This is a genomic window from Corynebacterium lipophilum (genome assembly GCF_024102595.1).
GTDB lineage: Bacteria > Actinomycetota > Actinomycetes > Mycobacteriales > Mycobacteriaceae > Corynebacterium > Corynebacterium pseudogenitalium.
In genome coordinates this window covers 1-48,384 of sequence record NZ_JAEUWV010000016.1, presented here as the reverse complement: position 1 = coordinate 48,384, position 48,384 = coordinate 1, and the positions used below count along the sequence as shown (strand labels likewise).

Here is a 48,384-nt window from a genome sequence, read left to right as displayed (position 1 = left end):
ACGCCTGAAGTGGTGGACCTTCCGGTCTACGGCAGGGAATCCCGATTCAACGAGCACTGTCCCGCCGTAGGCCCAGGCAGGACCTGGAATCCATATCCAAAAAAGCACACATTTTGTCGCTTAACCCCCATCGTCTCCCGTACCAGCGCGTTCGTTGGAATTATTTCAGATGACCACTTCGACGACTTGGTAAAACGTTACGAGAAAGCGCAGAAAGCCTGGGCCGGGACCAAAATAGTTCGCGGAACCGGGAACCTTTTGCAGTCGAACCGGTCAGCGACAGCGTGCCCTGCTACGAAACCTTAGCGTGACTTATATTCATAGGTATAGGGCACATTTAGCGTGCTTTCTGGTGTGTGGTAGGTCTCGCCCATGTATCGCCGCTCTCTTTGCTCACTCCCTGTTTCCACCACTGCAGATGCCAGTCTGGCGAGAAAAATAAACGCACCCCCGCCCGTACGGAAAATGCGAATACGCGGGGTGTTTTTCTGGTTTCATGGACGTTCGCGGTGGGGGTGCTGTGAATTCTATATCGACATCCGTTATACCTATTCACTAGAATAGATAGCTATCTACTGCTGGAAATACCATGTCAGTGGCACTTTTACACCAGATTCAGGAAGCTGGTTGTTTTTATCAGTTTCTTCTGAAGCAATTATGAGGAGTAAATTAATGGCCGAATCATCTCGGCGTTTACGTAAGTCAACGTCTACTGGCATCGCGGCGACATCCGCGATCGCGCTCGCACTCGGAGGCTTGAGCGTCGTCGCCCCTGGCCCGCTGGCGCCGCACGCTGTGGCCGCCACCATGTCCGGCGGTATCCGCGAGAAGTCCGGCGCGGTGGAGAAGGACGCCCAGAAGGCCTCCGACCTGCCGGCCGGCTCGTGTGTTATCGAAAGTGTCGAGCCGGATGGCAGTCAGGCTGGTTTCAGCTGGAACACCCTGGAACCAAGCGGGAGCAGCCCCTCGAAAACCCGGTGGGGCTTGAGTGTCTCCTTCGATAACTCGAAGGACCGCACGTTCGCTGATTGGAGCTTTACCAATTCAGGGCTGTTGGGGGCAGTTCTCGATACTGGACAGGTTCCCTCTATGGGAGCCGGTCAGACCTTTCTTGGTAACAATGTCACTGACAAGGCTGACGAAAACCTCGCTATTACCGCTTCTAGGCAACAACGAAACCTGAACCTCACTGCGAAATTGACCGACGCGAAAGTCAAGCAGTTCGCTGAGGCCACTGCCGCGAACCCGGTACGTTATGCGTGGCAGAGTAACTACACGAAGGACAATCCTAATGGCCCCAAGGCCACCCAGGGTTCAAGTGCAACTTTCACGGCTGTCGTAAACCCCTGGCCGAGCGAGAACATCGAATGTAACCCGATCACGGTGTCGTGGGAGGATTTCGGACAGCACGTCATCGTCCCTGGTGATGAAACCAAGGTCGGTAAGATTAACATTCCGGATGTGGCCAACGGTGGCACGGATGACTCCATGGGCCGCATGGTCGTGGAGGCCTACGACGGCAACGGCAAGTTCATCGGCACCACGGACCCAGCGTCGTCCGGTGGTAAGCAGCTCCTGCGTATCGACGAAGCGACCGGAGAGATCTACTTCACCTGGCCTGAGTACCGTGGAACCGACCTGGCAACTGACAAGAACGTGAATTTCTCCGTTCTGGCAAAGCCGCGTAGCGTGGACCAGCTCCAGGCCGCTGGTGAGAACAACAATGAGTTTGGCACCACTCAAGTCTTCGACAGCTCCAATTCGCTGACCCGTTACAACAAGGCGAACGTCATCGACTCCAAGGCCTTCTCCTTGGATGACACGGAGTACCACTCTCCGAAGTACGACAAAACGGATGCTTCGATCATCTCCGGCGTTGATAGCGCGACCGGTCCGCTGGCTACCGAGCCGCAGAAGGTCACCTTCACCCAGACCCCTGACCTGATTAAGGACCTGGCGAAGAAGAAGGGTGAAAAGGGGTACGAGGCCAAGGTCGAGCTTGACGAGAAGTACATTTTCGACGGCTGGACCGTCGAGATGGACGACGACTACAACGTCACCGTCACCGCTCCGGAGAACCCGAAGCCGGGTAGCTTTGCGCAGCCAAAAATCACTGTCGAGTACTCGAACGGCTCCACAGACGTACTCCAACTCATGGTGGTCGTTGACCCGAACAACACCCAGGTCACCGACCTGGTACGCCCAGGCCTGACCAAGGGCAAAATCGGTGAGGATCTTACCGCTCAGGTGGGCACCAAGTCCATCATGAAGGGCCACAAGCCAGTCCACCCGGCCAAGTTTGAGATCGACCAATCCACTGTTCCTGAGGGCTGGACTGTTACCGTCGATGAGACAGGCAAGGTCACCGCAAAGGCGGATGACTCTGTTGCACCGGGGACCGTCATCACCCCGAAGGTCAAAGCGACCTACCCAGACCAGACCACGGATGAGATCGAGACTCAGTTCCAGGCGATCGTGGACATCAAGATCCCGACCTACGACACGGTGACAGGTCAGCCAAATGCGAGCGTCAGCCTTACTCCTGAGATCCCAGAGCGCGGCCTGAGCGGTAACACGAACGACGAGGCCCCGACGCGCTACACCTTCGAGGACGGCACCAACCAGACCACCCTGACCAGCAAGGATGGCAAGACCTGGACCGTCTACGTTGACGAGAAGACTGGCGAGATCACGACCACGATTCCGAAGGGTGCGCAGGAAGGCGACATCCTGAACGTTCCGGTTAAGGCTCATTACAGCGATGAAGGCAAGCAGAAACCGCAGACGGTTGTCGGCACTGTCGTCGTCATCAAGGGAGACCTTGAGGCGAACTACAACGTTCAGGTCACTGCTCCGGGCCAGGAAGTGAAGCACCAGGTTGCGGACACGCCGGACGGCTCCAAGTTCTCCTTCGGAACCAAGAATGGCAAGCCGGTTCTTTCTCAGGAAGTCAACGGCTGGAAGTACACGGTCGACCCGAAGACCGGTGAAGTTTCCTCCACCCCGCCGGCGGATGCCAAGCCAGGCGACAAGAACACCGTCACGGTAACGGTTAACGCCCCGGGTGGTTTGACGACTCAGACACCGGTTACCACCGTGGTGAAGCTGACCAACAACTGGGAGTCTGAGCCGGTTGTTCCGTCGCAGACGGTCTACCCGGGTGGTACGGCGACCTCGCCGATTGGCGTCGAGAAGCCTGCAGAGATCAACCTTCATCCGGACAAGCCGTTCACGATTGATCCGAAGGGCCTCGAGGCCACAGGTGAGAACAACGAGTTCGGTAACCCGACGTACAAGGTGAAGACGGCAAATGGCGACTGGATCGTCGGCCTGGATGACAAGGGCAACGTCATCTCCACAGCTCCGGAGACCGCGAAGCCGGGTGACAAGATCGATGTTCCGATCATCGTGACCTACGAGGACGGCTCGAAGGACAACACCACTGCGACGGTCAACGTCATCGACGTTCCGGAGCGTGAGGAACCGTTCAAGGTCGAGTACAAGTATGACGACTCCATCCCTGCTGGCGAGTACAAGGTTGAAACCAAGGGCGAGCCAGGCGCAGCGAAGATGCACAAGGACGGTACTTGGGAGCAGACCAAGGCACCGGTCAACGAGGTTGTCCTCATCGGCACCAAGCCTGCCGAGAGCGCCAAGGACGTCAAGTGGACGTTCCCGATTCCGTACCCGACCGAGGTTCGCGAGAACCCGGAGCTCAAGCCTGGTGAGATGAATGTTGTCCAGGAAGGCGAGAAGGGCGAAAAGACCTACACCGCTAAGTTCACCTCCAAGGGCGCTAAGGCACAGGTTGCTGAGGATGAAACCACCAAGGAACCGGTCACTCGCATCATCGAGGTTGGCCCGGGCATCCCTGATCAGGAACTGACCAGCAAGAAGACTCAAGAGGTCCCGTTCGAGATCGAGTACGTCTACGACGACACCCTCGAGTCCGGCAAGCAGGTTGTCGACGATGAGGGTGTCCCGGGTGAGCAGACGATTACCTCCACCCAGAAGATCAAGGACGGCAAGCCGGACGGCGAGCCGAGCATCAACATCGAGCAGACGAAGGCCCCGAAGAAGGCCAAGATCCGCATCGGTACCAAGACCACCGGTGAGAACACCGAGACTTACAAGGCTGAGGCTCCGTACAAGGTCGTCGTTAAGTACGACCCGAACATGCCTGCCGGTGAGTCCAAGGTGACCACCAAGGGTGAACCAGGCGAGAAGACGGTGACGATCAAGCGTGACATCACCAACTCCAAGCCGGGCGATCCGCAGATCACTGAGGAGATCACCAAGAAGCCTGTTGACGAGGTCATCACCGTCGGCACCAAGCCGTCCGAGACCTCCGAAAAGGTCACCTGGACTGCTCAGGTTCCGTTCGACGTTGAGACCCGTCCGAACCCGGAGTTGAAGCCGGGTGAGATCAAGGTCGTCCAGAAGGGCGCGCCAGGCGAAAAGACCTACACCGCTGACTTCTCTGCCAAGGGTGAACAGGCAACTGTGACCCCTGAGGAGAAGCAGACCAAGGATCCGGTTAGCCAGATCATCGAGTACGGTCCTGCGGCCGAGGACACCTCTGTGGTGACCAAGACCGAGAAACCGGTTCCGTTCGAGACCGAGATTGTCTTCGACAACACCCTTAAGGAGGGTGAGCAGGTCGTCGATGAGCAGGGCGAACTGGGCACCGAGGTGGTTACCTCGACTCAGAAGATCAAGGACGGTAAGCCGGACGGCGAGCCGACCGTGACCACTGAGCAGACCAAGGCGCCGAAGAACGCCAAGATCCGCGTTGGCACTAAGACCACCGGTTCTACTACCGAGACCGTGGAGTCTCCAGTTCCATTCGGTGTGAAGATCGAGTTCGATCCGAACCTGCCTGCTGGCACCTCTGAGACGGTCACTGAAGGTAAGCCGGGTAAGAAGAAGGTGACGATCGAACGCGACATCACCAACTCCAAGCCAGGTGACCCGAAGGTTTCCGAGGAGATCACCGAAAAGCCGGTTGACCAGGTGATCAAGGTCGGCACCAAGCCAGCCGAAGCGCCTGAGGTCACCAAGAAGGTCACCTGGAAGGCGCCGCTTCCGTTCGACGTTGAGACCCGTCCGAACTTGGCGCTGAAGCCGGGCGAGATCAAGGTCGTCCAGAAGGGCAAGCCGGGTGAGACAACCTACACGGCTGACTTCACCGCAAAGGGCGACCAGGCTTCCGTGAAGCCTGAAGAGAAGCAGACCAAGGATCCGGTCAAGGAGATCATCGAGTACGGTCCGGGTCTCAAGGACGGAGATCTGATCAACCGGGTGAAGAAGCCGGTTCCGTTCGAGACCGAGGTCATCCTCGACGACACCCTTGAGTACGGCACGCAAAAGGTTGACCAGCAGGGCGAGCTTGGTGAAGATGTTGAGACCTCCACCCAGAAGATCGTCGATGGTAAGCCTTCCGGGGATCCAAAGGTCACCACTGAGCGCACCAAGGAGCCGGTCAAGCAGATCATCCGCGTTGGTACGAAGAAGACGCCGACTGATCCGGAACCGTCGATTGAAGCAAAGGAAGTCAAGCTTCCGTTCACCACGAAGATCATCTACGACGAGACGCTTGAACCAGGCGAGGAAGTCGAGGATCAGAAGGGTGAAGACGGCAAGGTTGAGGTGACCGTCGAAAAGGGTCAGCCTTCCGTGAAGACGACCAAGGAGCCGGTCCAGCGCATCGTCCGTGTTGGCACCAAGCCGCCGGCTGGTCAGGAGTGGAAGGAGCGGATCCCGTTCGAGGTGAAGGTCAAGTTCGACCCGACCATTGAGGCCGGAAAGCACAAGGTTGAGCAGGAAGGCAAGCCTGGCCTGGTTCACCACAAGTCTGACGGCACCGAAGAAACGCTCGTAGAGAAGCAAGATCACGTCATCCTCATCGGCACCAAGAAGCCGGCCGACCCGACTGACCCGGAGAACCCGGATCAGCCTGAGCAGCCGACGCCTGGTGGCGAGCTAGACATCAAGGTCCGCTACACCACCCGGATTGTCTACGACCCGAGCCTGAAGCCAGGCGAGGAAGTCGAAGACGTTGCGGGTAAGGACGGCCGCTACACCATCAAGGTTGTCGACGGCAGCCCCGTCGCCGAGATGGTGGAGAAGCCAGTTGAGCGCGTTGTTCGCGTTGGCACCAAGCCACCGGCGGGCACCAGCTGGACTGAGGAGGTCGCCTACGACTACGAGGTCGTTGAGGACCCGAACCTCGAATCGGGCAAGCACGAGGTTGTGCAGCCGGGTAAGCCTGGTCAGCGCATCCATAAGGAAGACGGCAGTGTCGTCGAGGTTGCTCCGCAGAAGCTGATCATCAAGGTCGGCACGAAGAAGAACCCGACTGACCCGAGCGAGCCTTCGAATCCGAACGAGCCTTCGACTCCTGCAGAGCCAGGCGCCAACGCCTCGTCCGAGAAGGCGAAGCGCTGCGCTGCGAACGCGTTCGCGGTCAACAGTCCGCTGCTGTGGCTGCTGCCAATCGGTCTGCTTGCTGGTATCGGCTACGGCGTGAACGAAGCGTTCGGCCCGCAGCTGCAGCAGGCTGGTGCTGAGCTGAACGCCCGCTTCCAGGAGTCCATGCCAAAGCATGACTGGGGCCACGGTCAGCAGGGTCGTCGCCACGAAGACCCGGAGTGGGTCCGTGAGTTGCGTGCGAAGGCAGACGCCGTGAACCGTCAGTTCGCTGGCTACGGCGAGCAGCTGCGCCCGCTGGGTATCGCGCTTGGCACGATTGCCGCGGTCAGCATGCTGGGTGTTCTGATCGCCCAGGCCTGTGAGGAGGACGGCTTCAATAACGGCCTGACCATCCTCGGCTCGTCGAAGGGCGACACGCCTGCCGACAACGCCAAGCCTGGTTCTTCTGAGCAGAAGTAAACCGCGCAGAGCCGAATGAAAGGCGCCACCCACACCGGGTGGCGCCTTTTGGCGTTCCGCGCACTTGGAGGGTTTGCTCAGCGTTCACCCAAAATTGCGCCAACCATAACCGGAATGTCTCCGGAAACTCACATTGCTTTCGCAGAATCGATACGTCGCCAACCCGGCGAGCAACATCAAACACTGATTCTGTGAAGGATTCTCATGGCTTTTACCAACCCACGTGTCGCCGCTGCAGCAACGTCCGCAGTGGTGGCGCTCGCTGTCGTCGCAACGCCTGCAGACGCCGCTGAACCAAAGGCACCGAAGAACATCATCTACATGGTCGGCGACGGCATGGGCTACAACCATGTCGCCGCAGCCAACCTCTGGCAGACCGGCCAGTCCAAGTGGATGCTCAACGGTGACAACAGCATCAACAGCATCTCCAACGTCGACGGCAAACCAGTCCAAGCCTTCGAGCAGGAGGACAAGGGCTGGAAGCACACCTCCATGACCACCTTCCAGTACGGCAACGAGTACGACGAAATCAAGGCGTGGAGCGACCGCGACTGGATCAACAAGAACTTCACCGACTCCGCCGCAGCCGCCACCGCCATGGGCACCGGCGTCAAGACGGACAACGGCAAGATCGGCGTCGACCACAAGGGTGAGAAACTGGAGAACACCTCCCAGCGCGCCGTGAAGCAGGGCAAGGCCGCCGGCGTCGTGTCCTCCGTGCCGTTCAACCACGCCACCCCGGCAGGCTGGGGCGGCCACAACGAGAACCGCAGCAACTACACCCAGCTCGCCGACGAAATGCTCGGGCCCGACAGCCCACTGTCCGTCATCATGGGCGCCGGCCACCCGCTCTACGACGACAACGCCCAAAAAACCGGCAAGTTCAACCCCAAGTACATCACCGAGGAGACCTATAACAAGGTCGCCAACGGCGAAACCGACTGGAGCCTCGTCACCGACCAGGCGGACTTCGAGTCCCTCGCCAAGGCAGCCAACAAGGACGCCAAGAAGATCTTCGGTCTCGCACCCGTGGCCAACACGCTGCAGCAGGGCCGCGACGGTTCCGATGGCGAAGACAAGGCAAACGTCGGCCCGTACCTGACCGAGTTCAACAAGGGCGTGCCAACCCTGGCCACCATGTCGCTCGGCGCCCTGAACACCCTCAACCAGGACGAAGACGGCTTCCACCTCATGATTGAAGGCGGCGCCATCGACTGGACCGGCCACGCCAACACCATCGGCCGCTCCATCGAGGAGACCATCGACTTCTTTGACGCGGTAGAGGCCGTCGAAAAGTGGGTCGAGGAGAACTCCTCCTGGGAGGACACCCTGCTCATCGTCACCGCCGACCACGAAACCGGCTACCTCGCAGGCCCGCAGGACCCATCCAAGTACAGCGAGCTCAGCGGCGAAAAGGGTGCCAAGCCGGAGCACACCTACAACTCCGACAACCACACCAACCAGCTCGTCGGCTTCTGGTACAAGGGCGCAGGCTCCGACGACATCTACGAAGAGTCCACGAAGCACACGGATAAGATCCGCGGCTCCTACATCGACAACACCACCGTCGCCCGCCTCACCCTGGACAAGTGGTGGAACGGCGAAAAGCCAGCAGACAACAAGAAGCCTGCCGACGGCTCCTCCGCCGACTCCCCGTGGCTCATCGCCATCCTGTCCATCCTCGGAGTCGCCGGTCTGCTGGCTGTGATCGCACAGGCAGCACCATCCCTGGTGGACAACCTGCGCACGCAGCTGCCTAAGTTCTAGCAGCTACTACCTGTCTACATAGGAAGCATCGGCAACTTCACGCCGAGCTTCGGCAACGCGGCAATCAGGCCAATGATCGCGAGCACCGCCGCGATCACGCCACCAACAATCGCCGCCACGTTCAGCTCTGGCTCCGCCGTCGGGTACGCAACATCCGCCTGAGCGCCTTTCGCGCAGGCAGCGGCCGCGGCGGAGTCGGCGTCGTCAAGCATTGCCTGCTTCTCGGCGACCTTCCCAGCTGGCGTGGCGGCCCACGCCTTATACAGCGCCTCATCACTCTTCTCGACGCCAAACGGCACCTCAGCGCGCTTCATCTCCGGACCGACCTGGCGCTTGGCCGGGTCGATGCCCTCGAGCGTGCGTTCCTTCGTCGGCTTCGTCTCCTTCACCGTCTTCTGTGCCTCGGCGTACTTCTCGGCGAGCTTGGTTGGGCGCTTCGTGGCGTCCGGGTAAGCAGTATCCACGGCGGCCACGAAGTCGCGTGCCTGCTCATGCAGCCCAATCGCCTTCGACGCTTCGAACCAGGAGACAACGAAGCGCTGCTCGTCGGCAGAGAGCTGCACAGTGCACATGCCGTCCTTGTCCTTCACGTTCACCGTCGCGGCGTGGGCGGGTGCGGCAATGGTGCCGAGCGCGATCGCGGTGGCAGCAGCGCAGGTAACGATACGTTTCATGGTGTCCTCCTTGAGGTCGAGTGGGTGTACTGGGCGTACGTGTTTAGTTTCCGACACCGCATGTTGCGACAGCGTTAACGTGGGAATTCGGGGGTAGGTGGGGGTGGTTTGCGGCTGGTCTCCGGGCGGTTCTCGCTCCGGTCGAGGTGTTCAAGGAGTGCAACGCAGGTCGCCCATTTTCGCGTCGCCTGGCTGATTTTCGGCGACTAGCATCGCACGCTTCTAAGACCTCGACCGGAACGTTTTGGTGCGTCTCATGTGAGGCTGCTACGTGCTAACCCGCGCGCCGAATGCCCGCTACAACTCCCGCGGCACCACTTTGCCGGTGGCGTTGCGGGGGAGCGCGTCGACGAAGTGGACGTCGCGCGGAACGGAATGCTCGGCGAGGTGGTCGCGGACCCAGCCCTGGACGCTGGCAGCCGTCAGCGCCTGGCCGTCTGGATCGTCAGCGCGGACGATCCAGGTGGCGACGCGTTTGAACGTGTCGGGGTCGTCGACGCTGCCGACGTAGAGGTCGTCGATACCTGGCATGCGCTCGAGGACTGCTGCGACGGATTGGGGGTGGACGTTTTCGCCGCCGACGATGATCATGTCGTCGCTGCGGGACACGACGTGCAGGAGGCCCTGGTTGTCGAAGTACCCGAGGTCGCCCATTTCGATGAGGCCGTCGATAGTGACTATGGGCGTGTCGGGGTTGGTGTAGCCGCGCAGGGCGGTTTCGTTGTTGAGGAAGATGCGCCCGACGGTGCCGGTGGGGACTTCGCGGCCTGCGTCGTCGTAGATGCGCAGGGTGGTGCCGGGTGGGACGCGGCCGACGCAGGTCGGGTCATTGGCGACGGTGGTGGCGTCGGCGGCTGCGGCGAGGGCGAGTTCGGTGGAGCCGTAAATGTTGGCGACGATGGGGCCAAAACGGTCGATGAGTCGCTCGGCGAGCAGTGGGGTCAGGGCGTTGCCGGCGGTGCCGATGAAGCGCAGCCGCGAGGTGTCGTAGTCCTCCTCGAGGTCAAGCATGTGTTTGAGGAAGATAGGGGAGGAGATGAGGCCGTCACAACGGAAGTGCTCGAGTTGGCGGAAGGCGTTGGCAGGGTCGAAGACACGCTGCGTAACGATGGTGCCGCCGACCCCGAGTGTGATGTTGAGCGCGGACCAGCCCCAGGTGTGGAACATGGAGGCAGTCATCTGCACGGTGTCGCCGGCGCGAAACGGGATGGCTTCGAGGTAGCCGGCGGCGACGATGGGGAGGCCGGGCTCGGCGCGCAGGATGCCTTTGGGGATGCCGGAGGTGCCCGAGCTCATGAGCACGATGTCGCCGTGCTTCGGGAACAGCGGCAGCGCGGCGTCGCCGCCACCCATACTTATCGACGCCAACTTCGCCTCGTCAACTACCACCATGGCGGTGCCCATGTCTGGGATGCGGGGCAGGAACTCGTCGTCGGTGAAGAGGACGTTGATGTCGTTTTCCTCGATACACCCGCGGAGCTGTTCGGTGGAGGAGCCGACGTTGAGGAGGAAGATGGAGCCGCCGGTGTAGCCTTTGGCGCCCAGCGGCAGGATGATGCCGCGTCCGTTGCGGGCGATGACGCCGATGCGCGGCTGATCGGTGACGCTGAGGACCCAGCTGGCGACGTTGCGCGCTTGGGTGCGGAGGTCGCGGTAGGTGAGGAGGCCGGCGTCGTCGATAAGGGCGGTGCGCTCGGGGGCGGCGAGGTAGCCCTGTTCGATGGCGCGGGCGGTGGTGAAATGGAAGCGGAGCAGATTTGGTATAACCCCTAGCGCTGCTTTCGGGCTGTTGCCGAGGCTGATCATTCCGGCGCGGTGGGTGGCCCTGAGAAAGCGGAGAAACATTGCTCTATTCTATGACATCTGGCAAAGTAGGCGTAGTTCTTGTTGTAGATGTGAAAGAAGTGCACTTGTGTTTCGTAAGTTGACGGCGGCGATCGTCGCGACCGCGCTGGCCATTGTGCCAGCGCAGGCCACCGCGCAGCCGCGTAACATGGTGGTTTTCGGCGATTCAGTCATTGCCGACCCAACAGTCCACGACTGGGCGGCAGGAAAAATCGGCGCCACGCCACAAGGCTCCTCGGATGCGAAGGTCTGGTGCCCAACCGGTGCGAGGAATTGGGGCAAGCAGGCGGCTGCGCGCCTCGGGTTGCGGGCAATGGACTACTCCTGTGCCGGCACCGTTTCAACTCGCGTTGGCCCCTATTTCTCCCTGCAGGTTGACCGCGCGTTGCGCGACCGCGCCCTGAACCCGGCAACGGCCCGCGTCATCATCTCGACCGGCTTCAATGACACCTATTCGACCGGCGGCCGGTCCCCGGAGCAGGTGCGTCGCGCCTTCGTCGACGCGATGGTGCCGCAGGTGAACCGTATCCGGGCGGCGGCGCCGAACGCGCGCATCCAGATTGTCGGCTACCCGAAGATCACGCAGGGCGACCGCGTGTGCCTGTTTCAGCTGGGCAACAACATGCACGACGCCACCCCGATGCCCTTCGTGCAAGCGTGGGAGGACACCGCGCAGTGGATGCAGGTGGACCTGGCGCGCGCAGCGGGTGTCGAATTTTTGGACCTGAAGCCGTCCACGTGGAACAACAACATGTGTGCCCCGGACCACATCCGGATGTGGGCCGGGCTGGTCGATTTCGGCCCTTCGCCACGCAACATGCCGCTGCACGTGAACCAGCGCGGCCACGCCCACGTCGCGGACGTCATCGCGCATTCCTAGAAACTAGCTACTTGGCCAGCGCGTCCTCGATGGCCTGCTCGAAGGCCTCGTAAGGCTGCGCGCCGATGATTTCCTGGCCATTGACCAGGAAGGACGGGGTGGAGTTAAAGCCTGCACGCTGCGCTAGGTTGTTGGCGTCCTGCAGGGCGGCGTCGTACTTGTCGCTGGCGGCGTCGGCCTTGAACTTCTCCATGTCCGGCATGCCTGCGGCTTCAGCGAAGCGGACGAAGTCCTCCATGTCGAAGTCGGGGTGGCCTTTGGCCTTGATGGCCTCTGCCATGTAGGCGTCCTGGTACTCGAAGAATTTGCCTTGGTCGGCGGCAGCGCGGCCGGCGCGGGCTGCTTCGACGGCGGCCTGGCCGTTAACTACGAAGTCGTTGAACTCGATGCGCACCTTGCCCTCATCGACGTAGTTCTTGATGATCTGCGGCATGATCTCAACGTTGGCCTTGATGCAGAATGGGCAGTCCCAGTCGGAGAACTCGGAGAGGACGACGGGGGCGTCGACATCGCCGAGGGCCATTGGGTCGTTGGCGTCGCGGCGCTCGATCTCGGCGGCGGCCTCGTTCATAGTCGGTTCGGCGGCAGGCTCTTCGGCGGCCTGAGACGGTGCAGTCTGGGCGGTCTCCGTGGCGGGTGTCGCGGAGTTTGCGCCGATGACGTAGCCACCCACCCCGGTGCCGACCGCCAATACTGCCGTAAATGCCCACATCAGTGGTGGGATCTTGGTATCACTCATGGTGCTCCTTTGGTTGTTCTGCGTTTTGTAATGCTACCGCCCGCGCCAAACGAGCGTAGCGCAGCTCCTGCTCACGGAACCGGGTCCAGGTCGAGATGGTGGTGAAGAAGAACGCGATGATCAGCACGTACAGCATCAGGTCCGTGCCGCGGGCAACACCCAACCAGTTGGCAAGGATGGTGACGTCGTCGGGGCGCAGGATCGCCCAGATGGCGGCGATGAACATCGCGCCGAAGCCGATCTTCACCCACGCTTTCGCGTTCGCCTTTCGGCGGTTAGCAAAAAAGTAGAGCGCTAACAGGACGGTGGCGCAGATCAGCGCGAATTGGATCATGGGAGCCTCCCTGCCACGATGTTGTCGGCCAGGATGTTGACCCCGTTGATCAGCGACTGGCCCTTGCTCATCGAGTACTCGGTGTACAGGATCTCCACTGGTTCCTCGGCGACGCGCCACTTGCGCTGGTCGATCAGGGCGACGATCTCGGATGCGTGCGACATCCCGTTCATCCGCAGGTTCATCTCGTTGGCCACTTTGAGGTTGAAGGCGCGTAGGCCGTTGTGGGCGTCGCTCAGCCCGAGGCGACGAGTGCGCGGCGAGAGCATCACCACCGTGCGCAGCACCACGCGCTTGATCCATGGCACCTGCGAGGTGTCTTGGCCGGCGAAGCGGGTGCCCACCACGATGTCGAGCGGCTCCGTGCGCAGGCGTTGCACCATGCGCAGCACGTCCTTGACTTGGTGCTGACCGTCGGCGTCGAAGGTGACAAAGTACTTCGCACCCGGCTGGGCCCGCGCGTACTCCACCCCGGTCTGGATCGCAGCGCCTTGGCCCAGGTTCACCGGGTGATTGACCAAGTGGGCCCCGGCGGCGCGGATGGCGTCGGCCGAATTGTCGCGGGAGCCGTCGTTGACGGCCACGATGTTCGGGAACGTAGCCCGCGCATGCTCAATAACCTGCTGGATAACGGGGCCCTCGTTATAGCAGGGGATGATGAGCCAAGTGTCGTCATTCATGTTGACGCAGATGTTACCCGCCGCGGTGGAAAAGCCGCGCATAAACGCGCTTCAGCAGAGGCTTCGGCAGCAGGCGGTAGAGGGTGCGCACCGCGACGTTCACCATCGCGCGCGTGCGCCCGATCAGCCCGTAGCGCACCAGCCGGATCTGCATGTCTACCTCGGAGGTGAACATGTCGCTGCCGGTGCGGCGGTCGAACTGCTCGTCGGTGACGCGGAAGTACGTGAGCGGCTCCTGCATGTTGTAGAGCCTGTAGCCCTCGGCGATCAGCCGCGCGAACAGGTCGTAGTCCTCCATGAGGTGCACGTCCTGGTAGCCGCCCACAGCTTTGACGTCCGCGGTGCGGTACATCACGGAAGGGTGGTTCATGGGGGAGTTCATCTTGGCGTAGTGCGCGGGGTGCTCGGGCAGGCGCCGGATGCCGCCGGTGCGCTCCCCGTCGAATTCCTGCACCGCGGTGCCCACCACCGACACCTCGGGGTGCTGCTGCAAAAACTCGAGTTGTCGCTCGATGCGCTGGGGGAACGCCTTGTCGTCGGAGTCGAGCTGCGCCACGAACTCGCTGTCGATCGTCTCCAGTGCCGCCTGCAGCGCGGGGCCAGCACCGCGGTTTTCGGCACAGCGCACCACGCGCGCCCCATACTTCTCGACGACCCCCTCGACCCCATCCGCCACCGGCCCATCAAACACGACCACGACCTCGTCCGCGGGGCGGGTCTGCTCAGCGAGGGACTGTAGCGCCTCGGCGAGCTGGTCAGGAACGGTGCCGTGGTAGGCAGACAGGAGCGCTGTAACGGTGGACATGGATACCGATACTAGTTGCGTGCGGCGTCGAGAAGAAATGTGCCGTAGCCGGACTTCACCATCGACTCACCCAGGCTGACCAGCCTGTCCACAGAGATGAACCCCTGCTCGTAGGCGGCGACCTCCGGCGAGCCAATCACCAGCCCGGTGCGCTTCTGCAGCACCTCCACGTAGGCGGAGGCCTCCGCCATCGAGTCGATCGTGCCGGTGTCCAGCCACACGTCACCCCTGTTCAGGCGGTGGACCCGCAGCTGGTTCGCCTTCAGGTACGCCTCGTTCACGCTGGTGATTTCCAGCTCACCGCGGGCACTCGGGGTGATCGTCTTCGCGATGTCCACGACCTGATTGTCGTAAAAGTACAGCCCGACGACGGCGAAGTTGGACTTCGGGTGCTCCGGTTTCTCCTCAATCGAGGTGGCCACGCCATTCGCGTCGAAGTCCACCACGCCGTAGCGGTGCGGGTCGGAGACCTCGTAGGCGAAGATGGTGCCGCCGGTGCCGTCATGGCTTAAGTCCAGGGCGCCGTCGAAAATGTTGTCACCCAGCACGAGGGCCACCGAGTCATCCCCGATGAAGTCCTCGGCGATCAGGAACGCCTGGGCAAGCCCGTCAGGGGAGGGCTGGATGCCGTAGTGGAGCATGATGCCCCAGTCGGAGCCGTCGCCGAGGAGGCGCCGGAACGCGGGCGCGTCCTCCGGCGTGGTGATCACCATGATCTCCCGGATACCAGCGCTGATCAGCGTGGTCAGTGGGTAATAGATCATGGGCTTGTCATAAATCGGCATCAACTGCTTCGAAATACCCTTCGTAATCGGGTAGAGCCGGGTGCCGGACCCGCCGGCCAGAATGATGCCCTTCATCGACTTAGCGCTTCGGCAGGATCTTATCCAGCGGCAGCTTCTCGATCACAGCCAGCACCGTGGTCAGAATGCCCATGATGAACAGGACGAGCGCCGGGGTGGACACGTTCGACGTGTCGCCCGCGGACAGCGCCATCGCCGGGTCCGTCGGAGCGGTGTTCGTCGTGGTCGTTGGTGCAACCGTCGGGGTGACCGTCGCCGTCACCGTCGGGGTGACGGTGACCGTGGTGGTTGCTGGGGTCGAAGGAGCAGACGGGGTCGAAGTAGTAGAAGTTTGGGTGGAAGCGAACGCCGGGGTTGCCACCACCAGTGCCCCCGCCACCGCGAGAGCTGCAAGAGAAGTGCGATTCATGCAGTACAACCTACCCAAGATAGAGCGCCAACGCAGCTCTCCAGTTCATGGGGGCAAAGCCCGTCGCCTTAATCTTGTCCAGCGCAAGCGTCGATTCCGCAGGCCGTGGCGCCTTGTCCCCGTACTCCTTTGAGGTCACCGGGTGTACCTGCGCGGGGTCCTTGCCCATCCCGATGAATACCGCCATCGCGATCTCGTCACGCCCCACCGAATCCCCATCCGAGGTGATGTTGTACACACCGTACTCAGTTTCGTTGGCCAGCAGGTGGCGGATGCCCTTCGCCAGGTCCTCCGCTGACGTCGGCCGCCCGCGCTGATCCTTCACCACGCGCGGCTCCTTGCCCGTCTCCGCGAGTTGGCGCATCGTCGCCATGAAGTTTGCCCCATCGCCGAACACCCACGACGTCCGAATCACGTAGTGCCTGCGCGCCAGCTGCGCCGCCGTCTCCCCGGCAGCCTTCGACGCCCCGTAGCGGCTCAGCGGGCTCGGCAGCTCCTCCTCCGTGTGCACCTCCTGGGTGCCATCGAAGATGTAATCACTGGACACGTGCACCAACACCAAGTCGTGCTCGTTGGCCGCCCGCGCCAGCTGCGCTGGGGCCTCCGCGTTCACGCGCCACGCGCCCGCCGGGTCATCCTCCGCGCCGTTGACGTCGTTGTAGGCCGCGCAGTTGATCACCGCCCAGTACTTCGACCAGTCCACGCCCTCCAGGTTCGTGATGTCCAGCTGGTCCCGCCTGCAGAACTCCGCCTCATCCGGCCCGTAGAGCTCCTGCAGCGCGCGGCCCAGCTGCCCGTTCGCGCCCGTCACGAGGATTCTGCGCTGGGGGACGGGGGTGGCGTCGACAAGCATGGGGTGGGTGAGGTCAGCCTCCGAAAGCTCCGTGGGTTCCATCGGCCACTCGACCTCCTTGTAGGAGCAGTAGGCGTAGCGCGCGCCGGGCTGGTATCGCTCGTTGACCAGGTAAATGTACGTCGTGTCGTCCTCGAGCGCCTGGAAACCGTTGGCCACCCCGCGCGGCACAAATACTGCCGTCTCCGGGCCGATCTCGCAGCTGAACGTCTCCCCGAACGTCGCGGAGCCCTCCCGCATGTCCACCCACGCCCCGAACACGCGGCCCGACGCCACCGACACCCACTTATCCCACGGCTCAGCGTGCATGCCGCGAGTCGCCCCGCGCCGCGCGTTGAAGCTCACATTCTGCTGCACCGGCACCAACTTCTGCCCCGCCCAGTTCTCCTTGAACCAGCCGCGGTTGTCGCGGTGCACCGCAAGCTCGTGGACTTCCAACCCAGCAATCATTACTGTCCTCTCGCCTCATAACGCTTCTCGACGTCCCCCTTCGCCCCTTCCCACCACCAGCGGTTCTCGCGATACCACTCGATGGTTTGCTGCAGCCCGTCGCGCAGATCCTTCGTGTAACGCGGCCGCCACCCAAGCTCGGTAGTGAGCTTCGTGGAGTCCATCGCGTAGCGCTGATCGTGCCCGGGGCGGTCGTTGACGTGCTCGTACTCGCCACCCATCAGCTCGCAGATCATCTCGATGACCTGCTTGTTCGTGGTGTGGTCGTTGTCCGCGCCGATGTTATACGTCTCACCCAGCTTGCCGCGTTCCAGGATGGTCAGCACGGCGTCGTTGTGGTCGTCGACGTGGATCCAGTCACGCACCTGCGCGCCCGTGCCGTACAGCTTCGCGGGCTGCCCGCACAGGATGTTCGTGATCTGGCGCGGGATGAACTTCTCCACGTGCTGGTACGGCCCATAGTTGTTGGAGCAGTTCGAAATCGTCGCCTGAATACCAAAACTGCGGATCCAGGCCCGCACCAAATGATCCGAGCCGGCCTTCGTCGCCGAATACGGACTCGACGGCTTATACGGCGTCGCCTCCGTGAACTTCTCGTTGCCCGTCAGCGGCAGGTCTCCGAACACCTCGTCCGTGGAAATGTGGTGCAGCCGCGCCCCGTGCCTGCGCACTGCCTCCAACAACACATACGTGCCGATCAAATTCGAGTGAATAAACGGCGACGGGTCCTCCAACGAATTATCGTTATGCGACTCCGCCGCGAAATGCACCACCACATCCGACGCCCCCACCAAGTCACCCACCAGCGCCTCATTAGCGACGTCCCCCTCCACCAACTCCACGTCCAACCCCCGCAGATTCGCCGGGTTGCCCGCGTACGTCAGCTTGTCCAGGACCGTGACCTTGTAGTCAGTGCGCTCGGTGACCATCCGCACGAAATTCGCGCCGATGAAGCCCGCACCACCAGTGACCAGCATTGTTCCCATGGGCCTCTACCTTAGCCGGAGCGCCACCAAATGTACCGCCGCCCCCGCCAGCGGGCCCGCGAACAAGGCCGTGACCACGACGGAGTGGACGTCGACACCCACGAGCCGCGGCATCACCCCCAGCACCGCGAACGCCACCGCCGTCGCCGTCAGCCACCCCGCGACGTACCAGCCGTGCCGCTCCAGCGACAGCACCGCCACCCCCGTAATAATCAGCGCGCCCATAAACGCCGACGCGAACGTGAGCACCCCAAGCGTCAACCCATCGACGTAAAACTCCGGGTCAAACGCCAGTTTTAGAATCCACGGGCCCACCGCCCACGCCGCGGCGAAGCCCACAACACCTAGGCCCAGCACGGCAGCGACCGGCTGCACCAACGCCGCAAACAACGCTTCTCGACGCTCCACAAACCTCACCACCAGCGCCGACTGGAACCGCTGCAACGGCACCAACACCGGCGCCCGCGTCAAAATCACTGCGTTCATAATCGCCGCCACCGACGCCTGTGGGAACGCCGCGTTCACCGCCGTCGGGAAGCCCGTGATCAGCGCCGCCGACGCCCCCGACGCCACCATCGCCGTCAACACCCGGCGCACGAACACCCCACGATGCACATCCAGCGGCACCCGCAAATGCTCCCGGCGCAACACCACCAGCCAGCTCAACGCGCCGACCACCGTAATCACCAAAAACGCAGGCAGGCCCCACCCCAGCGCCCACGCCAGAAGCGCCAATACCAGCCGCACACCCGAATCCAGCGCCACCAGCGCCGCGTAGCGCTCCCACAACTGCGCCCCCGATAGCACCCCGCCCAGCACCGCCTGGAACACGTACATCACCAGGCCAACTTGCAGTAGGGCAGTGGCCGTCAGCGTACTTCCGGGAACAACAGTGCCGATGAACAGCGCGCCCGCCGCCGCCGCCACAACGACCACCACCAGCGCCGTCCACGCTCCCAACCGCCACGGATTCGCCGAACCCCGCCGACCGTCCTCGCGCGCCGCCGCGACGGCACGCGTGGTCTCATGGGTGAGGCCGTCGATAAGCCCGGTGGACGCGAAGAACAATCCCCAGTACGCAGCGAAGTAGCGGTAGGCCGAGTCGGCGTCGAGTGCTTTCGACGCCACCCACAACACCACAAAGCCACTGACCGCCGCGAACAGCGTGGCAAAAGAAAGGTGCTTCACCTGGCGTTACATCGCCTTACATTCCGAACGACGGCGCGATCGTCGTAAACCACGCCTTGTGCAGATCCTCGCGCCAGTACGGCCACGAGTGCGTCCCCGCATTCCTGAACTCATACTGCGCCGGAATATTCAGGCCTTCCAGCTTCGCGCGCAAATCATGCGAACACTTATTAATCGCAGCCTCAATCACGCCGCCCTCAACCTGCAGAATCGCCGAACCGACACTCGCCGCAGGCTGCGGAAGCCCCTGGCCAACCAAGTAACTTACCTGATCCTGGCGGCCCGCCAGGCCAGTGCCCGTCGAAATGTACAAGCGGGTCCCGCGCAGCTTCTCCGCATTCACAAGCGCATCGTTGTAGCGGTTATTCGGGCTGCCCATCGGGCCCCACATCATCTCCGGGGTCACCGTGCGGTAATCCAACGTTCCCGACGCCCGGTTCACCGTAATCCGGCCAAACTGGTACGCCTCAGGCGTCGACGTCGCCGCACACCCCGAGAAGGACGCCGCGGACTTATAGAACCCGGGGTAGTGCGTCGGCAACACCAGAGACGTGGTCCCCGACATCGAGAATCCCACAATCGAACGGCGATTCTTGTCCGCCCCCAGCAGCCCCTCAATCGGCCCCGGCAACTCCTTGACCAGGAACGTCTCCCACTTCTGTGGGCCGTTAATGTAACGCGAGCGCACATTGTCGCTCACCCAGTCCGTGTAGTACGAAAACGCGCCCTCCTGCGGAATCACAACATTGACGCCCTTGCCTGCGAAGAACTCGCGAGCATCACTCATGCTCAACCAGTCCTGGTGCTGCTCCGCACCACCAGCGCCGTTGAGCAGGTAGATCGTCGGCGCGTTCTGTACGCGCTGCCCCGCAGTATTCGTCGCAGGCAACACCGCCACCGGGATATCCCGGCGCATCGACGGCGAATACACCAAGAAGCTCAACACCTGCTTATGGTCAACCTTCTCGACCCACTTCTGCGGCTTCCCGTCCGTCTTCGCCAACGGTGGATTCGCAATTGCGTTCCAGGGCTTCACCGTACCCACGGGCTGGGCCGATGCTGTTGGCGTAACTGCTGGGATCGCCTGGAGTGCCGACAAAGGAATGGCCACAGCCATGGCTGTAGCCACAACCGAACGAGTGATGCGCTTCAACATGGAAGCCATCCTACTTTACAGATGTGGCAATTGGGGCTTCTGGTGTCACTTTGTTCGGCGTTTCGTGCAAGAATGTGGGAAGTATTTCGTTCTTACAGAATTTCTCTTTGAAAGAAGGTAGTTGCAATGAACCCGATCGAGTCCATGCAGGTCGCCATCAACAACGTCCTCGGTGAGCTGATCCACTTCGGCTCCTCGACGTCTTCCACCATCGCATACGGCATGGGCCTGTTCTAGGGGCTTCGCCCGATTTGGCCCGCTTGAACCCGTCGCGCCACCTGTTGTTGGGTGGGCGGCGGGTTTTTGTGGTTCGTGCAGGGCGCTGCGCACCAAATTCCTAGTTTTCGGCGGGCAGGTTTTTGTTTCCCCAGGTCGCCGAGTAGGCGTGAAGGAATTTGGTGTCTTGTGGAAACGCTGGAGTGCCAAAGGGCGCAACCTTATTTAGGCTAGACATTCAAACCTGCAGGTGAGAAAAGCGCTAGATGTTAAGGGTTGCGTCCTTTGGCACTGGTCGACCAGGGGGCGCACCAAATCCCTAGTTTTCGGCGGGATGGTTTGCGTTTCCCCAGGTCGCCGAAGGGAGCGTGAAGGAATTTGGTGTCTGGGGCGGGAGTTAGAGCCCAAGCGCCGGCTTGATGGTCTGCTTCCAGGACAGCTCCAAGTCCTCCTTCCAGATGCGCCATGAGTGGGTGCCGGTGGCGCGCAGGTTGGCGTTGTATGGGATGTCGTTGGCCTTGAGCTTGACCAGCAGGTCGTGGGTGCAGGCGTTCATGGCGGCTTCGATCACGCCGCCCTCGACGATGAGGGTTTGGGCGTTCGCGGAGGCCTGGACGAAGTCCATGTCGCGGGTCTTGCGGAGGAAGCCGACGGTGTCACTTTCGGCGAAAAGGCCCGTTGCGCTGGAGATGTACAGCTTGGTGCCCTTGAGCTTCTCGGCGTTGACGAGGGCGTCGTTGTGTCGGTTGTACTCGCTGCCGGCGCGGCCCCACATCTCCTCGGGCTTGGCGCCGCCGCGGTTGACGGTGAGGTTGACCCAGCCGTTCGGGATGCCCGTCGAGGTAGCGGCGCAGCCGGAGAAGGAGCCGACGGCGGCGTAGCGTCCAGGGTTGTGCTCGGCAAGGAGGAGTGCTGAGGTGGCGGACATGGAGAACCCGACGACGGCGCGCTTGTCGTTGGCCTCGAGGTAGGGCTCGATGGCGTCGGGAAGCTCGGAGCCCAGGAACGTGGACCACAGCTGTTTGCCCTGCAGGTAGCGGGAGTTCGGCTCGTAGAGCCAGTCGATGTAGTAGGAGAACGCACCCGCCATCGGGATGACGACGTTGACCGGCTCGTCTTCGAAGACCTTCTTCACCACGGTGCCCGCTTGCGCGATCCAGTCAGTATCCTGCTCGGAGCCACCGGCGCCGTTGAGGAGGTAGACGGTGGGTGCGTCGGGTACGCCCGCGCGGATCACACCGACTGGGATGTCGCGTTCCATGGCGGGGGAGTAGACGCTGAGCTTCTCGGAGCCCTTGATGCCGTCGATGTTGGTGAACCAATACTGATCGCCGCCGCTGGGTTTTTGCGGTGCGGTTTCCAGCTTCTTTACGCGCGCGATGGCATCGTTTGTGGTTTCGGCACCCTCGGCTGTGGGGATGTCGGCGTCATCAAGCGTGGGTTCGGTGCTGTCTTCCTCTACGACTTCGACGACCGTCGTTTCCTCAACCTTGGTTGTGGTCGTGGTGGTCTTCGAGGAAGAGGTCGTCGTCGCCTCACTTATCGACGTCTCCTCTACGCTCTGGGCGGCAGAAATAGTCGTTGCCTGTTCGGATGGTGCAACGGCATACCAGCCTCCTGCAGCGATCGCGACGGCGGCGGCTCCGGCGATAGCTGGACGCGCAATATTCACGGGGTGCTCCTCAACTATTTGTAGGTGGTGAAGGTGGTCCTTCAAGCATTCTATTAAAGTGTCCGATATTGAAGCGAAAACGTTACAAGCAACGTATTCTATGGGGCGTGACTAAAGAGCATTATGACGTTGTTGTCCTCGGCGCTGGCCCTGGTGGCTATGTCGCCGCCATCCGAGCAGCGCAGCTGGGCCTGAAGGTTGCGGTCATTGAGAAGCAGTACTGGGGAGGTGTGTGCCTCAACGTTGGGTGTATCCCGTCGAAGTCGTTGATTAAGAACGCGGAGATCGCCCACATCTTCAACCATGAAGCGAAGACGTTCGGCATCAAGGGTGATGTCGAGTTTGATTACGAAGACGCCCACAAGCGCTCCCGCAAGGTCTCCGAGAAGATCGTTGGTGGCGTGCATTACTTGATGAAGAAGAACAAGATCCAGGAGATCCACGGTCTTGGCTCCTTCACCGATTCCAACACGATCGAGATCACCGAAGGCGACGACAAGGGCACAACCGTCACCTTCGACAACTGCATCATCGCGACCGGCTCCGTCGTGCGCACTCTGCCAGGCATCGAGCTGAGCAAAAACGTTGTCTCCTTCGAGGAGCAGATCCTCAACGAGGATGCACCGAAGTCCATGGTCATCGTGGGTGCCGGTGCTATCGGCATGGAGTTTGCGTACGTGCTGTCCAACTACGGCGTGGACGTCACCGTTATCGAGTACATGGACCGCGTTCTGCCGAACGAGGACAAGGACGTGTCCAAGGAGATCGCGAAGGCGTACAAGAAGCTCGGCGTCAAGCTCATGACCGGCCACGCAACCACCGCGGTGCGGGACAACGGTGACTCGGTCGAGGTGGACGTCAAGAAGAATGGCACCGACAAGACTGAAACGCTCACCGTTGAGCGCGTCATGATCTCTGTCGGCTTCGCCCCGCGCGTCGAGGGCTACGGCCTGGACAAGGCTGGTGTCGAGCTCACCGAGCGTGGCGCCATCGCTATCGACGACCGCATGCGCACCAACGTAGACGGCATTTACGCCATCGGCGACGTCACCGCGAAGCTGCAGCTCGCGCACGTTGCGGAGGCGCAGGGCATCATCGCCGCCGAGACCATCGCGGGTGCCGAAACCCTCGAAATCGAGGACTACATGATGACGCCGCGCGCCACCTTCTGCAACCCTCAGGTCGCCTCCATGGGCTACACCGAGGAGCAGGCGAAGGAGAAGTGGCCCGACCGCGAGATCAAGGTTGCGACCTTCCCGTTCTCTGCGAACGGCAAGGCAGTCGGCCTGGCTGAGACCGCGGGCTTCGGCAAGATCGTCGCCGACGCCGAATACGGCGAGATCCTCGGCGCTCACCTGGTTGGCGCCAACGTTGCCGAGCTGCTGCCAGAGGTCGTCCTCGCCCAGCGTTTCGACCTCACCGCCGGCGAAATCGCGCGCTCCATCCACATTCACCCAACCCTGTCCGAGGTGCTGAAGGAAGCAGCCCACGGCATTGAAGGCCACATGATTAACCTGTAGCCTTTTCTTCTCGACGCCCGGTCCCGCCGCCTGGTGGGGCCGGGTTTTGCGCTGCGTGGGTGGGGTCCTCGCTCAGTTGCCCTGCCTTCGCGCCTTCATACATTGCTCCGGTCGAGGAGTTAAAGGAGTGCGATGCTGGTCGCCTCTTTTGGCCAACCCCGTCCGATTTTTACCGACCTGCATCGCACGCTTCTAAGCGCACGCTTCGAACGTTTTGGGGGCGCGCTGACGGGGTAGTAAAAGGACCGCTCACCCTCCCATTTCCCGATGTTTGAAGCAGACTCTTGACTACCGACCTTTGGGGGTAGTTCGAAGATTTTATAGACGTTACGCGCAGGTCGTGAGTAACATCACAAATTAGGTTTACCTTGGTTTGTTCTCATACTGAATATGTGCAGGGTGTCGCCATGCTTAAAATTTCGAAAATTTGCCAAGCGCGTCCAGGCGGTGAATTTTGGGTGAAAATCAGGCGAAAGAAACATGCTCTGACTAGGCAATAGTGAAGAATGGTGCCTAAAGTGGTTGTGACACTGGAGGTGCCATGACTGTACAAAAAACAGACCGTGAAGCAATTCGTCACGGAAAAATTACTGAGAAGCCGCTACGAGAGCGGCCAGGGTTCCCAACATGGGCAGTAAAGCTCGAGATGGCCATCACTGGCCTCATCTTCTCGCTCTTCCTTCTTGTTCACATGGTGGGCAACCTGAAGATTTTCATGCCGCTTAAGGCTGATGGCGGCGCACACATTGATGACTACGGCGAGTGGTTCCGCACGTTTGGTGAACCACTGTTCCCGCGCGGAGGATTCCTGTGGATTCTCCGTATCGTCCTGCTGACCTGCCTGATCCTGCACGTGTATGGTGCGTTCACTCTGAAGAAGCGTTCCGCCGAGTCGCGCGGTACGTTCAAGCGCACGAACCTGATGGGAGGCTGGCAGTCCACCGCTACGCGTTGGATGCTGGTGACCGGCGTCATCCTGCTGCTGTTCATCATTTTCCACATCCTGGATCTGACCGCGGGCACGGTTGTTGCTTCTGAGCAGTTCGTTCATGGCAATGTCCGTGACAACCTGATTGCAACCTTCGCTCCTGAGCGTTGGTACGTGACCCTGTTCTACCTGGTTGCCATGCTTGCGCTGCTGCTGCACCTGACGCACGGTGTGTACTTGGCAGTTTCTGACCTTGGATGGCTCGGCGAGCGTGGACGCGGCGTAATGGTCGTGTTGGGGTACGTACTGCCGTTCATCGTTGTTCTTGGAAACGTCATCATGCCACTGGCCATCATGGCTGGTCTTATCCCGGGGTACACCCGCTAACGGCTGATTAGGAGAAACTTTAATGACTACCTCTTTGAACCAGACGCAGGACGAGGTGTTCCGCCAGCCGGAGTCCTCGGCTCCTGGCGTCACCATTGGCCGCATTCTTGATAATGCAATGCCGGACCGCCACAAGGTCCGGATGAAGGACATGTGGGAGTACCAGAAGGACCACATGCAGCTGGTGTCCCCACTGAACCGTCGCAAGTTCAAGGTGCTCGTTGTGGGCACGGGCTTGGCTGCCGGTGCTTCTGCCGCCGCATTGGGCGAGCTGGGCTACCAGGTACAGGTCTTCACGTACCATGACGCTCCTCGTCGTGCACACTCCATTGCAGCGCAGGGTGGCGTCAACGCTGCTCGCGGCAAGAAGGTTGATAACGACGGTGCGTACCGCCACGTGAAGGACACTGTCAAGGGTGGCGACTACCGCTGCCGTGAGGCTGACTGCTGGCGCCTGGCCGTCGAGTCGGTCCGCGTGATTGACCACATGAACGCGATTGGTGCTCCGTTCGCGCGTGAGTACGGTGGCTCCCTGGCTACCCGTTCCTTCGGTGGTGTGCAGGTCTCCCGTACCTACTACACCCGTGGCCAAACAGGCCAGCAGCTGCAGCTGTCCACCGCTTCGGCGCTGCAGCGTCAGATCCACCTGGGCAACGTTGAGATCTTCACGCACAACGACCTGATCGATCTGATCATTACTGAGGAAGACGGCAAGAAGCGTTGCCGCGGTATTGTTACCCGCAACCTGATTGACGGCTCCCTGACCCCGTTCACCGGCCACGCAGTTGTGCTGGGTACCGGTGGTTACGGCAACGTGTACCACAAGACCACGTTGGCGAAGAACTCGAACTCCTCCGCGATGATGCGTGCGCACGAGCTTGGTGCGTACCTGGCGTCGCCGGCGTTCATTCAGTTCCACCCGACCGGCCTGCCGCTGAACGCGAGCTGGCAGTCGAAGACGACGCTGATGTCCGAGTCCCTGCGTAACGACGGCCGCATTTGGACCCCGAAGGAAAAGGGTGACGACCGCGACCCGAACACCATTCCAGAGGACGAGCGCGATTACTTCCTGGAGCGTCGTTACCCGGCGTTCGGTAACCTCGTGCCGCGTGACGTTGCGTCTCGTGCTATTTCGCAGCAGCTTAACGCCGGTTTCGGTGTTGGCCCGCTGCACAACTCGGCGTACCTGGACTTCAAGGATTCCATCGAGCGCCTCGGTGAGGACACTATCCGTGAGCGTTACGGCAACCTCTTCGAGATGTACGAGGACTCCACCGGCGAGAACCCATACAAGGCCCCGATGCGTATTGCGCCGACGGTGCACTTCTCCATGGGTGGCCTGTGGACCGACTTCAACGAGATGACGTCTATCGACGGCCTCTTCGCAGCCGGCGAGTGCTCCTGGACCTACCACGGTGCGAACCGCCTGGGCGCGAACTCGCTGCTGTCCGCATCGGTTGACGGCTGGTTCACCATTCCGTTCACGGTGCCGAACTACCTGGCAGACCACCTGAACGAGCCGGTGTACGCAGAGGATGCACCTGCATCCGTTGAGGCTGTACAGCGTGCGCAGCAGCGCATCGACAGCCTGATGAACATCAAGGGCTCCGACCCGCACGGTCCGGAGTACTACCACGTCAAGCTGGGCGAGATCCTCTACCTGCACTGTGGCGTGGCACGTACCGCCGACAGCCTGCGCGAGGGCATCGACAAGATCCGCGCACTGCGCGATGACTTCTGGGCGAACCTCCACATCCCAGGCCGCGCTGATGAGATGAACCAGGTCCTCGAGGCTGCGCTTCGACTGGTTGACTACATCAACCTCGGCGAGCTGATGTGCATTGACGCACTTGACCGCGACGAGTCCTGTGGCGCTCACTACCGCATGGACCACCTCACCGAAGACGGCGAGGCCCGCCGTGACGACGAGAACTGGTGCTTCGTCTCCGCATGGGAGACCGTGGGCAACGACCAGTTCGTGCGTCACGCCGAGCCACTGTACTTCGATTCGATCCCACTGATGACGAGGAACTACAAGTAATGAAACTGACACTTGAGATCTGGCGTCAGGCCGGACCCGAAACTGAAGGCCACTTCGAAACCGTCGAGGTGCCGGACGCAGTTGAGCAGATGTCTATCCTGGAGCTGCTTGACCACGTCAACAACCAATTTGTTGAGGAAGGCAAGGAGCCTTTCACCTACGCTTCTGACTGCCGCGAGGGCATCTGCGGTACCTGTGGCCTGACCATCAACGGTCGCCCGCACGGTGCGGACCAGAACGTCCCTGCATGCCTGCAGCGCCTGGTGAACTACAACGACGGCGACACCCTCAAGATTGAGCCGTTCCGCTCCGCTGTGTTCCCGGTCATCAAGGACCTCGTGGTTGACCGCTCCGCGCTCGACCGCGTGATGCAGCAGGGCGGCTACGTCTCCGTCTTCCCGGGTACCGCCCCAGACGCAGACACCCTGTCCGTCAACCACCACGATTCCGAGCTTGCACTCGACTACGCAGCCTGCATCGGCTGTGGTGCTTGTGTGGCTGCGTGCCCGAATGGCGCCGCGCACCTGTTCACTGGTGCTAAGCTGAAGCACTTGAAGCTGCTGCCACTGGGCAAGCTGGAGCGTGGCCGTCGTGCACGCAAGATGATCGACGAGTTGGAAACCAACTTCGGTCCTTGCTCCCTGTACGGCGAGTGCGCAGACGTCTGCCCTGCAGGCATTCCGCTGGATGCGGTCGGCGCGATCAACGCCGAGCGTGTCCGCGCGGCCGCCCGCGGCGGCGACGACTAAACAGAGAATAAAACGAGGAAGGAAACAACGATGGCGTCCCAACATGCTGTAGCTGATATCCGCAGTGAATCGTTCCCTGAGTACGAGGGCAAGATTCAGGACCTGTACGTCGAAGGCTACGACCCGGTGTCGTACTCCGCGCCGCACTCTTCGCTGCTGCGCTACTCCACGTGGGTAGCGATGGGCCTGATCTTGGCGTCACTGTTCGGTATGGGGCTTGCCATCTGGGGCGCAACTGTTGGCACGTACGGGTATGGTGCGTCTGCTGAGGTCAGCAGCCAGCTCATCCTGTACGGCCTCGTAGAGGCGGTTGTGACGTTAGTGCTCGGCGCGTTCCTCATCGTGAAGGGTCGCGCGGCCTACCGTCAGTACCGCGAGCAAACCGGTCGCGTCAACTAGCGGCTACCTCCAGGTCTCCCCGTCACCACGCTCAATATGGTGGCGGGGAGATTTTTGCTTTAATCAAGTGCATGGCTACACACGCGTTAATGGAGCTCACCGAGGCGGACGAACAGCGCCGCAGGACACTGCGGAAGTACAAGATCGGGGTGACGGCCCTGCTTGGGCTGATGGCCGTGATCTTCCTGACGTGTTCGTGGTGGCAGTCGCAGGGCACCGCGCCGTTGTGGGTGGGGTACGTGCGCGCGGCGGCGGAGGCCGGGATGGTCGGCGGGCTGGCGGATTGGTTCGCGGTCGCGGCGATCTTTAAGCACCCGATGGGGCTGCCTATCCCGCACACGGCCCTGGTGCCGAACAAGAAGGACCAGGTGGCTGACGCGCTGAGTGACTTCGTGAGTGAGAACTTCCTCAACGCGGAGACCATCACCGAGAAGGTGATGGCGGCGGGCATCCCGGAGCGTGCCGGAAGGTGGTTGTCGCTTGAGAAGAACGCGAAGCGGGTGTCGGAGGAGGTCGGCAAGTTTACGGTCAAGGCCGTTGAGGCGGTCGACCCTGCGGAGGCTGAGGAGTTCCTCAACTCGCAGGTCATTGACCGGTTCGCGGAGCCGATCTGGGGCCCGCCGATCGGGCGCGCGCTGGAGGGCTTCATCGCGGACGGCAAGATCGAGCCGGTGGTCGACGACATCGTCGCCTGGGGCAACGAGCGCCTCGCCGGCATGGAGGACGCCATCGTCCGCACCATCGATGAGCGCATGCCCGCTTGGGCCCCGAAGTTCGCCAAGGACCTGGTCGGTGCGAAAGTTTATAACGAGCTGGTGGCGTTCATGGCGGACGTCGATAAGGACAAGGACCACGAGGCTCGCCGAGCTATTCGACGCCAAATCAACCAGTTCGCGCAGGACCTGCAGTTCGACGGCGCCATGATCACTCGTGTGGAGGAGCTGAAGGCGGACGTGATGGCGTCGAATGCGGTGCAGAACGCGGCCGCTGGGCTGTGGGGGCAGGTGTCGGCGGCGATTATTGAGTCGGCGTCGGATCCGGAGAGTTTGGTGCGTCGAAAGATAGCCCTGACAGTGCACGAGTGGGGCGAGAAGCTGGTCAACGAGCCGGCGACTCGTGAGGCGGCCGAGCGCAACCTGCAGAAGTGGACGCACTTCGCTGCGGAGAACGGCGCGGGCCAGATCGTCGGGATCATTTCGGAGACGATTCAGAAGTGGGACGGGCAGGAAGCCGCCGACAAGATCGAGCTGATGGTGGGCAAGGATCTGCAGTACATCCGCGTGAACGGCACGATCGTGGGTGCATTGGCCGGACTTGTTATATACGCTGTGTCACAGTTGCTGTTTTTCTAAAAGGAGAATGATGATGTCTGAGAACAATTCTGGTCTGCGCGATATTGCGGATGCGTTGCTGGTTGCTGGGCAGTCGGTCGGGGAGGCCGTCGGCAAGCTGGGCGGCGATGTGACTGATCAGCTGAAGCAGGCTGTGGACAATGCTCGCAGCACGTTTGACGGTGCGGGCGACGACAAGGAGCTGAAGGACGCAGTGTCCTCCTTTGCGAGCGACGCCGAGTCCATCGTGCGCAACATCGGTGATTCCGCGGAGGCCGGCGAAGCCAAGGACGCGTTCAAGCTGGTCGCTGAGGAGATCCGCGATGCGTTCGGCAACATCGACGCTGATGACGCGAAGCAGCGCATCGAGTCCGTGGTTGCGCGTGTGCAGGAGCGCGTCGCTGACCTGGGCGGCAAGAAGTAATGTCCCTCACTGCTGAGCAGCTGATCATGTCGCTGCCCGTGATGGCGAACGCGCTGCTGTTTTGGGTGCTGGCCATCGCGGGCATTGTGGCGGCGGTGATGGCGGCGTCGACGCGCCCGGACGCGTTTGAGGCGGCGGGGCGTCAGTCGAAGGGCACGTGGGTGGCCATCCTGGCAGGTTCCGCGTTCGCCTGCATGCTGTCGTTGCCGTTCGTGGCGTGGATCGGCGCGGTCGCTATCGGTGTGTACTACTTCGATGTGCGGCCGCAGATCAACAACATTTTGCGGGGGAACTACGGCTGGTAAGCAGGCCTACTGCTGGTAGGCCTGAAGTTCGGCGAAGTCCACGTTGTGGCCCTGCATGGTAACGCGGAGGCCGCCGGGGACGACGTCGAAGCCGGTGATGCGCATCGTCTGGTCGGTGTACTCGGCCACGCCGTTGGTGAGGGCCTCGGTAATCGCGGAGGAGATCTCATCCGGCAGCGTGTTGCCGAACAGCGAGGTGTCGACGGCCTGGACGGAGAACCCGCCGGCGTCGTCAATTTCGGGGCGAAGTGAAACCGCAGCGGCGCCACCGCTGAACTCGACGGTGAATGTGCCGTCCTCGGGGGAGGTGGTCACCTCGGACACGTTGATGAGCGCGGAGAGGAAATCGCTGCCGATGTTCTGCTGCAGCTGCGTGTTCAGCATCGCGCGCACGAACTCGCTCGGAACCTCGGTGGTGGCGGTCAGGGTGTCCGCGACGGACTTGCCGCTGGCGTCGACCTTGATGGAGTCCATCTCCACAGTGGAGGCTGGCTGGCCGGTGGTTTCGTCGCCGTTGACCACCAGTGTGGATGGCGTGGTCACCGTGACGTGCGGGATGGTGCCGCGCAGCATGCCCAGCGTCAGGGGGGAAGCGCCGAAGGAAACCTCGGTGCCCTCCGGGGCTTGGTCACGCATCTGGCTGCCGATGTAGGCGCGTGAGCCGGCCTCGGCGGCGATGAATAGGACCAGGATGGCGGCGAGGATGCCGATCAGGACTTTCCAGACGGTTTTCATGCGCACTAGTGTAGCGACTCACCTTTGGGCGCCACAGCCGCCCAGTCGACGGTGACGGTGTTATCGCTGAGGCGGCGGCGCACCGGAGTGATCGGCCAGTCACGGGCGAGCGCCTCGCGGGCGTGGCGCCACCGCACGCGCGGGCCGTGCGGTTCCCAGCCGGCGGCGTGTTCCCAGGCGGAGTCGGCGTCGCGAAGAAAGTCGTGGATGGGCTCGCCCGGGACGTTGCGGTGGATGAGCGCCTTCGGTAGGCGTTCGGCGAGGTCGCTGGGCGTCGAAATGTCGAATGGGTCCCAGGACAGGGTGAGGGTTTGGGGGCCGGTGGCGTCGAGAAGTACCCAGGTGCTGCGGCGGCCGAGCTCGTCGCAGGTGCCCTCGATGAAGAGACCGCCGGGTGCGAGCTTGGAGGTGACGGTGCGCCACACGTCGGGGACTTCCGCGACGTCGTACTGGCGCAGCACGTTGAACGCGCGCACAAGCTGCGGCTGGTAGCCGGCGAGCTCAAACCCGCCGAGCTCGAAGCGGACGCCGTCGCGCGGCGGGAGGACCCGCTCGGGGTTGATCTCCAGGCCCACGACCTCGACGTTGGGGTTGATGCGCCGCAGCCAGCCCGCCCACTCGCAGGTGGTGGTGTGGGAGGCGCCGTAGCCGACGTCGAGTGCTAGTGGGGTTCCTTCGCGCAAAAGCGAAATGACCCGCGCGTTGTGGCGGGTCCATCGATCGCAGCGTCGCAGTCGGTTGATGCCGGTCGTGCCCCGGGTGATCACCCCGTAGGGCTGCCCGTGGCCCGCCTGCGAGCGCAGATTGTGGTGGTGCTTAGAGATTGTTGGAGATCCATTCCTCGGTGAGCTTCGCCTCGTTCTCGACGATCTCCTCGAGCGCCTCAGCAACCTTCGGCTCCAGCGCAGCGCCCATGAACGGGATGTCTACCTTTGCCTCGTTGTCGTAGGCCAGGGAGGTGGTGTCGCCGTTGTCGGTCAGCGTGATCTCGCCGCCGAAATCGACCGGAGTGCCCTTGACGTCACCGGTGAAGGTGATCGGGTCGGTGCCGGTGTTGACGGTGCGCTTCAGCTTCAGGTCCTGCGAAATCATGGCCTGCGCTGCCTCAGGCAGGATGGACTTCGGCAGGATCTCGAAGAGGACGGCAGTGGAGCCGTCGAACTCGTGGAGCTCGCCCGGTTCGGGGGAGAGCTTCTCCGCGATGAACGCCCAGTAATCCTTGCTTGCGAAGGCGTCGCGCACCTTCTGGGCAGGATGGTTGATGGTTACGGTGATTTCACTACGTGCAGTCATAGTGAACAGACTACCGTTGATGGGGTGTCTGATACATCTTTTGCCTCAATGACAACTCTGCGCGTCGGCGGCACCCCCGCTGATGTGATCCGCTGCGACACCGCCGAGGACCTCGCTGCGACGGTCGCGCGCCTCGACGCCGCAGGCACGCCGCTGCTCATCGTTGGTGGCGGCTCCAACTTGGTGGTCGCCGACGGCCCGCAGGCAGTCACTGCTGTGCTCGTGCGCAACCCCGGCATCGAACTTATCGACGCCACCACCCTCCGCGTCGGCGCCGGCACCGTGTGGGACGACGTGGTTGCCTACGCCGTGGAGCACGGCCTGGCGGGCATTGAGGCCCTGTCCGGCATCCCGGGCTCCGCGGGTGCCACGCCGGTACAGAACGTGGGGGCCTACGGCGCCGAGATCGCTGACGTGCTGCACCGCGTCCGCCTGTGGAACCGAGAGACCGGCGTGGACGAGTGGGTTACCCCGGAGTCGTTGGAGCTGGCATACCGCTACTCCAACCTGAAGTTCACCCACCGCGCCGTGGTCCTCGAGATCGAGCTGAAACTGACCAAGTCGGACCTGTCGGCGCCGCTGCGCCACCTCGGCGGCAAGCGGGTCCCACTCGCGGAGGCACGCGCATCCGTCCTGGAGACGCGCCGGGCGAAGGGCATGGTGCTCGACCCGGCCGACCACGACACTTGGTCCGCAGGCTCCTTCTTCACCAACCCGGTGGTGGACGCCTCGGTCGCAGATGCGATCGGTATTGAGGGGATGCCGCGCTACCCACAGGAGGACGGGCGCGTGAAGCTCTCCGCCGCCTGGCTCATCGAGCGCGCCGGGTTCCCGCGCGGCTACCCCGGCGAGCACGCCCCGGCCCGCCTGTCCACCAAGCACACCCTGGCGCTGACGAACCGGGGCAACGCCAAGGCCGACGACATCGTGGCCCTGGCCCGCGACGTGCAAGCCGGTGTGGAGCGCGCATTCGGCGTCCGGCTCGTGCCGGAGCCGGTGTGGGTCGGGATGTCGATCTAATCACCTACAGGCGGGACAGGAGCTCTTCCTGCACCTTGCGGCGCGACAGCTTGCCCAGCTGGTCCTTCGGCAGTTCCTCGAAGTGGTAGAAGGTGCGCGGCACTTTGTAGCGGGTGAGGTTCTTGCGCGCGAAGTCCTTCAGGCCGTCCGGGTCGAGTGGGGCGCCGTCGCGAAGTGTCACGCAGGCAACGACGTCCTCGGAGCCGTCCTCGCGCGGGCGGCCGACGACGGCGACGTCGACAACATCGGGGTGGGTGCGCATGACCGTTTCCACCTCGGCGGGGTAGACGTTGAACCCGCCGGTGATGATGAGCTCCTTGAGGCGGGAAACGAGCTTGATGAAGCCGTCCTCCTCCATGACGCCGAGGTCGCCGGTGCAGAACCAGCCGTCGTGGAAGGCCTGCTCGGTGGCTTCAGGGTTGTTGAGGTAGCCCGCGAAGACCTGCGGGCCGCGGGCGAGGATTTCGCCGGGCTCGCCGTAGGGCATGTCCTCGTCCAGGTTGTCGGGGTTGACGATGCGGATCTCGGTGTCGGGGAAGGGGATGCCGATGTAGCCCGCGCGGCGGTCCGCGGTGCCCGGGTTACCGATCAGGATCGGGGAGGTCTCGGTCAGGCCGTAGCCTTCGACGAGGTGGCCGTGGGTGACGCGCTCCCACGCCTCGATCGTCTCGACGGGCAGGGAGGCCGCGCCCGAAAACCCGGTGTTGACACCGTTGATGTTGAGGCCTTCGTTGTTGGCGGCGTCGATAATTCGCTCGAACACGGTGGGCACGCCGGGGATGAAGGTGGGCTTGAACTTCTTGATGGAGCCCATGACGAGGTCCATTTTTGGCGCCGGCAGTAGGTCGACCTCGGAGCCGATGAGCACCGTGAGCGTCAGCGAGAAGGTGAGGCCGTAGGCGTGGAAGAACGGCAGGGTGACCAGCATGCGCTGCTGGTCCTTGGATTGCAGGTCCTTGACCCACGCGACGCCCTGCCACGCGTTGGCGTGCAGGTTCTTGTGGGAGAGCACCGCGCCCTTCGGCTCCCCGGTGGTGCCGGAGGTGTAGAGGATGAGCGCTGGGTCGTCGGGGGCGATGTCGGCCTCGGTGGCCAGATCGTCGCCCTCGCCGCCGATGGCGGAGCCGAGCAGCGTCTCCCACGGCACCGTCTTGAGTACGGTGTTGGAGCTTTGCACGGTGAGCTGCTCGCGGGCGTTGCGGATCTTCGCAATCGGGATGCGCAGCGCGAGCTGCTGCAGCTTCGGCATCGCCTTGGTCATGTCGACGGAGATGACCGTCTCCAGGTCTGTGGTGGCGCGCAGCGTTTCGAGGGTGTCGGCCGCCTTGTCCCAGGCGATGGCCACGCGGGCACCGTGGTTCTGGAACTGTGGGCGAAGCTCGTTCGCGGTGTAGAGCGGGTTGTGCTCGACGACGACGCCCCCAAGCTTCTGCACCGCGAAGAACGCGATGACGTGCTGCGGGCAGTTCGGCAGCAGGATGGCCACGCGGTCACCCTTGCGCACGCCGAAGGCCTTGAGCCCCGCGGCAGCGCGGCGGACTTCCTTGTCCAGCTCGGCATAGGTCATGGAGCGGCCGAAGAACCTGGTCGCTGGCTTGTCGGCGTTGCGTTCCAGGTTGTCGTCGTAGATGCCTGGCAGCGTGGTGAACCCGTACTCGAGCGAGTGCGCGGTCCACTCCGGGTAGTACTGCAGCCATGGCTTTGTGGTGTTTGCGTCCAAGGTCATGGCCCTACCCTACGCTACCGTAACCTATTGTGTGGACTGCAGCATGGCCACCAGTTCCTGCTGGACCGCGCGGCGTCGGATCTTGCCGGTCTGGTCCCGGTTCAAGTCCTCGAAATGGTAGAAGGTGCGCGGCACTTTGTAGCGGGTCAGGCGCTGGCGAGCGTGCTCCTTCAACCCTTCCGGGTCGAGCGGGGCGCCGTCGCGAAGTGTGACGCACGCAACGACGTCCTCGGAGCCGTCCTCGCGCGGGCGGCCGACGACGGCGACGTCCTCGACGTCTGGGTGCGTGCGCACCGCCTCCTCGACCTCGTCCGGGTAGACGTTGAATCCGCCGGTGATGATGATTTCCTTGATGCGCGCCACCAGGCGGATGAAGCCGTCGGGCTCCATGACGGCCATGTCGCCGGTTCGGAACCAGCCGTCGTGGAAGGACTTCTGGGTGGCCTCTGGGTTGTTGAGGTAGCCGGAGAACACCTGCGGGCCGCGCGCGAGCAGCTCGCCGGGTTCGCCGTCGGGCATGGTCTCGCTGGGGTTGTCCGGGTTCGCGATGCGGATCTCGGTGTTCGGGAATGGTACACCGATGTAGCCGGGGCGCCGGTTGCCGTCGAGGGGGTTGCCGCACAGGATCGGGGAGGTTTCGGTGAGCCCGTAGCCTTCGATGAGCTGCCCGCCGGTCACGCGTTCCCACAGCTCAATGGTGCTTTGCGGCAGCGTTGCGGCGCCGGAGATCGCGCTGTGGAAGGAGGAGAGGTCCACATGCTTTTCGACGGCCCACTGCGCAATCCGCTCGTACAGCAGTGGCACGCCAGGCAGGAGGGTGGGGCGAGTCTTCAAGATGGCCTGCTGGTAGAGCTTCGGCTTCGGTGCCGGGACGAGCACCATCTGGCCGGCGACGGTCAGGGGGAACCCGTAGTTCAGGGCCAGGCCGTAGATGTGGAACATTGGCAGGATGGCGAGCACCTTCTCGTTGACGGCGCCCCAGTCCTTGACCCACTGTGCGCCGGCGACCAGGACGGAGAGCACGTTGGCGTGTGTCAGCGGCACGCCCTTGGGGGTGCCGGTGGTGCCGGAGGTGTACAGGATGAACGCGGTGTCGGATTGCGCGATGGTCGGCAGGTTCGTCGGTGTGGCGGGCTTCGCCACGAGGGATTCCCACGCGATCGCCTTCGGTGCGGGCTTGTGCAGTTCCTCGCGCTGGCTGCGCACCGACCCGAGCGGCACCTGCAGGGCGAGCTGCAGGTGGCGGGGCATGGCGTCGATAAGGTTGACGGCGATGACGGTCTCGAGCGCCGTCGTTTCCTGCAGCGTGTGGAAGGTCTCGGCCTCCCGGTCGAACACGATGGCCACGCGCGCGCCGTGGTCCAGGAACTGTTTCTCCAGCTCGTAGGCGGTGTAGAGCGGGTTGTGCTCGATGGCGACGGCCCCGATGCGCAGGATCGCGGTGATGGCGATGACGTGCTGCGGGCAGTTCGGCAGTGCGATAACAACGCGGTCGCCGGGTGCCACGCCGAGGCGCTGCAGGGCGGCAGCGAGGCGGTTGACCTGCTCGTTGAGGGCTTGGTAGGTGAGTGTTTTGCCCATGAACCAGGTGGCGGTGCGGCCCGGGTGGGTGGTTGCGGCGGTATTGAACAGGCTGACGAGGGTGTCGCTGCCGACGATCGGGTTCGGGTCGGTCCATTCGGGGTAGTGTGCGAGCCAGGCTTTGGTTTCGTAGGCGCCCATGAACACTCCTTTGTTAGCTAGTCGAAAGTAGGTGAGGGAAAGTATAACCTACGGGTTGGTAGGTTTTGCTAGTTTTCCACATCAGGTACGCTCGTGAGCCATTGGGGAAACACAAGGGGGGATTCCATTGACCACATTTTTCGACGCCACCACTGACCTCACACCGCCAACCGGCCTCGACCAAAGCAACCTGGTCGATCCCGTGAAAGCACCGCCGAAACAGGGCTGGCGCAAACTTGTCCACAGCGCCAGCCGCGGCCGCATCAACCCGGGGCGCTCCCGCGCCCAAGCCGAACGCGACGAACTCATCGACGCCATCCGTGCACCCCTGCGCGGCGACTACCGGATTGCCGTCATGTCGCTGAAAGGGGGCGTCGGCAAGACAACAACAACCATTGCTCTCGGCGGCGTCTTCGCCGAAACCCGTGGCGACCGCGTCATCGCTATCGACGCCAACCCGGACCTCGGCACGCTCGCGCAACGCGCCACCGCCAACTCACCCGCCACCATCCGTGACCTCCTGCTCGCGCAGGACACCTCGCGGTACCCGCAGGTCCGGGCATTTACCAACCAGGCCAGCTCACGCCTCGAAGTCATCGGCTCCGAACGCGACCCGGCCGTTAGCGAAGCCTTCTCCGAACTTGATTACCGCAAGGCCATCGACATCCTGCAACACCACTACAACGTCATCCTCACCGACTGCGGCACCGGCCTCATGCACTCCGCCATGGCCGGCGTCCTCGACCTGGCCAACGCGCTCGTCCTGGTCACCTCGCCAGCCCTCGACGGCGCCCAGTCCGCCGCAGCTACCCTCGACTGGCTCAGCCTCCACGGCTACGACCAGCTCGCCTCCAATGCGGTCGTCGTCATTAGCGCGGGCGCGCCGGGCAAACCCACCATCGACATGGAGCGCCTTACCGAGCACTTCGCCGCCCGTACCCGCGCCGTCCACGCCATCCCATACGACCGCCACCTCGCCGAAGGTGCCGTCGTCGATATGGACCGCCTCGCACCCGACACCCTGCGCGCCTACCAGCAGCTCGCCGCGACCGTCGCAGCGGACTTTGGGTCGTGGCACCGCCACGCGGTGATGTAATACGCTGGCGGGCATGCGCGTCGCCATGATTTCAATGCACACCTCGCCCCTCGAGCAGCCCGGCATCGGGGATGCCGGGGGGATGAACGTGTACATCCTCAATATCGCCCAGCAGCTCGCGCGCCAGGGCATCGAAGTCGACGTGTTCACCCGCGCCACGCGCCCCAGCCAGCCACAAATCGCCGAGGTCGAGCCCGGCTTCCGGGTCATCCACATCGTCGCCGGCCCCTACGAAGGCCTGCCCAAAGAGGAACTGCCCACGCAGCTCGCCACGTTCGCCGGCGGCATCGTACAGTTCTGCCGAATTTACGACGCCCACTACGACATCATCCACGCCCACTACTGGCTCTCCGGCCAGGTCGGCTGGCTGCTTGCCGAACTGAGCGACGTCCCCCTCATCTACACCGGCCACACCTGGGCCGCCGTCAAAAACGCCTACGCGTCTGGCGCCGAAAGCTCCGAAAGCGAAGCCCGCCGCATCTGCGAACAACAACTCGTGGACAACGCCGACCGCCTCGTGGTCAACACCGAAGACGAAATCACCGAACTGTCCCGCCACTACGACGTCGACCCCGCCAAAATTGCCGTGGTCACCCCCGGCGCCGACACCGAGCTCTACACCCCCGGCACCAACCGCAACACCGAAATGTCACGCCGCCACCTCGGCATCCCCGTCCACGCCAAAGTGGTCGCCTTCGTCGGCCGCCTCCAAGAATTCAAAGGTCCGCAGGTGCTCATCCGGGCCATCGGCCAACTCGTTCGCGACGGCGTCGACTACCCCCTGCGCGTCCTCATCTGCGGCGGCGCCTCCGGCGGCGGGGTGAGCGTCGATACGTATCAGCGACTCGCCGAGGAGGAGGGCGTGGGCCACATCGTGCGCTTCCTCGGGCCGCGACCGCCGCAGGAACTCGTGAACGTCTACCAGGCCGCCGACATCGTCGCCGTCCCCAGCTACAACGAGTCCTTTGGCCTCGTCGCCGTTGAAGCCCAGGCCACCGGCACGCCCGTTGTCGCCGCCGCCGTCGGCGGCCTACCGATCGTCGTCGCCGACGGCGAAACCGGCACTCTCGTCCCCAGCCACGACCCCGTCGACTGGGCCAACGCCATCGGCACCCTCCTCCGCGACGACGACACCCGCATCGCCATGGGCCAAGCCGCCGTCGCCCAAGCCAGCAAGTTCAGCTGGCGCGAAAGCGCCCACGACCTCACCGGTATCTACCAGGACGCCCTCGACCACTTCGACCGCGGCCTCTGCGACCGGAAGGCCATCGGGAGCTAGTCGCGTGTTTTTGGGGGGTTGCGCACCAAATTCGATGTTTCGTTTCGTTCTAGTGCTGGCGCGTTTCCCCAGTTCACCGGCGCTGCGTGAAGGAATGTGGTGTCACCCCAGCAGACCCGAGTGCCAAAGGACGCAACCCACTTTTCGCGACCTGGGCGTTTGCCGGAATCGGCGGACAGGATTGCGTCCTTTGGCACTGGCTCCCCAATCTATGCACCAAATCCGATGTTCTCCCCTCGTTGACCGGTGCTACATTCAAATCGAAAAGGATTGGACTGTTAGTCTTTCATGGAGGAGTTACTGTGATGATGGAATTTAGATTTCTTGTACCCGGATTGGTCACAGTGGCTGTGGCGGCATCTGGGGCTACCCATAGCGCTTCTGCCGAAGTCACGGAGCCCCAAGCAGCAAGCAACGTAGCGGAGTCAAGCAAAACAGACAACGTGTTCGATTTCGCCGATACGATGGGGTATGTATTCAAACATCGCGAGCTCTCTGGAGAGATGTATGAGGCGATTGTCTGGGGAGTGACATCAGAAGAAAAAGCAGCGAAGTGTCGTGAGCTGCGGAAGTCTCCGGTCCAGCCTGCAATTGGTGAGCCAATTTGTCCATCTCAGGCATATACGTCGGCAGACGTGGCCCTAGCGAAGTATGCCTCCACGTTTGCCAAAGGGTCGCCGATTTTGGCCTTGCGGATAGCTGTCGCGGTCTTGGCCGCGCTTGGTGGTGCTGTGTACGCGGCTGGCCCTCAGCTGGCGGCTTGGGGTGTGCCGGTCCCCTGGCTGTGAGGCTGTAAAACCAAAAGGTTGTCGGACGGGGTTTGCCAAGGGATGGCTAGGGTTTGTCCATCAATTGAGTGAAGCCGTCCCAAGCGTCTCCACCGCCGCGGCCGCGCCCCACTTGCCGAGCTGCTGCGCGTGGTGGTCGACCGCACCTGAGACGTCGGCGGCGAGGCGTTGCGCCTGCTCAACGGTGCGGACCTGTCCGGCGCGCTGGGCGGCAACGTCGGCGTCGCGTTGGGCTGCGGCGACGGCCTCGTCGAAGCCCTGCTTGCCGGTCTTGCGCGGTTTCAGTTCGGGGTTGTCCTGCATGATCTGGCCCATCAACGCCCCTTGCTCCTGGTTGAGTGGGGTGAAGTCGCCGTGGGGCGCGGTGGAATCGGGGAGTGCGAAGGCTTCGTTGACTTTGCCGTCGGGGACGTTGAAGGCGTCTTCGATGATGCGGTCGGCACGCTGGGCTTTGCCGAGGGGTCCTATGCCCATGGAGCTGACGCCGAGGACGGCGCCGTCGCGGGGGTCGTAGTTGATGCCGCCGGAGTCGCCGTGTTCGTAGCGCAGGCCCCAGGAGTAGATGCTGTTGCGGGAACGCGCGAGTTGGTGGCCGCAGGTGCGGCCGGTGGTGGCGCCGTCTTTGCAGATGGGCTGGCCGAAGTTGGAGGTGTCGAAATAGTTGTAGGGCAGGTTGCGGGTGTCCTGGATGTAGCGCAGTTCGCGGGGTGCGCCGTGGGCGTGGCCGTTGGCGTCGCGGGAAAAGGACATGCGGGTGGCTGGGGTGTCGGGGGCGGCGGTGACGACGCCCCAATCCGGGGTGTTGACGGTGTCCCAGAAGAACTGTGAGGGGAGGTAGACGTCGGCGTAGTCGGTGGAGGGTTTGAGGTTGGTTGGGGTGCCGATGGGGCGGTAGCTGGCGTCGATAGGCACTTCGACGCGGTGGGTGCGCATGACGTCGGTGGGCTCGTTGTCGACACCCTCGGAGAGGTCGAAGCAGTGGCCGGCGGTGAGCATGACGAGCTGGCCGTTGATGGTGCCGCTGAAGCCTTGGGAGCAGGACGCGGCGCTGGCGTGTTCGGGGATGGAAATTGTGTGATTGCCCACTCGCATTGTGGTCGGCGGCTGCTCCGGGAGGACGCGAAATGGCGCTCCAGGTGCGAGAAGTGCGGCAGTGAGCGCGGCGGCGACGGCGTTGGTGTGGATCATGAGACCCAACCTTAAAGAAAAATCATACGATTCGTGGCATGATTGGTGCCATGACGAATGGAAAGTTGATTCTTGTCCGTCACGGACAAAGTGAATGGAACAAGTCCAACCAGTTCACCGGCTGGGTCGATGTCAATCTGACTGAGCAGGGTGAGCAGGAAGCCGTCAACGCCGGTAAGTTGATGGCAGAAAAGGGCGTGCTGCCGGACATCGTGTTCACGTCGCTGCTGCGTCGTGCGATCCGCACCGCGAACATCGCGCTGAACGCTGCGGACCGTCACTGGATCCCAGTTGTGCGTAACTGGCGCCTCAACGAGCGTCACTACGGCAAACTGCAGGGCCTGAACAAGGCAGAGATCCGTGAAAAGTACGGCGAGGACCAGTTCATGAGCTGGCGCCGTTCCTACGACACTCCGCCACCAGAAATCGACGCCGACAACGAGTACTCCCAGACCGACGACGTGCGTTACGCGTTCCTCCCAGAGGTGCCACGCACGGAGTGCCTGAAGGACGTTGTGGAGCGCTTCCTGCCGTACTACATCGACGTCATCCTGCCTGAGGTTCTCGACGGCAAGACGGTCATGCTGGCTGCGCACGGTAACTCGCTGCGCGCGCTGGTGAAGTACCTGGACAACATCTCCGACGATGACATCGCTGCCCTGAACATCCCGACCGGCATGCCGCTGGTCTACGAGATTGACAGCAAGGGCAAGGTGCTCAACCCAGGCGGGACGTACCTTGATCCGGAGGCGGCTGCGGCAGGTGCTGCTGCGGTTGCTAACCAGGGCCAGAAGTAAGTAGTCGCATTGTCCCCGCTACTGGCGTTTTTAGGGGGCGTAGTTCTCGCAGCGCTTGCTGCACCGTTGGTGCGGCGGGCGCTGCGTTGGCGTTTACGCAACCGGGTTGATGGTGGTTCGGATTCCCGCAGGGCGGCCACGATTAGTGAGGTGCTGCAGCTGGCGGTGCAGGGCTCGCCGACGGGGATTGCGGTGATGAACCAGGAGGGCAAGGTGCTGCTCTCGAACGCGAGGGCGCACGATATGTCGCTGGTGTATGACCGCACGGTGCAGCCGGAGGTGTGGGACACCGCTCAGCAGGTCTTTGAGGATCAGGAGACGCACGTCCTTGACCTTGACCTGCCGATTCGCGCGACGGGGTCCCGCATTCGGAACGTGCGCGTGGTGGTCAAACCGCTGACGCTGACGGAGAACTCCTACGTGATTGCTTACAGCACGGACGAGTCCGAGAACGTGCGGATGGAGCACGCGCGCCGCGACTTCGTGGCGAACGTCTCGCACGAGCTGAAGACGCCGGTCGGCGGGATGGCGCTACTCGCGGAGGCGCTGCTGCAGGACCCGGATGACCCGGAGATGGTGGACTACTTCGGCACGAAGGTGCTGAAGGAGGCCCACCGGATGGGCGACATGATCACGGACCTGATTTCGCTGTCGAAGCTGCAGGGTGCGGAGGCGTTGCCGGAGATGTCGCCGGTGAGCCTCGACGAGGTGATTGACGACGCCATCACCCGCAATCACGTCACCGCCGAGGGCCGCAACATCGACCTGATCCGTGGGGAACCCACCGGGATTACGGTGATGGGGGACCAGTCGCTGCTGACGTCCGCGGTGAGCAACCTGGTGTCGAACGCCATTAACTACTCGCCGGACGGCCAGCCGGTGAGTATTACGCAGCAGGTGCGTATGTCCGGGAAGCAGAAGGTGGCGCTTGTGCGCGTCACTGACCGGGGGATCGGAATTGCGCTGGAGGATCAGAAGCGCGTGTTTGAGCGTTTTTACCGCGTCGATAAGGCGAGGTCTCGCTCGACTGGGGGGACTGGCTTGGGTTTGGCCATCGTGAAGCACGTGGCGCAAAACCACGGGGGTACTATCAGAGTGTGGTCGCGCCCGGGGACCGGGTCGACTTTCACGCTCGAGTTGCCGATGTAGCTTTTGCAGGAGGGTTTCCCTAACCGTGTCTACGAAGATCCTGATCGTTGAAGATGAAGAGTCCCTGGCGGATCCGCTGTCGTATCTGCTGGAAAAGGAGGGCTTTTCCACGGTGTGGGCGGCCGACGGCCCGGCGGCGCTCGAGGCGTTCGAGGCCAACGAGGTCGATCTTGTCCTGTTGGACCTGATGCTGCCGGGCATGAGCGGCACGGATGTGTGCCGGAAGCTGCGCGCGAGTTCGTCGGTGCCGATCATTATGGTCACGGCGCGTGACTCGGAGATCGATAAGGTGGTGGGCCTCGAGCTCGGCGCGGATGACTACGTGACCAAGCCGTACTCGACTCGCGAGCTCATTGCGCGCATCCGGGCGGTGCTGCGCCGCGGCGGGGAGTCGGCGGCGGAGGAAAAGGACGAGCCGAGCCGCGACGTACTCATCGGCGGCCGCGTCACCATGGACGTCGAGCGCCACAGCGTGCTTGTCGACGGCCAACCAGTCCGCATGCCGCTCAAGGAGTTCGACCTGCTGGAGTACCTGATGCGCAACGCCGGCCGGGTGCTTACGCGTTCCCAGCTCATCGACATGATCTGGGGTGCGGACTACGTCGGCGACACCAAGACCCTGGACGTGCACGTCAAACGGCTGCGCTCAAAGATCGAGGAGGAGCCGTCGAAGCCGAAGCAGCTGGTGACGGTGCGCGGCCTGGGCTACAAGTTCGAGGCCTGATCGCTGGCCGGGTGCGTGGTCTTCGCCTCACGCGGGAGTTTCGCGCGGGCGGCGCAGTGCGCGGCGAGGACCTCGTAGGGCTTCTCGCCAATGAGCTGCTGTAGCTCCTGCTTCATCGACTGCCACACGGGTGTACCGCCGGTGTGGCAGGCGGGCGCGTCGGTGCACCACCAGTCGAAGTCTTCGCCGCCGCCACCCCACTGGCGCCGGTCGTACTCGCCGATGGTGGTGCGCAGGATCTCCTGGCCGTCGGCGCGTTCCTCCCAGGAGTCCTCCCGGGAAAACGGCACTTGCCAGCACACTTCCGGTTTGGATCCGATGATGTTGCGGCCTTCCGCCATCGCCCACTGGTGCAGGGAGCAGCCCGGGCCGGTCTCGGCGCCGTTGCGGTTGGCGAAGATGCAGGCGCCATCCACCACGCGCGTCTTGATGTGTGGGCCGTCGTCCTCTTCTTCGGTGTCGTCCCATTCCAGCCAGGGCTCGAGGATGGTGGGGTCGGCGGCCGCGATGTAGGAATCGACGTCGCGGGGGCGCAGCTGCCAGTACTTCGCGGGCATCTCGGCGACCGCATTATAAAGGTCATCCCGGTCCGTTTCGTCGGAGAGGTACGCGCCGTGGATGCAGCAGCCGACAACGGAGAAGTCCTCATCAATCCCGTGGCACTGCGGGGTGCCAAACCGGCACGACCAGGTGGATTCCACCCACGTCAGGTCGATGCTGAAGTAGTGCAGCGGGTCCTCCGGGTGCATGAACACGAACCATTCGCGGGGGAAGTCGGTGGGCACTTCGCGTCCCGCGAGGATAGAGCGGCCGGCGGGGGATTCGGCGGGGAATCCGAGAAAAACTGGTTGATTCACACCAACACACCGTAGACGCACTACGCTGAGGGTGTGCGATTAGGTGTATTAGACGTAGGCAGTAATACGGTGCATCTCGTGGGGGTAGATGCCCGCAGCGGTGGCCGCCCCACCCCGATGAGTGACTGGAAGCAGCCGCTCCGGCTCGTCGAACTCCTCGACGACGAGGGCAATATTGAGCCTCGGGGCGTCGACAAGCTTGTCGACGCCGTGGGGGAAGCCGCAGGCCTAAGCAGCAAGCTGAAGTGCGAGGAGTTCCTCGCCTTTGCGACGTCCGCCGTGCGCTCGGCGACGAACTCCGAGGATGTGCTGAAGAAGGTTGAGAAGAAAACCGGCGTGCGCCTCGAAGTCCTCTCCGGCGAGGAGGAGGCGCGGCTGACGTTCCTCGCAGTGCGCCGCTGGTACGGGTGGTCCGCGGGGCGCATCAGCAACCTGGACATCGGCGGCGGCTCCCTGGAGATGTCCACCGGCACCGAAGAAAGCCCCGACCTGGCCGTGTCCCTCGACCTGGGCGCCGGGCGGCTCACCCACGAGTGGTTCGAATCCGACCCGCCTGAGCGTAAAAAGATCAACCTTTTGCGCGACTACATCGACGCTGAACTCGCCGGGCCCGCCCGCGAGTTCCACGCGCTGGGGGAGGCGGGGCTGGCCGTCGGCACCTCGAAGACGTTCCGCTCCCTCGCTCGGCTAACCGGCGCTGCACCCTCCTCAGCTGGGCCTTTCGTGAAGCGAACCCTCACCGCGCCGGGCCTGCGCCAGCTCATCGCGTTCATCTCCCGCATGACCGCAGCCGACCGCGCGGAGCTCGAAGGCATCAGCGCTGACCGCTCACACCAGATCGTTGCGGGTGCCCTAGTTGCAGAGGCTGCCATGCGAGCGCTTAAGCTTGATAAGTTAGAGATCTGTCCATGGGCGCTACGAGAAGGCGTGATCCTCCGTTGGATCGACCAAGGGCATGACTTAGGAGATGACGAAGGAGACAACGACTGATGTCTGAGGACAAGCAGCTGACGGTTGCGGAGCTCCTCGCCCGGGCCCAGAAAACCAACCCGGACGTGGGTAAGCGTCCCCGCCGACGCCGCAGCTTGGAGGAAGGCGGCGTCTCGGTCGCGGAGCTGACCGGCTCCTTCAAGGCTGTCGACGCCCGCCCGGCCGAAGCGAAGCACTCCAGCGTGCCACTCGACGCACCAGCCGAACCCGCACCGGCGAAGCCTGAGCCTGCTGCAGAGAAGCCTGCGGCCGAGAAACCTGCGGCTGCAAAGCCTGCGGCCGAGAAGCCGGTTGACCCGCCCGCGCCTGCGCCTGCCGCGCAGAAGGCCAGCCCTTCCGAGGACGAAACGACGCAGATCCGCGTCGTGGAGGACACCAAGGAGCCAGCGCAGCGCACCAAGGCTGAGCCTGCTGAGAAACCCGCCGAGGAAGACAGCCTCGACCTCTTCGACGACGACCATGTAGAGGATGTGGACGTCGAAAAGGTGGAGCCTGAAGCCGACGACGGCGCCGTCAACCCCATCATGCTGGTGCTCTTCGTGTTCATCGGCGTGGTTCTGGGCGTGCTCGGGTTCATGCTGTTCAGCTGGATCTGGGCGAACCTGGCAACCGCACTCGCAGCCATCCTGGGCGCCGCCGCTGTTGCGGGCGTCGTCTTCGGTGTGCGCGCGATGCACACTGGCCGCGATGGTCTGACCATGACGCTCGCGGGCGTTGCCGCCCTGGTCATGGCGTTCGGCCCGGCCCTGCTCTAAGGGCGTTTTCCACCACAGCGCCCCCGTGGCGCTAGTGTGTGGTGCATGGAAAAAATCGCAATCATTGGCGTTGGCAATATCGGCGAGGCCCTGCTGCAGGGGCTGATCGCCTCAAAGGTCGAACCGCACCACATCATTGCCACCTGCCGCTCCGAAGAGCGCGTGGCGGCGCTCGCCGAGCGCTACGCCATCCAGGCCACGACGGACAACGTCGAGGCCGCCGCCGACGCCGACGTTGTCTTCCTGTGCGTCAAACCCAACCAGATCATTGACGTGATCGGGGAGATCGCGGAGACTGTCGCGAGCAATTCGGTGCCCACCGTGCTCGTCTCGATGGCCGCCGGCGTCGACATCGCCGACATGGAAGAGGCAATCTCGTCCGCGGGCACTCCGATCATGCGCGTGATGCCCAACACCCCGATGCTCGTGGGCAAGGGCGTGCTCGCCGTCTCCGCCGGCCGCTATGTGGAAGACGAGCAGCGGGAGGCCGTCGAAAAGCTCTTGACGTCCGCGGGCCGCGTCGTCGCCGTCCCCGAAAAGGCAATGCACGCCGTCACCGCGCTCTCGGGTTCGGGGCCCGCCTACTACTTCCTGCTCACCGAAGCACTTATCGACGCCGGCGTTGCCCTCGGACTGCCCCGGGACCTCGCCACGGAACTGGCCACCCAAACCTGCGCCGGCGCTGGGGCGTTACTGGACCAGCACCCCGACCCCGTTGGCCTGCGCGCCGCCGTCTCCTCACCGGGCGGCACCACCGTCGCCGCAATCCGGGAACTCGAGGAGTCCGGCCTACGCGCCGCGATCTACCGCGCCACCGACGCCTGCGCGACGCGCTCCGAAGCTTACTGAGCCGATTGCGCCGGTTGCGCCGATTGCGCCGGTTGCGCCGGTTGTGCCACAGCAGTCACCGCTTTCACACCAGATACGGGGTGTTTCTCCAGGCACTTTGAAAGATTATCGGCACATGAGTCGCATTAGGCCCAGTGTTCACGATAAGGTTGTTTGAAGCACGTGCGTGTTTCGTCCTGCAGGAGGGGAAGCCTGCAGCGCGACCGTGCTGAAGGGTTTATGAATTAATGGCAAATGAAGATAAAGGCAAGTTCTTAACCGTCGCTGAAGTCGCCGAAATTATGCGCGTCTCCAAGATGACGGTCTACCGCTTGTTGCACTCGGGTGAGCTGCCGGCAGTACGCGTCGGCCGCTCCTTCCGCGTCAACGAAACGGCGGTCAGTGAGTACCTCGAGTCCTCCGTGTACGACGTCGGATAACTAGCACTCACCTTGCCCGAACCTTTTTGAGTGCCAAACACCTTGGTTGTATGCTTACACCCATTGCGTACACCACGAGTGAATGCTGGCACGTCAAGAACGTACTACGAAGAAACGAGGAAACCTTATGGGTTCAGTGATTAAGAAGCGCCGCAAGCGTATGTCCAAGAAGAAGCACCGCAAGATGCTTCGCCGCACGCGTGTTCAGCGTCGTAAGCTTGGCAAGTAAGCTTTTGCAGCGCCCGCACCACATGGTTGGAGCGGGCGTTTTTTCATGCGTGTGGCTCGCGCTCCATACCGGTGAGCGAGCGAATTAGCCTGGGGAAATGCGGACTTAAGTGACAAAATGTGTGCTTTTCTCGGCGTGTCGACTTAAGTGACAAAATGTGTGCTTTTTGGGGGCCGGGATGGGTGGGTTGTGGGGTGTTGTGCTGGGGTTATGAGCGTCCTGCCCAGCCGTGTCGGATGGCCCAGGAGGGGTTGAAGTCGGTGTCGATGCCGGTGTCGTAGACTTTCGGCCGGCCGTCGGGTGAGTTGGCTTGGTCGCGTTCACGCATGTGTGCCT

43 protein-coding genes are annotated in these 48,384 nt (G+C 62.8%); 23 read left to right on the top strand and 20 right to left on the bottom strand.

From position 1 onward, the window contains the following. Positions 1-672: 672 nt before the first annotated feature. Positions 673-6,891: a G5 domain-containing protein gene (locus JMN37_RS09340; RefSeq protein ID WP_252931931.1), complete on the top strand. Its 6,219-nt coding sequence runs from the start codon at positions 673-675 to the stop codon at positions 6,889-6,891. 204 nt (positions 6,892-7,095) lie between these two features. Beyond that, on the top strand, positions 7,096-8,658 hold the full coding sequence (locus tag JMN37_RS09335; RefSeq protein ID WP_083433258.1) for an alkaline phosphatase: 1,563 nt from the start codon (positions 7,096-7,098) through the stop codon (positions 8,656-8,658). A gap of 14 nt (positions 8,659-8,672) precedes the next feature. On the opposite strand, the gene JMN37_RS09330 is transcribed toward JMN37_RS09335, so the two are convergent. Further along, on the bottom strand, positions 8,673-9,332 hold the full coding sequence (locus JMN37_RS09330; protein ID WP_070477328.1) for a hypothetical protein: 660 nt from the start codon (positions 9,330-9,332) through the stop codon (positions 8,673-8,675). Between the two features lie 297 nt (positions 9,333-9,629). After that, on the bottom strand, positions 9,630-11,177 hold the full coding sequence (locus JMN37_RS09325; protein ID WP_252931928.1) for an AMP-binding protein: 1,548 nt from the start codon (positions 11,175-11,177) through the stop codon (positions 9,630-9,632). A 67-nt stretch (positions 11,178-11,244) separates the two neighbouring features. Here JMN37_RS09325 and JMN37_RS09320 point away from each other — a divergent pair, with 67 nt between their 5' ends. Further along, positions 11,245-12,057, top strand: coding sequence for a GDSL-type esterase/lipase family protein (locus tag JMN37_RS09320; protein ID WP_070363231.1), 813 nt, complete (start codon positions 11,245-11,247; stop codon positions 12,055-12,057). Between the two features lie 7 nt (positions 12,058-12,064). Here the strand turns inward: JMN37_RS09320 and JMN37_RS09315 are convergent, their stop codons facing one another. From JMN37_RS09315 to JMN37_RS09265, 11 genes are all read right to left on the bottom strand, one after another. Further along, positions 12,065-12,796 (bottom strand): DsbA family protein, encoded by a 732-nt coding sequence (locus JMN37_RS09315; protein WP_246814886.1) that lies wholly within the window; start codon positions 12,794-12,796, stop codon positions 12,065-12,067. Beyond that, positions 12,789-13,130, bottom strand: coding sequence for a DUF2304 domain-containing protein (locus JMN37_RS09310; RefSeq protein ID WP_070477332.1), 342 nt, complete (start codon positions 13,128-13,130; stop codon positions 12,789-12,791). Before JMN37_RS09310 ends, JMN37_RS09315 begins: the two co-directional genes overlap by 8 nt. After that, entirely contained in the window at positions 13,127-13,810 is a 684-nt protein-coding gene (gene ppgS / locus JMN37_RS09305) for a polyprenyl-phospho-N-acetylgalactosaminyl synthase PpgS (RefSeq protein WP_070975203.1), read from the bottom strand. Before ppgS ends, JMN37_RS09310 begins: the two co-directional genes overlap by 4 nt. A gap of 13 nt (positions 13,811-13,823) precedes the next feature. After that, positions 13,824-14,615, bottom strand: coding sequence for a glycosyltransferase (locus tag JMN37_RS09300; RefSeq protein ID WP_071573620.1), 792 nt, complete (start codon positions 14,613-14,615; stop codon positions 13,824-13,826). Between the two features lie 11 nt (positions 14,616-14,626). Then, on the bottom strand, positions 14,627-15,475 hold the full coding sequence (gene rfbA / locus JMN37_RS09295) for a glucose-1-phosphate thymidylyltransferase RfbA (protein ID WP_070975181.1): 849 nt from the start codon (positions 15,473-15,475) through the stop codon (positions 14,627-14,629). A 4-nt stretch (positions 15,476-15,479) separates the two neighbouring features. Further along, a complete protein-coding gene (locus JMN37_RS09290) occupies positions 15,480-15,827 on the bottom strand; it encodes a hypothetical protein (protein ID WP_143110608.1) in 348 nt (115 codons plus the stop codon). 10 nt (positions 15,828-15,837) lie between these two features. Continuing rightward, positions 15,838-17,130: a dTDP-4-dehydrorhamnose reductase gene (gene rfbD, locus JMN37_RS09285; protein WP_252931926.1), complete on the bottom strand. Its 1,293-nt coding sequence runs from the start codon at positions 17,128-17,130 to the stop codon at positions 15,838-15,840. Then, positions 17,130-18,116, bottom strand: a complete 987-nt coding sequence (gene rfbB, locus JMN37_RS09280) for a dTDP-glucose 4,6-dehydratase (RefSeq protein WP_252931924.1) — start codon at positions 18,114-18,116, stop codon at positions 17,130-17,132. Before rfbB ends, rfbD begins: the two co-directional genes overlap by 1 nt. 6 nt (positions 18,117-18,122) lie before the next feature. Then, entirely contained in the window at positions 18,123-19,304 is a 1,182-nt protein-coding gene (locus JMN37_RS09275; RefSeq protein WP_252931923.1) for a hypothetical protein, read from the bottom strand. Between the two features lie 16 nt (positions 19,305-19,320). Continuing rightward, positions 19,321-20,460 carry an alpha/beta hydrolase gene (locus tag JMN37_RS09270; protein WP_246814887.1) on the bottom strand — a complete coding sequence of 380 codons (1,140 nt, stop codon included), beginning with the start codon at positions 20,458-20,460 and terminating at the stop codon, positions 19,321-19,323. Between the two features lie 613 nt (positions 20,461-21,073). Continuing rightward, positions 21,074-22,348 (bottom strand): alpha/beta hydrolase, encoded by a 1,275-nt coding sequence (locus JMN37_RS09265; RefSeq protein ID WP_252931920.1) that lies wholly within the window; start codon positions 22,346-22,348, stop codon positions 21,074-21,076. A gap of 107 nt (positions 22,349-22,455) precedes the next feature. On the opposite strand from JMN37_RS09265, the gene lpdA reads away from it, so the two are divergent. The 8 genes from lpdA to JMN37_RS09225 all read left to right on the top strand — a co-directional run bounded on the left by lpdA (position 22,456) and on the right by JMN37_RS09225 (position 30,432). Beyond that, positions 22,456-23,868 (top strand): dihydrolipoyl dehydrogenase, encoded by a 1,413-nt coding sequence (gene lpdA, locus JMN37_RS09260; protein ID WP_252931918.1) that lies wholly within the window; start codon positions 22,456-22,458, stop codon positions 23,866-23,868. Between the two features lie 541 nt (positions 23,869-24,409). After that, on the top strand, positions 24,410-25,183 hold the full coding sequence (locus JMN37_RS09255; RefSeq protein WP_070363223.1) for a succinate dehydrogenase cytochrome b subunit: 774 nt from the start codon (positions 24,410-24,412) through the stop codon (positions 25,181-25,183). Between the two features lie 22 nt (positions 25,184-25,205). Further along, complete coding sequence (locus tag JMN37_RS09250) at positions 25,206-27,224, top strand: fumarate reductase/succinate dehydrogenase flavoprotein subunit (RefSeq protein ID WP_071573625.1); 2,019 nt, start codon at positions 25,206-25,208, stop codon at positions 27,222-27,224. Next, complete coding sequence (locus JMN37_RS09245) at positions 27,224-27,973, top strand: succinate dehydrogenase/fumarate reductase iron-sulfur subunit (RefSeq protein WP_252931916.1); 750 nt, start codon at positions 27,224-27,226, stop codon at positions 27,971-27,973. The genes JMN37_RS09250 and JMN37_RS09245 overlap by 1 nt, the downstream gene beginning before the upstream one ends. A gap of 30 nt (positions 27,974-28,003) precedes the next feature. After that, positions 28,004-28,372, top strand: coding sequence for a hypothetical protein (locus JMN37_RS09240; RefSeq protein WP_070363220.1), 369 nt, complete (start codon positions 28,004-28,006; stop codon positions 28,370-28,372). Positions 28,373-28,443: 71 nt separating this feature from the next. After that, entirely contained in the window at positions 28,444-29,724 is a 1,281-nt protein-coding gene (locus JMN37_RS09235; RefSeq protein WP_070363219.1) for a DUF445 domain-containing protein, read from the top strand. Positions 29,725-29,737: 13 nt separating this feature from the next. Then, positions 29,738-30,127, top strand: a complete 390-nt coding sequence (locus JMN37_RS09230; RefSeq protein WP_071573628.1) for a CGLAU_01105 family protein — start codon at positions 29,738-29,740, stop codon at positions 30,125-30,127. Beyond that, positions 30,127-30,432, top strand: a complete 306-nt coding sequence (locus JMN37_RS09225; protein WP_256472911.1) for a DUF2516 family protein — start codon at positions 30,127-30,129, stop codon at positions 30,430-30,432. Before JMN37_RS09230 ends, JMN37_RS09225 begins: the two co-directional genes overlap by 1 nt. 6 nt (positions 30,433-30,438) lie before the next feature. Here JMN37_RS09225 and JMN37_RS09220 read toward each other — a convergent pair whose 3' ends face one another. From JMN37_RS09220 to JMN37_RS09210, 3 genes are read right to left on the bottom strand one after another with little or no spacing between them, the layout of a single operon-like run. After that, positions 30,439-31,167 carry an LmeA family phospholipid-binding protein gene (locus tag JMN37_RS09220; protein ID WP_070975190.1) on the bottom strand — a complete coding sequence of 243 codons (729 nt, stop codon included), beginning with the start codon at positions 31,165-31,167 and terminating at the stop codon, positions 30,439-30,441. 5 nt (positions 31,168-31,172) lie between these two features. Beyond that, complete coding sequence (locus JMN37_RS09215; RefSeq protein WP_071573648.1) at positions 31,173-31,991, bottom strand: class I SAM-dependent methyltransferase; 819 nt, start codon at positions 31,989-31,991, stop codon at positions 31,173-31,175. Beyond that, positions 31,984-32,460: a DUF2505 domain-containing protein gene (locus JMN37_RS09210; protein ID WP_070477357.1), complete on the bottom strand. Its 477-nt coding sequence runs from the start codon at positions 32,458-32,460 to the stop codon at positions 31,984-31,986. The genes JMN37_RS09215 and JMN37_RS09210 overlap by 8 nt, the downstream gene beginning before the upstream one ends. Between JMN37_RS09210 and JMN37_RS09205 the strand changes: the two genes are divergently transcribed. Beyond that, entirely contained in the window at positions 32,422-33,480 is a 1,059-nt protein-coding gene (locus JMN37_RS09205) for a UDP-N-acetylmuramate dehydrogenase (protein WP_071573630.1), read from the top strand. The genes JMN37_RS09210 and JMN37_RS09205 overlap by 39 nt on opposite strands. 4 nt (positions 33,481-33,484) lie before the next feature. Here the strand turns inward: JMN37_RS09205 and JMN37_RS09200 are convergent, their stop codons facing one another. Together JMN37_RS09200 and JMN37_RS09195 are read right to left on the bottom strand one after the other, a co-directional pair. Beyond that, positions 33,485-35,200 (bottom strand): long-chain-fatty-acid--CoA ligase, encoded by a 1,716-nt coding sequence (locus tag JMN37_RS09200; RefSeq protein ID WP_370296053.1) that lies wholly within the window; start codon positions 35,198-35,200, stop codon positions 33,485-33,487. A gap of 30 nt (positions 35,201-35,230) precedes the next feature. After that, positions 35,231-36,928: a long-chain-fatty-acid--CoA ligase gene (locus tag JMN37_RS09195; RefSeq protein ID WP_070363215.1), complete on the bottom strand. Its 1,698-nt coding sequence runs from the start codon at positions 36,926-36,928 to the stop codon at positions 35,231-35,233. A 127-nt stretch (positions 36,929-37,055) separates the two neighbouring features. On the opposite strand from JMN37_RS09195, the gene JMN37_RS09190 reads away from it, so the two are divergent. The 3 genes from JMN37_RS09190 (at position 37,056) to JMN37_RS09180 (ending at position 40,091) form a co-directional block, all read left to right on the top strand. Further along, positions 37,056-38,024 carry a MinD/ParA family ATP-binding protein gene (locus JMN37_RS09190; RefSeq protein ID WP_070363214.1) on the top strand — a complete coding sequence of 323 codons (969 nt, stop codon included), beginning with the start codon at positions 37,056-37,058 and terminating at the stop codon, positions 38,022-38,024. A 13-nt stretch (positions 38,025-38,037) separates the two neighbouring features. Then, a complete protein-coding gene (gene mshA, locus JMN37_RS09185; protein WP_252931911.1) occupies positions 38,038-39,303 on the top strand; it encodes a D-inositol-3-phosphate glycosyltransferase in 1,266 nt (421 codons plus the stop codon). A gap of 443 nt (positions 39,304-39,746) precedes the next feature. Further along, the gene (locus tag JMN37_RS09180) at positions 39,747-40,091 is read left to right on the top strand and encodes a hypothetical protein (RefSeq protein WP_145945272.1); all 345 of its coding nucleotides are present in this window, start codon (positions 39,747-39,749) and stop codon (positions 40,089-40,091) included. 60 nt (positions 40,092-40,151) lie between these two features. Here the strand turns inward: JMN37_RS09180 and JMN37_RS09175 are convergent, their stop codons facing one another. Further along, on the bottom strand, positions 40,152-41,279 hold the full coding sequence (locus JMN37_RS09175) for a chymotrypsin family serine protease (protein WP_252931909.1): 1,128 nt from the start codon (positions 41,277-41,279) through the stop codon (positions 40,152-40,154). A gap of 50 nt (positions 41,280-41,329) precedes the next feature. Here JMN37_RS09175 and JMN37_RS09170 point away from each other — a divergent pair, with 50 nt between their 5' ends. From JMN37_RS09170 to JMN37_RS09160, 3 genes are read left to right on the top strand one after another with little or no spacing between them, the layout of a single operon-like run. Continuing rightward, positions 41,330-42,076 carry a phosphoglyceromutase gene (locus tag JMN37_RS09170; RefSeq protein WP_070363602.1) on the top strand — a complete coding sequence of 249 codons (747 nt, stop codon included), beginning with the start codon at positions 41,330-41,332 and terminating at the stop codon, positions 42,074-42,076. A gap of 9 nt (positions 42,077-42,085) precedes the next feature. Continuing rightward, on the top strand, positions 42,086-43,225 hold the full coding sequence (locus JMN37_RS09165) for a sensor histidine kinase (RefSeq protein ID WP_083290798.1): 1,140 nt from the start codon (positions 42,086-42,088) through the stop codon (positions 43,223-43,225). A gap of 25 nt (positions 43,226-43,250) precedes the next feature. Then, on the top strand, positions 43,251-43,949 hold the full coding sequence (locus JMN37_RS09160) for a response regulator (protein WP_070363208.1): 699 nt from the start codon (positions 43,251-43,253) through the stop codon (positions 43,947-43,949). Here JMN37_RS09160 and JMN37_RS09155 read toward each other — a convergent pair. After that, entirely contained in the window at positions 43,931-44,806 is an 876-nt protein-coding gene (locus JMN37_RS09155) for a DUF3109 family protein (protein ID WP_070363207.1), read from the bottom strand. The two genes, JMN37_RS09160 and JMN37_RS09155, sit on opposite strands and share 19 nt — an antisense overlap. 33 nt (positions 44,807-44,839) lie before the next feature. Here JMN37_RS09155 and JMN37_RS09150 point away from each other — a divergent pair, with 33 nt between their 5' ends. The 5 genes from JMN37_RS09150 to JMN37_RS09130 all read left to right on the top strand — a co-directional run bounded on the left by JMN37_RS09150 (position 44,840) and on the right by JMN37_RS09130 (position 48,048). Beyond that, positions 44,840-45,796, top strand: a complete 957-nt coding sequence (locus tag JMN37_RS09150; protein ID WP_252931907.1) for a Ppx/GppA family phosphatase — start codon at positions 44,840-44,842, stop codon at positions 45,794-45,796. Further along, positions 45,796-46,551, top strand: a complete 756-nt coding sequence (locus JMN37_RS09145; protein WP_070363205.1) for a hypothetical protein — start codon at positions 45,796-45,798, stop codon at positions 46,549-46,551. Before JMN37_RS09150 ends, JMN37_RS09145 begins: the two co-directional genes overlap by 1 nt. Positions 46,552-46,596: 45 nt before the next feature. Further along, positions 46,597-47,400, top strand: a complete 804-nt coding sequence (gene proC / locus JMN37_RS09140) for a pyrroline-5-carboxylate reductase (RefSeq protein ID WP_071573639.1) — start codon at positions 46,597-46,599, stop codon at positions 47,398-47,400. A gap of 227 nt (positions 47,401-47,627) precedes the next feature. Then, a complete protein-coding gene (locus JMN37_RS09135; protein ID WP_070363204.1) occupies positions 47,628-47,819 on the top strand; it encodes a helix-turn-helix domain-containing protein in 192 nt (63 codons plus the stop codon). 127 nt (positions 47,820-47,946) lie between these two features. Further along, positions 47,947-48,048, top strand: coding sequence for a 30S ribosomal protein bS22 (locus JMN37_RS09130; protein WP_003855542.1), 102 nt, complete (start codon positions 47,947-47,949; stop codon positions 48,046-48,048). Positions 48,049-48,384: the final 336 nt, after the last annotated feature.

Bases quoted from the DNA above. Each gene is read 5' to 3' on its own strand.
- proC (WP_071573639.1), top strand. From the start codon at position 46,597: ATGGAAAAAATCGCAATCATTGGCGTTGGCAATATCGGCGAGGCCCTG.
- JMN37_RS09235 (WP_070363219.1), top strand. From the start codon at position 28,444: ATGGCTACACACGCGTTAATGGAGCTCACCGAGGCGGACGAACAGCGC.
- JMN37_RS09170 (WP_070363602.1), top strand. From the start codon at position 41,330: ATGACGAATGGAAAGTTGATTCTTGTCCGTCACGGACAAAGTGAATGG.
- JMN37_RS09300 (WP_071573620.1), bottom strand. From the start codon at position 14,615: ATGTCCACCGTTACAGCGCTCCTGTCTGCCTACCACGGCACCGTTCCT.
- JMN37_RS09310 (WP_070477332.1), bottom strand. From the start codon at position 13,130: ATGATCCAATTCGCGCTGATCTGCGCCACCGTCCTGTTAGCGCTCTAC.
- JMN37_RS09255 (WP_070363223.1), top strand. From the start codon at position 24,410: ATGACTGTACAAAAAACAGACCGTGAAGCAATTCGTCACGGAAAAATT.
- rfbA (WP_070975181.1), bottom strand. From the start codon at position 15,475: ATGAAGGGCATCATTCTGGCCGGCGGGTCCGGCACCCGGCTCTACCCG.
- ppgS (WP_070975203.1), bottom strand. From the start codon at position 13,810: ATGAATGACGACACTTGGCTCATCATCCCCTGCTATAACGAGGGCCCC.
- JMN37_RS09330 (WP_070477328.1), bottom strand. From the start codon at position 9,332: ATGAAACGTATCGTTACCTGCGCTGCTGCCACCGCGATCGCGCTCGGC.
- JMN37_RS09240 (WP_070363220.1), top strand. From the start codon at position 28,004: ATGGCGTCCCAACATGCTGTAGCTGATATCCGCAGTGAATCGTTCCCT.
- rfbB (WP_252931924.1), bottom strand. From the start codon at position 18,116: ATGGGAACAATGCTGGTCACTGGTGGTGCGGGCTTCATCGGCGCGAAT.
- JMN37_RS09145 (WP_070363205.1), top strand. From the start codon at position 45,796: ATGTCTGAGGACAAGCAGCTGACGGTTGCGGAGCTCCTCGCCCGGGCC.
- JMN37_RS09225 (WP_256472911.1), top strand. From the start codon at position 30,127: ATGTCCCTCACTGCTGAGCAGCTGATCATGTCGCTGCCCGTGATGGCG.
- rfbD (WP_252931926.1), bottom strand. From the start codon at position 17,130: ATGATTGCTGGGTTGGAAGTCCACGAGCTTGCGGTGCACCGCGACAAC.
- JMN37_RS09175 (WP_252931909.1), bottom strand. From the start codon at position 41,279: ATGATCCACACCAACGCCGTCGCCGCCGCGCTCACTGCCGCACTTCTC.
- JMN37_RS09205 (WP_071573630.1), top strand. From the start codon at position 32,422: ATGGTTGATGGTTACGGTGATTTCACTACGTGCAGTCATAGTGAACAG.
- JMN37_RS09230 (WP_071573628.1), top strand. From the start codon at position 29,738: ATGTCTGAGAACAATTCTGGTCTGCGCGATATTGCGGATGCGTTGCTG.
- JMN37_RS09315 (WP_246814886.1), bottom strand. From the start codon at position 12,796: ATGAGTGATACCAAGATCCCACCACTGATGTGGGCATTTACGGCAGTA.
- JMN37_RS09325 (WP_252931928.1), bottom strand. From the start codon at position 11,177: ATGTTTCTCCGCTTTCTCAGGGCCACCCACCGCGCCGGAATGATCAGC.
- JMN37_RS09335 (WP_083433258.1), top strand. From the start codon at position 7,096: ATGGCTTTTACCAACCCACGTGTCGCCGCTGCAGCAACGTCCGCAGTG.
- JMN37_RS09220 (WP_070975190.1), bottom strand. From the start codon at position 31,167: ATGAAAACCGTCTGGAAAGTCCTGATCGGCATCCTCGCCGCCATCCTG.
- mshA (WP_252931911.1), top strand. From the start codon at position 38,038: ATGCGCGTCGCCATGATTTCAATGCACACCTCGCCCCTCGAGCAGCCC.
- JMN37_RS09210 (WP_070477357.1), bottom strand. From the start codon at position 32,460: ATGACTGCACGTAGTGAAATCACCGTAACCATCAACCATCCTGCCCAG.
- JMN37_RS09340 (WP_252931931.1), top strand. From the start codon at position 673: ATGGCCGAATCATCTCGGCGTTTACGTAAGTCAACGTCTACTGGCATC.
- JMN37_RS09130 (WP_003855542.1), top strand. From the start codon at position 47,947: ATGGGTTCAGTGATTAAGAAGCGCCGCAAGCGTATGTCCAAGAAGAAG.
- JMN37_RS09290 (WP_143110608.1), bottom strand. From the start codon at position 15,827: ATGAATCGCACTTCTCTTGCAGCTCTCGCGGTGGCGGGGGCACTGGTG.
- JMN37_RS09245 (WP_252931916.1), top strand. From the start codon at position 27,224: ATGAAACTGACACTTGAGATCTGGCGTCAGGCCGGACCCGAAACTGAA.
- JMN37_RS09270 (WP_246814887.1), bottom strand. From the start codon at position 20,460: ATGTTGAAGCGCATCACTCGTTCGGTTGTGGCTACAGCCATGGCTGTG.
- JMN37_RS09135 (WP_070363204.1), top strand. From the start codon at position 47,628: ATGGCAAATGAAGATAAAGGCAAGTTCTTAACCGTCGCTGAAGTCGCC.
- JMN37_RS09250 (WP_071573625.1), top strand. From the start codon at position 25,206: ATGACTACCTCTTTGAACCAGACGCAGGACGAGGTGTTCCGCCAGCCG.
- JMN37_RS09195 (WP_070363215.1), bottom strand. From the start codon at position 36,928: ATGGGCGCCTACGAAACCAAAGCCTGGCTCGCACACTACCCCGAATGG.